Source organism: Mycobacterium sp. NGS58 (assembly GCF_059812385.1).
Genome location: NZ_JCALCO010000010.1, coordinates 56,043 through 112,504, shown reverse-complemented (window position 1 = coordinate 112,504; position 56,462 = coordinate 56,043). Strand labels below are relative to the sequence as shown.

Sequence of the window (56,462 nt, the reverse complement as noted above, 5' to 3'; positions counted from 1 at the left end):
ACGACAGCGCCCGCGCGGCGCTGGCATCGCTGATCCCGGCCGAGCGGGCGAATCCCGTTGGCGCCGGCAATGTTTTATCGACATTGGTGCGCCACCCCGACCTGACCGCGGCCTACCTGCCGTTCAACGCCTACTTGCTCACCCGGTCGACGCTGTCGCCCCGGGCGCGCGAAGTCGCGCTGCTGCGCGCGGTGCACCGCAGCGATTGCGGCTATCTGTGGTCGCACCACATCCCGATCGCTTTGCGCGCCGGCCTGACCGAGGCCGAGATCGAGGACATCCGGTCCGGGCGCTGCGCCGACCCGACCGACCAGGCGGTGATCCGGGCCGTCGACGATCTCACCGGTGACAGCACGATCAGCCAGGCGACCTGGGATCAACTGGGTGAACTGTTCACGCACCAGCAATGCATGGATCTGACGTTCACGATCGGCGGATACCTGTTGCTGGCTCTCGCCGTCAACACGTTCGGCGTCCAGGAAGAGCACGGGTAGACGCGCGGTACCGGGGCGTCGGACCCTAGTCTTCGCGGGACAGGGCGGCGCGCGGGCACTCGGCGATGGCCCGCTCGACCAGGGCCTCCTGGTCGGCGGGGACCAGATCGGCGGTGACCACCGCATAGTCGTCATCGTCAAGCCGGAAAACATTCGGCGCGATGTTCACGCAGTAGGCATTGCCTTCACAGCGATCAAGGTTCACTACCGGCCGCATGACGATCCTCCTTTGATCCCGCACAAAGTTTTCACAATCCGGACTTGTGTAAATCCTAGTATGCCGCCTCTCAGTGATCTTTCAGTGGCGCGGTCTTAGGCTGGGCTCCTGGGTCCGGGAGGTCGATGATGAAGATCGCATCCGTCATCGCCCGCCAACTGCTGGATTGCAAAGCCCGGCCCCTGCTCGAGGTCGAGATCACCACGGATACCGGCGTTGTCGCCCGCGGCGCGTCGCCGACGGGCAGTTCGGTCGGTTCACATGAGGCGTTCGTGCTACGGGATGCCGATCCAACCCACTACAACGGGCTGAGCGTGCACCGCGCCATCGCCGCCGTGACCGACGAAATCGCCCCCGCCCTGATCGGCGCTGAACTCGACGATCCCCGGTCCCTGGACCGGATGATGATCGAGCTCGACGGGACGCCGGACAAGCACCGGCTCGGCGGCAACGCGATCTACTCCACGTCGATCGCGCTGCTGCGGGCCGCCGCCGCCGCGGCCGGTACACCCACCTACAGCTACATCGGTGCACTGCTCGGGCTCGAACCGCCGGCCACCGTCCCGGTGCCCAGCTTCAACATGATCAACGGCGGGCACTACGGCGATGTCTGCCAGACCTTCAGTGAGTTCCTCGTCGTGCCCTATCGCGCGGACTCGATCGAATCCGCGGTCGAGAAAGGCGTGAGCTTGTTCGAGACGCTCGGCGAGGTGCTCACTGAGCGCCTCGGCCGCACGCCGATGCTGGCGTCGTCGTACGGATACATCGCGCCGTCCAGCGATCCGCAGGTGGTGCTGGCGCTGCTGGGCGAGGCCGTCGAGCGCGCCGGCTGCGCCGACATCATGGCGTTCGCCCTGGACTGCGCGTCCAGTGGGGTATACGACAGCGACTCGGCGACATACGCATTCAATGGCGAGCGGGTGACCGCGGAGGCGTTGATCGACTATGCCCGGGCACTATCGCACGAGTTCCCGATGCTGTTCATCGAAGACTTGCTCGACGGAGATGACTGGGCCGGGTTCGCCAAAGCGGTGCAGACGGTGCGCCGCTCGATCATCCTCGGCGACGACCTGATCGTCACCAACCGGGCCCGGTTGCAGCGCGCCGTCGAGACGTCCGCCGTGGACGGGTTCATTCTGAAGCCCAACCAGGTCGGAACGATCGCCGAAGCCCTGGACTGCTTCGAATATGCCAGGCGCAACGAGGTTTTGGCCATCCCGTCGGGCCGCTCGGGCGGCGTCATCGACGATGTGGTGATGGACCTGGCGGTGGGCCTGGGGGCGCCGTTTCAGAAGAACGGCGCACCGCGGTCGGGGGAGCGCATCGAGAAACTGAACTTCCTGCTGCGGGCGGCCGAAGGCATCCCGGATTGTGCGTTGGCGGACGTGCCCGCATTGGCACAGTTCTGAGTTTGTCACGGGTCAGCGGCCGGCGACCAACGAGAGCTCGGCCGCCAGCGCGATTCCACATACCGTCAAGACGATCGAAAGTGCCACCCAGTCAGCCGGTTTCGGCCGCGACGGGAGCGCCGAGATCTGGCCGGTGCCGCCGCGCGCGGTGATCGCATCGCCCATCTCGTCGGCGCGCCGCAGCGTCACCGTGATGACCGCGACAACCACGTCGACGACGTCTGCCGCTGGACGTCGCAACCGGGCCCAGCGGGTTTGCGGCGGCCGTTTGGGGCGCAACCGGCGAGCGGCGAAGAGCACCCGGAACTCGTCGATGAGCATCGGGAAGGTGCGCAGCGCGAGTGCCAGTGCGACCGACCAGTCATCGATGGGGATCCGCAACGGTCGCAGGAAGCGACCCAAAGTGGCCACCGCCGGGGCGACCTGGGCGACATTGGTCGTCCACGACACCAGCGCGCCCAAGGCGAGCAACACCACCGACAGCGCCGTGATGCGCAGAAAGTCCAGCAGGCCACCGAAGCCGAGGGACACCGCTCCCAGCTGGATCCTCGGATTTCCGCCGGCGAATGCCGCGTTGGCACCGACGATGATCAGCACGATCCACAGCCAGCGCGGCACCGACGGCAGCACACCGCGAGGGATACGCGCGAGCCAGATTCCCGCCGCCGCCACTCCGGCACTGAGGCCGATCGCCACCCACCCCGGAAAAAATGTCAGTAGCAGCGAAATGCCAAACACGACAAGCAATTTGGTTCCGGCCCACAGCTCGTGAATGGGTGAGCTGCCCGGCACCGGCCGTAGCAACACGACGGGACGCCGCGGACGGGCCGGGCGCTTCGCCGGAGTGGCGCTAACCACCGTATCGCCCTGGGTCGCAGCCGGTAGCGCTTGCAGCGAACCGTCCCGCAAGTGCAGGGTGCGCGGACACAGCTCCTGAAGCCCCGCGAAGTCGTGCGAGATGACCACCACCGTCAGGCCGGTATCCCGGCGCCGCTCGGCGAGCAACTGGACGAGACCGCGTTGGCTGGCGGCGTCGAGCCCGGCCAGCGGCTCGTCGAGGATCAACACTCGTGGCGATCGGGCCAGCAGACCGGCCAGGACGACGCGACGCATCTGGCCACCGCTGAGCTGGTCGATGCGCCGCCTCGCCAGCCCGGGCTCCAGGCCCACCGCGCGCAGCGCCGCGGTCACCCGCGCGTGATCGGTGGGCGAAAAGCCTGCCGCCGAAGCAACTTCCAGGTCGACCCGGCTGCGCATCAGCTGCAGCCGGGCCGCCTGGAATTGCAGCGCGACCGCGCCGACCTGATCAGCGGTCGGGCGCCCGTCGAGCAGACAGGAGCCGGTGGACGGCTCGGTCAACCCGGCCATGATCCACGCCAGCGTCGACTTGCCGGAACCGTTTCCGCCGTGGATCAACAGCCCGTCACCCTGGTGCACCGCGAAGCTGACATCGCGCAGCGCGGTCTGAGCCCACGGCGTGCCGCCGGCGTATTCGTGTCCAACGCCGACGAGTTCGAGCACCGGCGCACCGGACTTGACGCCGGCCGCCACCGTCGGCGCCGGGGCCGTCGCGCTCTGCACCAGATCGGTTTGCGCCGACGAATCGTCGAGATTGATTGCGCGTTCCGCGTATTCGGCCTCGTCGTTGTAATGAGTGATGTGCACCAGCGCCGTTTGGTGGCGCTCGGTAAGGCCGGACAGCACGGCGAGCAGTTTCTCACGGCCCTGCCGGTCGACCATGCTGGTGACCTCGTCGGCAATCAGCAATGCCGGCTCGCGTGCCAACGCCGCCGCCACCGCGAGGCGTTGCAGTTCTCCGCCGGACAGGCTGCCGGTGTCCCGCTCGGCCAGTGCGGCCAGGCCGACCTCGTCGAGTAGCCGGGCGACGTCGGTGGTCTTGCCGGGTGGCAATCCCCAGACCACGTCGTCGGCGACTCGCGTGCCCAGAATCTGGCTTTCCGGGTGTTGCATGATGACGGCGGTCCCGCCGAGTTCGCCGAGCCCCACCGCCCCGGGACGGTCGACGGTGCCCGATGTCGGTTCGCGGCCCGCCAGGATAAGCATCAGCGTGGTCTTTCCCGAGCCGTTGGCGCCGGTGACCGCGATGTGTTCGCCCGTACGCACGTCCAGGCTGACCGCACGCAGCGCGTCGTGATCCGCCTGCGGATAGCGCAGGCGCACCTGTTCCAGTCGTACCGGCACGGGCCGGATCGGCCCGCTGCCGGCGTGCGCGTCCAGCTTGTGCACATCGGGAATCCCGCGTAGCCGGTCCAGCACCCGCGACAACGCCCACCAACCGACCAGGGAGGCACCCACGATGACGAACACGGCGTAACCGAGGGCGACCCACTGCCAGTAGTGCAACGCCCCGGCGAAGAACGCCTTGAACTGTTGCGCACCTGTGCGCAGCTGCGGCACGCGCGAGACGACCGAGCAGGCACCGTCGACCGTGGCGCTGGCGGTGTGGAAGGCGAGCTGCCGGAAGCGGGTCAGGACGGTCAGCGCTACGACCATCGCGGCGCCGACGACGACGGCCGCGCCGAGGGACACCGCGATGACGGTGGGGGTGCCGCGGCGGTGCCGCTTGACGGTTCCGGCGAGACCCCCGACATAGGCGCACAGCCCGATCCCCCCCAAACCGCTCAGGCCGACGACCAGGAAGCCGATCACACCGGCGGCGACCGTCGCCGTGATCAAGACGCGGATCCGGTACCGGTAGGCCAACAGCCCGGTCGGCACGCTGCCCAGCAGGCCAAGGCCCCCACCGTGGGGAAGGATGACCGCGATGATGGCGATCGCCGCGCACAGGGCGCCCATCACCGATGCCTGCGCGAGTTCGCCGGGCCGAAGCGATCCGGCACGCATTTTCGGCATCGCAGCGCCCGACGCTCTCACGACACGATTATGCCCGCCGCCGCCGGCGCGCCTTGAGCTCTCTTATCAGATCTTCAGGTAGTCCTCGTCGGCCACGGGTTTTTCTTTGTCGCTCATGCGATCTGGGCCTTCCGCGTCGGGGGTAGCGGGCGGGCGCGCACCAGCGTCGGCCACCAGAACCACGGACCGAGGATCCGCAGGATCGAGGGCACGACGAACGAGCGCACGATGAGCGTGTCGAGCAACAGGCCGATGCACACTGTCGAACCCACCTGGCCGATCGTTCTCAGATCGCTGGTGAGCATGGCCAGCATGGTGAAGGCGAACACCAACCCGGCCGACGTCACCACACCACCGGTGCTGCCGAGCGCCCGGATGAGCCCGGTGTGGATCCCACCGTGCAGCTCCTCTTTGACCCGGTTGATCAGCAGCAGGTTGTAGTCCGACCCGACGGCCACCAGGATGATGAACGTCAGCGGCAGCACGAGCCAGTGCAGGTGCAGCCCGATGAGGTGCTGCCAGACAAGGATGGACAGGCCGAACGCCCCGGCGTAGGAGAAGGCCACCGTACCGGGAATCACCAGGGCCGCCACCAGACTTCGCGTGATGAACAGCATGATCAAGAAGATGAGCACAAACGCCGCGATCGCCGCGATCAGCAGATCCGACATCGCGTATTGCTTGATGTCCTTATCGTTAGACCCCGAACCGCCGATATAGACCCGCGCGCCCGCCAGCGACGTCTCCTTCAGGATCGTCTTGATCGCGTCGGGGAACTGTTGGACATGCTCCACGCCTTCGGGGCCCATCGCGTCGCCCTCATGGGTGACGATGAAGCGGGCCGCCTTGCCGTCCGGCGACATCATCAGCTTCATGCCCGCTTTGAGGTCATCGTTGTCGAAGGCCTCGTGTGGGATGTAGAAGTAGTCGTCGCTGCGGGACTTGTCGAAGTCGTTGCCCACGTTGATGGAATCGTCGTAGGTCTGCTCGGTTTGGATGGACTGCAGATCTGCCGACCCGTAACTGTTGACCAACTTCGACTGAAGGGCTTCCGTGTCGTCGGCGGTGGCTTTCAGTTGGGCGATGATCTGCGGAAAGGCCTTATCCACCTCCACGAGGGAGACCCTGGCGTACTTGATGTCCTCCGCCAGGTGGTCGATCTGGTCGAGCCCGTCGAACAGCGATCTGAACGACCAGCAGATCGGAATGTCGAAACAGTGTTTCTCCCAATAGAAATAGCTCTTGATCGGGCGGAAGAAATCGTCGACGTTCGCGATCTCCTCGTTGATTTCGTTGCTGACCCTCTCCAGGTCCTCAACGGTGAGCACCGTCTGATGCAGTTCGTCGGACACCTTTTGGAAGAAGCCGATCTCTTTGCGCAACACTGCGACGGAGTGCGCCTGGATCTCGGCCTGCGCATCGGTGTTGGCGTTCTGCTCCCTGTTGAAGGGCAGTTGCTGCCCGTTGCCGCTGCCCTGCGTGGTGAAGAGGTAGGGGATGCTGGCGTGCTCGAGCGCCCGGCCCAACGGCCGCGTCATGCCCTGCACCATCGCCACGCCGTGCAGGCGGATCAAAGCCCGGGCGACCCGATCCAGCGAAATGAAGTCGGCCGAGTTGCGCATGTCGTGGTCGGTCTCGATCATCAGCATCTCGGAGAACAGCTTGCTCTTGGGGAAGTGCCGATCGGCCGCCTGGAAGCCCAGATTCGCGGGCGCATGGGCCGGCTGATACTGCCGGTCGTCGTAGTTCTGCCGGTAGCTCGGCACGAAGATCGCCCCGAGCATGACGACGGCGGAACTGGCCACCAGGATCGGCACCGGCCAGCGCACGACGCTCGCCCCGATGCGCCGATAGAGATATCCCTTGGCGCTGGTTCTCGGGTCGAACATCCCGAAAAGGCTGCCGACGGTCAAGACTGCCGGTCCCAGCGTCATCGCCGCCGCAATGGTGAACAGCATGGTGATGGCGACGGCCGGCCCCATGGTGTGGAAATAGTTGAGCCGCGCAAAGGTCAAGCAGTAACACGCGCCGGCGATGGTGAGCCCGGACCCGATGATGATGGGCGCGACACCCCGGTACGCGATGTAGAAGCTGTCCTCCCGGCTTTCGCCGGCCTGTCGCGCCTCGTGATATCGGCCCATCAGGAATATGCCGTAGTCCGTTCCGGCCCCCAGCGTCAGCGCGATGACGATGTTCACCGCGAACGATGAGAGTTCGATGTACCCGTAATGCCCGAGGGTCGAGACAATGCCCTTCGCGACGAGCATCTCGATGAGGACTCCGAGCAGGGGCACCAACAGGATGGCGGGGCTGCGGTACACCAGTAACAGCATCACGAGGATGAGGACGATCGTGACGATCGTGACGTTGTTCAGGCTCGCATTGGCGATGGCGAGTGTGTCGGAGGCCAGCGGAGCCGCGCCGCTGACGTAGACCTTGAGCCCGGGCGGCGGCGTGTCCTTCTTGATGATGTCGCGGACGGCGTCCACGGACTCGTTGGCTTGAATCTGGCCGATATCGCCGGCCAGACGCAACAGCACGTAGGTGCACTTGCCGTCGACGCTTTGCGCCCCCGCGGCGGTAAATGGCTTGCCCCACAAATCCATCACGTACTGCACGTGCTTGGTGTCGTGCTCGAGGCGGCGCATCAGATCGTCGTAATAGCGGTGGTCCTGGTCGCCCAATGGCCGGTTCGCCTCGAACACCACCATGGTCAAGTTGGTCGAGTTGGATTCGTGGAACTTTTCGCCGATGTGCAGCAGCGCGCGCTGCGAGGGCGCGTAATGCGGGACCATCGGCCCGGCGAGCTCCTCTGCGACCCGTTCCACTTGGGGCATAAAGGTATTCGTGGTGACCGCGAGAAGGCCCCAAAAGAAGATGATCGGTATGGCCAGAGCGCGGACCATCCTGGGGATGAAGGGACGTTTGACCCGGGGCTCGTCGAGGCGATGCTCGGTCATGCCGACTTCACCCTGCACTGGACGTCGGCGTCCTGATGGTCGCCCGACTGCTCGTCGCGGATAACACCGTCGACCAGCATCCGGCAACCCACCTGACCGCCATGGACGTGCACCGAGATGCTGCCGGAAGCCACCGTGAGCGTAGTGGTCTCCGTGTGCGACCAGGGCAACGACGTGATATCGACCTCGTGCGGATGGCCATCGATGTCGACGTAGACGAGCTTTCCGCCTTGACCGGCGGAACCGAACACCTCATAGGTGATCCGTTTGAGGTTGAACTCCTCGGGTGCCTGCGGACCGTTGACGGTGATGACCGGCTCCGGCTCGGAGAATTGATGCACCTTGTACATGCACAGCAGGCCCACACCGACCGCAACGACGGCGACCAACGGCATCCAGATTCGCGAAAGGAACCTCCGCCCGACTGAAGGGGGGCTCATTCGATCATCTCTCGCGACCCGGTTCGGACATCGTGTTCGTGCCCCCCGTTCTCGCCCTCGCGCCCGCCAAATAGTAGACGGTCATGTGCCCAATTGACACATCATTGTGCAAAGACCAGGAACACCGCAACCCGGACGCAGCCGCGAAGGCCCGCCGGCCCGTCCGGCCGCCCGTGACCGCACAGGATGCCCGGTCTTGCCTGCCGTCAGGCGACTTTCTTCAGCCGCCGCTTCAACCGTGCGTGGCGGCGGATCTGAATGGCCAGGTTCGTGGAGGTCAACATGGGAATCACCCCGAGGAAGGTCCGCTCGGAGGGAGTTGCTCCGTGCAAGTGGTAGAGGCTCCCGAAGACATAGAAACAGCCCAACATGAACAACGCGCCGGGAATGCAAAGGGTCATCCACGAACCACGATCGGCAACGAGTTGCCTGGCGTAGTTCAACTCCTCATGGGCCATCGGTTCGCCTTTGCGCACCTTGTGCAGAACCGCTTTGGCGCTCCCGATGTCTTCGCTGACCGCAGGTGTCGTCCGGCGCTCCAAGCGATTCACGTACACGGCGGCGACCGCCGCCAAGGTCAAGGCCAGCACAAGGGCCAGGACGGTCAGCAGACCATATAAAGACGAACTCATATCTGTCCTTGCATCGCCGTGGGATTACCGGTGGCTCGCGGAGAACGCTACCCCAACGATTGGGACCGGGCGTCAGCGAATTCGGGACGCCTGGCCCTTGACCACATCCCGGCGATCAAAACCCGAAGTCGCCGCCACCGCCCGAATCGGACCCGCCGCCGAAGTCCGATCCGCCGCCGAAATCGGAGCCGCCGGAGTCCCAACCGCCACCCGAATCCCACCCACCGCCGAAGCCCACGTCGCCGCCGCCGGAGTAAGCGGCGTCGCCGCCCGCGAATCCGGAGTCGGCGCTGCCCGAGTCCCCTCCGGTGAAACCGACGTCTGCCGGTGGGCTGTCGTACTGGGCTCCCTGTCCGCCGTCATAGCTGTAGCTGTTGGCATCGGCGAAGGCGGAATCGCGGCCGGCCTCGAAGCCGCGCTCGTAGCTGCCGCCCCAATGGTCGTCCAGCAGCGCGTCCATCAGCAGCACGTCGGCCAGCGCCCACGTCCAGCCTGGGCCCCAGAACGCGTACGGGTAATAGCCGGGGTAGAAGAACATTCCGTTGTGGTAGCCACCGCCGTAGTAATACGGATAACCCGGCTGCGCGGTGGTGCTGTAGTTGTTGTTGTTGATCGTCACCGACTCACCGGTGCCGGGGTTCGTGGTGTGCACCGTGGCCTGCTTGCGATCATCGGCCGGCACCGCCTTCACGGCCGCGACGTCGGGCGTGGGCCGCTGAGGGTCCAGCTTCCGGTTGGCCTTCGCGACGGTGGACTCCACCACCCGCAGATGCGCCCGCGCGGCGCCGTAATCGCCCTTCTCGTAGGCGTTTCGGGCGTCGTACAGGCTGGAGTTGGCCTTCAACGACTCGGCGCTGATATCTGCGCTGCTATCGGTCAGCATTGCGTTGTCGAGGTCACTGACATTTGACGTGGCCGCGATCAGCTCCTGCTTGATCTCCTCGCGCGCCTCGGTGTCTTTGCGATGCTTACGATTTCGGCGCACGGCGAACCAGAGCAAGCCGGCCATGGCCAGTGCGATGCCGGAAATGACCAGCGTCACCTTCAGCCATGCCCACTCGTCGCGGTTTTCGTGCGCGACGGGAGAGGTGGTCACCGGCCCACGCGAGACGGCGCCGGCGCTCGCCAGCTTGCCGACGAAGGCGCTCGTGGCGCCGTACGGGTCGTTGCGGTGATCTCTCGCAGACTGATTCATGAATTGATCGACATTGTCCGCGATGGGCTTGGGCACGTTGTAGGCGCGCACGTGGTAGCCGCGGGAGTCGATGACCAAGATGACGCCGCTGAACTCGGCGTTGCGGCTCAGCATGGCGACATGAATGGCGTCGGCCGTAGTTACACCGCTCTGGGCGGGCGACACCGCCGCGACCCAGACCGGAGGGCCCGAACTCCACGTCCACGAGCTGGTGAGAATCTGCTGGTTCAGTTTGTCGGGATTCTGCAGCGGCGGCCTGGCCCCAGGGTCGACCACCACGTGCGTCTCGTTGTCGAACCTGCTCACCAGCTGGTCGGTGTAGGTGTCGGCGGACGCGGACGGGGCGAGCAGCAGCGCCAGCACCATGATCACCGGAGCCAGGGCAAGCCCGCGGAAGCGTTCGGTCACGTCTCTCCTGCCGTTATTGCGTGAGCGCCCACCCTAGTCCGTCTCGGACGGCTCTGCCGCATAGGCGACTGGCGTTGTTGCCGGGACGGCTAACTACCGGCGCGCTGCCGGATCCGCCCGGCCACCACTAGATCTTGACGGTTGCGGCCAGACGCTCCAGAGCTCGTCGCAGTACTCGGTGATGGCGCGATCGGACGAGAACTTGCCACTGCGTGCGGTATTGAGGATCGACATCTTCGTCCACGATTCGCGGTCCTCCCACGTGGCGCTCACCCGCCCCTGGCAGTCGACCTAGGACGCGTAGTCGGCACAGACCAGGAAGGGGTCGTCGTAGCGCAGGTTTGTGTCCTACTCGCTGGTGGGTTGCGGTCAGTGCGCACCCGCGAAGTTCAACGTGACCACGCCGGCAATGATCAGGCCGATCCCGACAACCTTGGACAGCGATATCGAAGAGCCGAGGAACAGCACGGCGATGAGCACGATGAGAGCGGTACCGATGGCCGACCACAGCGCGTAGGCGACGTCGGTCTGCATACCGCGCGAGATCGACACCGCCAGCAGCGCGAAGGAGACGGCATAACCGATCATGCACACCACGGTCGGCCACAGGCGGGTGAAGCCTTCGGTGCTCTTGAGCAGGCTGGTCGCGATCACCTCTGCGAATATGGCGCCGAGGAGATAGAGATAAATCAAAACGCCTCCTTGCGTACCCGGTACACGTACGTATTTACCTGACGGCGCGTCGAATGGCGTCGTCTCCGCTGACGAAGATTTGCGCTGTATGGCGTTTGCCGCGGATCCGGTGTCGTTCGACGTCGGCGACGTAATCGGCGAGCAAGCGTCACTGGCAGCGACGTAGTATCCCGCCCGTGGCGGCGAACAGGCGCCCCTGGTGGCTGGGTCGCGACCGTAACCTAGCCAGCGTGACGACGAATCTGGACCAAAGGCTGGCCCGCTACGCCCCAGTTGTGCTCAGCGTGTTTCGGTGCGTCTACGGTTTGCTCTTCGCCGCATACGGGGCGAGGAGCCTTTTTGACTGGCCCGTCCGCTCGCCCGTCCATATCGGTTTCGGCGCCTGGCCGGAGTGGTACGCCGGGGCGATCGAGATCGTCGCCGGTCTGCTCATCGCCGGCGGGTTGTTCACCCGCGCTGTCGCGTTCGTCGCCTCGGGGGAGATGGCGATTGCTTACTTCTCGATTCATCAACCCAAGGCGCTGTGGCCCGTCGGCGACCCGCCCGCAGGCAATGGCGGAGCCTTGGCCATCCTGTTCTGCTTCGCCTTTTTCCTGCTGATCTTCTCCGGCGGCGGCTACTACTCGGTCGACGCACTACGCCGGACGGCAGGCCCGTCGCGACGTCGGCTCTGACGACCGACTCCAACGCGTCGAGCCCAAGCTTCCCCACAACCGGTGATAATGGCACTCTCTGACACGGAGAAGCCGTTTCCAGCGACGGACGGTTCGGAGAGGTTGACGATGAGCGAACGACGCTGCGACGGGATGGTGGCTCTCGTCACCGGAAGCAGCCGGGGTCTGGGCAAGGCGATCGCCGTGCGGCTGGCTTCGGAAGGCGCGACGGTGGCGTTGACCGCCCGCACGATGGACCCCGATCCGAAGTACCAGGGGTCGCTGAGCCAGACCCGCGACGAGATTGTCGCCGCGGGTGGGAAAGCCATTGCGGTCCAAGCGGATCTCTCCCAATCCGAAGACCGGGAACGGCTTTTCGCCGAAGTGGTCGACGCCGTGGGCGCCCCCGATATCCTGGTCAACAACGCCGCGGTGACGTTCCTGCGGCCACTCGGCGGATTTCCCGAACGGCGCGCCCGGCTGATGATGGAGATGCACGTACTCGGTCCGCTGCACCTGTGCCAGCTGGCGATACCCGCGATGCGCGAGCGCGGACGCGGCTGGATCTTGAACCTGACCTCGGTGGGCGGCGACCTGCCGCCCGGGCCGCCCTTTTCGGAGTTCGACCGGACCGCCGGCTTCGGCATCTACGGTACGGCCAAGGCGGCACTCAATCGGTTGACGAAAAGCCTTGCGGCCGAACTGTATGACGACGGGATTGCGGTCAACGCCGCCGCCCCGTCCAACCCCGTGGCCACGCCGGGCGCCGGTACCCTCGATCTGGCCAAGACCGACACCGAGGACATCACGCTGATCACCGAAACGGCGTTCCGGTTGTGCACGGGTGATCCGAAGACCCTGACCGGCCGCGTCGCACACACCCAGCCCTTCCTCGCCGAGCTCGGCTGGACCGCGCCGGCGGGCTGAATGGGCGAACTCGATCCCGCAGGGCTGCGCCGGCGACTCGACGGTGCCGGCGTCGTCGACGTCACTCCGCTGGCCGGGGGAGCCTCAAGCCTGACCTTCGCGGGCACCAGGGCCGGCCAACGTGTGGTGAAAGTCGCTCCGCCAGGCGTCGAACCGGTTGCGCATCGCGACGTGTTGCGCCAGGCTCGCATCATCAAAGCGCTTGGGGCGAGCGATGTTCCGGTGCCGACGGTGCTGTGGGAGGATGCGGGGGAACCGCCCGACACGCCACCGCTCTACGTGATGACGCACGTCGAAGGCGAGTGTGTGGAACCGCTGTTCGACGATTGCGCGCCTGTGCCCGGTCTCGGCGAGCGGTATCGGAACGCGTGCCGCGCCATGGCCGCGCTGCACAGACTCGAGCCGACGGAGCTCGGGCTAAGCGATGAACCGGTGGTCGATCCGGTCGCCGAAGTCCATCGGTGGTCCGACACGCTGCGGACCGTCGACCCGGCGCTGGCGCCCGATTGGCCGGAAGTGCGGGACGCGCTGTTGGATTGCGCACCGAGCGCGATGACCCCCCGCGTGGTGCACGGCGACTTCCGGCTGGGCAACCTGCTCGCGGCCGGATCGCACATCAACGCGGTCATCGACTGGGAGATCTGGTCGATGGGCGATCCCCGCATCGACGCGGGCTGGTTCCTGATCAACTGCGACCCGGACACTTACCGGCGGGTCAGCCCCGCCGAGGGTATGGTGCCGTCGACCGCTGAGCTCACCGACCTATACCGGGCTGAGATAGCTTGCGAGGTACGCGATTTGGAGTGGTTCACGGCGCTGGCGTGCTTCAAATCGGCGGCGACATGGTCGCTGATCGTCAAACACAACCGCCGACGATCTGCTCCACGAGCCGAATTGGAAGCCATGGCGACGGTCTTGCCGAGACTGCTGGACCGTTCCAGGTCGACGCTGGCTTAGCCTCGGCCGTCCTACTGGCAACGGACCAAGAGATTTTCGCAGATCATTCCGACGTCACCCGTATCGTTCACGGGTTGACCTTCGTTGGACGGGTTAGTCCAGGTAGTCGGGAACGGGCTCCACACGTCGTCGACCCCAGGCGGCTGGGGGCGCGGATCAACGTTCGGGTCCGCCTGGGCGATACCGGCGCCGCCCGCCAGACTGATGGCCACCGAGGCGCAGACGAGCAGTCCGCGAGCGCAGGCGCGAAGCGTCATCGCCGCCTCCTCGGTTTCCGCCGGGGGTTGTTGGCTTTTCAAGAGTAGATACTACCTTCGCCTTCACATCGCATAACAGTCACAAACACACAACGACTTCGATATGCCTGCCAGCAAATTGCGTGACTCGAAATGGCGGGTGTTTACGGTGTCGACCGTGAGGCCCGTAGCCGTGGTCATTCGTCGCGCCCTGGCGGTAGCCATGTGCCTGGCTATTTCTTTGCCCACGGCGCCCGCGACCGGTGCGGATCCCGATGCCGAAGCGGCACCTCCCGAAGCGGCGCCGGTGGCCGAGGGATCCTTGCCCTCGAACCCTCCGGCAATCCTCACGACTCCCGACGGCTGGACCCTGGGCCTGGGCGCCCGGGACGAGCAGCAGGTTCCGGTGGCGCCGTTGACCACCGCGGTGTCGTCCCGCGAATACCTTGCCAGCGGGATATTCGTGGGATCCCTGGTCGGACCGGGACAGCCCCAGGGCGTCCTCGAGGTGGGTTACGAGATCGGCTGTGGAATCGACATGAGCACATCCGATGGCGTCACGATCGGGGGTACCACCGGTATCACCCCGGGCGTGACGGGCCCGGTGACCGGTGTGCCGTTCGACCTGCTGCCGTTGGTTCTTTTTCCCACCGCGGGTGTGCTCAATGTAGGCCTCAAGCCCGGCCTCGTGGTTGTGGTGCCCGTGGTCAAGAAACAGTTCCGGGGTCCGAACCCCTGGGTCATGGTCAGCAACTTTCACGTCAAGATCGACGGGTGTGTGGGCCAGTCGTTCATCCGCTCCTACGCGGTACTCAACCGAGTGACCGACGAATCCGACGTGGTGCTGTCCTACGCCGGTGTCACCAAAGCCGTCTAGCCGCGGGGGATGCCCGCCAGCTTGTCGGCGAACTTCGCCTCCGCGGCCGCGCGCAGCCGCAGCAGATGTTCGGACGGAAACAGATCGGGCGCGGGCGCACGGTCTTTCAGCAATAGCCGGGCCAACGTCACCTTGTGCACTTCGGTCGGCCCATCGGCCAGCCCGAGCACGAACGACTCCACCAGGTACTGCACGAACGGCATCTCGTGGGTGGTGCCCAGCGATCCGTGCAGCTGAAGCGCCCGCGAGGACACGTCGTGCAGGACCTTCTGCATCATCGCCTTCACCGCCGAGATGTCGGCCCGCACGGCCTTGTAGTCGTTGAACTGGTCGATCTTCCAAGCTGTTTGCAGGGTCAGCAGGCGGAACGCCTCGATCTCCATCCACGAGTCGGCGACCATCTCCTGCACGAGTTGTTTGTTGGCCAGCACCTCGCCCTGGGTATAACGCGACACCGCCCGCTCGCAGATCATGTCGTATATCCGGCGGACCAGGCCCACGGTGCGCATCGCGTGGTGAATCCGGCCACCGCCCAGGCGAGTCTGCGCCACAATGAACGCTCCGCCCCGCGGTCCCAGCATGTGATCGGCAGGCACGCGCACGTTTTCGTAGCGGACATAACCCTCACGCCCACCGCCGGTGGGCTGGTAACCCAGTCCCACGTCGCGCAGCACGTTGATGCCAGGTGTGTCGCCGGGGACGACGAACATGGAGTAGCGCTCATAGGGCGGCGCCTCGGGATCGGTCATCGCCATCACGATGATGAACGAAGCCATCGAGGCGAACGAGGAAAACCATTTCTCCCCGTTGATGACCCAGTGATCACCATCCTGCACCGCGTTGGTACGAAACACCTTCGGGTCGGCGCCGCCCTGCGGCTCGGTCATCGAGAAACACGAGATGATGCGGTTGTCCAGCAACGGCTCAAGGTAACGGGCCTTGAGCTCGGGAGTGCCGTAATGCGCCAGGATTTCGCTGTTGCCGGAGTCGGGAGCTTGTGAACCGAAGACGATCGGCGCGCATTCCGAACGGCCCAGGATCTCGTTGAGCAGCGCCAGCTTCACCTGCCCGTAGCCCGGGCCGCCCAGGTGCGGGCCGAGGTGGGTGGCCCACAGACCGCGCTTTTTCACGATCTCCTGCAGCGGCGGAATCAGCGCCTGTCGCACCGGGTCATTGAGGTCGTGCGACTCCTTGACAATCAGGTCGATCGGCTCGCACTCTTCGCGCACAAAGCCTTCGACCCACTGCAGTTGTTCTGCCCACTCCGGGTCGGTGGAGAAGTCCCACGGCATGCGTCGTCCTCTCTGGGTTGGTCACTCTGAGTTGCTGTGGGCCGTCCGCGCCCGCCAACGCATCGATGCGGAGCCGTCGGCGCCCAAGTCTCCCAACAGCATTGCGCAACACGGTACGGGCCCCAATCCGCCCATCATGATGATGCGGACGCCCCGCAGGGGATCGGTCATGACGACCACTTCGTGCGGCGCTCGGCCGCCTCGTCGGTCGCGTGGGAAATCACCTGGTTGCGGTTTTCCAGTTCCATGGCGGACGCCAGGCTGGGGGCGTCGGTGTTGACCTGAAGGGCGCGCTTGGTCAACTGGGCGCCGAGCGGGGCATGGCCGGCGATCAGCGACGCCAATTCCACCGCGCGATCGGACAGTCCACCGGGCTCGACCATCTCGCTGACCAGACCGCGCCGGTCCGCCTCAACGGCCGACACGGTGCGGCCGGTGAGCATCCAATCGGCGGCGACGCTGGTGCCGACGATGCGTGGCAGGTGATAACTCATGCCCATCTCGGCGCCCGAAAGCCCGAGCAGGACGGCGGCATTGCCGAAAGAGGCTGCCGTCGAGCAGATTCGGATGTCAGCGGCCAGGCACAGCGCAAGCCCGGCCCCAACGCAGGGGCCGTTGACCGCCGCGACGACGGGTTGCGGCAGCTCCCGCACCGCTTCGGTCAGGGCGGCCATCCTTTCCTGAAAGCGCATCCGGTCCAGTGCGGGCGCGCTCGCGTCCAGCATCGAGGGCCCGAAGTCACGCATGTCGATGCCCGCGCAGAACCCGCGTCCGGCACCGGTCAGCACGACGGCGTGCACTCCGGGGTCGGCCGCCAAATCGTTGAGGGCGCCGCGTAATTCGGTCTGCATCGCCTCATTGATGGCGTTGAGCCGCTGCGGTCGATTGAGCCGCAGAATGACGACCCCGCCGCAGGGCCGCGCGAGTTCCACCGTCTCGGCCATGGTCACACCCGCTCGAGGATCGTCGCGGTGCCCATCCCGCCGCCGCCGTGGTCTCCGGACAGAATGCCGTTGCCGGCGATCACGTCGTCGACGTCGGCCGGGTCGAAGCCGACCCGCTCGGCGAGCCCGGTGAGGCACCGCGCGAGCAGGGCCTGCGGATGCACGCCGTGCAGTCCGCCGTCGGGCCGCCCGCGCCCGCGGGGCGTGCGGACCGCGTCGAGAATCCAGGCGTCGATGGCGGACTCCGATCGTTGTGGTTCGGGCGGGACGTGGTCCGGGTGGCACCCGGTGCAGTCACCAGCGATCGTAATCTGTCTCTCGACTGCGGAGAACTACCTTCTCCGAATTAGCGAAGCTGTTCTCGCGTGCGCTGGGCGCGTTTCTCTGATCACCCGCACCCGCCGGCCCTGGGATCGGATGGGGCACTCGACACGGCCCTTCCGTGGCGCGACCCGGACATCGTGTTCACCCGCCGGAATCGCGCAGAAGTGGAAAGCCTTGGCTCGCTGCATGACTCGCGCCGCCGCGCGTCGGGGGCGGTGAACGTGCGCCGGCCTCGGTCGGACCCGCTTACCGCGCGCAGCGGGATCGGCGCGGTCAACACGCGCATAACCGGGGCAGCAGCGGGTAGCCCGGCGCCATGACCAAGATCGGATACTTTCTCACCTGCGAGCAATTCGGCCCGAAGGAACTCGTCGACCAGGCCAAGCGTGCCGAGGACGCCGGATTCGAGGCGTTGTGGATCTCAGATCACTATCACCCCTGGAACGACGAGCAGGGCCAGAGCCCGTTCGTGTGGGGAGTGATCGGTGCGCTGTCGGAGGCGACGTCGCTGCCGGTCAGCACCGCCGTCACGTGTCCGACCATCCGCATCCACCCGGCGATCATCGCGCAGGCGTCGGCCACCGCGGCCGTGCAACTCGACGGACGCTTCGTGCTCGGGGTGGGCAGTGGCGAGGCCCTCAACGAACACATCCTGGGCGATCCCTGGCCGTCCGCCGGTGTCCGCCTCGAGATGCTGGAGGAGTCGATCGAGGTGATTCGCAAGCTGCACAAGGGTGGTGAGGTAAGCCACCACGGCAAGCACTACGAGGTGCAGGAAGCGCAGGTCTACACCCGGCCGGAACAGCCGGTGCCGATCTACGTCTCCGCGTTCGGCCCACAGGCGGTGGAACTGGCCGCCCGCATCGGCGACGGATATAGCATCGCCATGCCCGACGGCGACCTGGTCAGGCAATTTCGGGAGTCCGGCGGCGGCGACAAGCCGGTGCAGGGTGGTACCAAGGTCTGCTGGGACGCCGACGCCGACGCCGCGCTGAAGACCGCACACCGGTTGTGGGCCAACGAGGGACTGCCCGGTCAGACTTCTCAAATCCTGCCTCGGCCCAAGGATTTCGCCGCCCTGCAGTCGCTGGTGCCCCCCGAGACCGTTGCCGAGAGCGTGGCCTGCGGCCCCGACCCCGACAAGCACGTCGCCCAGGTCCGCGAGTACATCGACGCCGACGTCGACGAGATCTACGTGCAGCAGATCGGCCCCGACATGGACGGGTTCTTCGCGGCGTGGCAGCGCGACGTTTTGTCCCAGGTGCGCGGCTAGGCCTCAGGTGAAGTCGGTGCCGCTGGCGAGCTCTTCCCACTGTGAGATCTCGGCTGCCCGCGCGTCCGCTTTGTAGCGATAGGCGGCCAACGCGTCGGGCCCGAGCAACAAGAATGCCGGTGGCTCAGGCGATTCGACGGCCGCGATGATGGCGTTGCCCGCCTTGGCGGGGTCGCCGGGCTGATTGCCATGCATGGTGTCGTTCTCCTTGCGACGCTGCCCAGCGGTCGCGGCGTAGTCATCGATGACGGTGGCCGACTGGACCAGGGAACGTCCGGCGAAGTCGGTGCGGAACGCGCCGGGCTCGACGATGGTCACCGAAATGCCCAGCGGCGCAAGCTCGCCGCGAAGGGCCCCACTGATGCCTTCGATCGCGGCCTTGGCCGCCGAGTAGTAGCCGGAACCCACCGGCGTCAACTGCGCCCCGATCGACGAAACGTTCACGATGGCGCCGCTGCGGCGTGCACGCATGTCGGGGAGTACGGCCTTGATCATGGCGACTGTGCCGAAGAAGTGTGTCTCGAACAACGTGCGGACCTCGTCGTCGTCGCCTTCCTCGACCGCGGCGCGATACCCGTAGCCCGCATTGTTGACCAACACGTCGACGTGATCGAACCGCTGTTGCGCCTGCTGCACCGCGGAAGTGACCTGCGCTGGTTTGGTGACGTCGAGGGCGACGGCGAGTACCCGCTCGGGTGCCGACTCGGCAAGGTCAGCGACAGCGGCGTCGTCGCGCGCGGTGACGACAGCGTTGTGTCCGGCGCCGATGACGGCCTGGGCGAGCGCTCGACCGAGCCCGGTCGAGCATCCGGTGATGAGCCAGGTGGACATTAGACGTCTCCTTTCCCGTCGCCGCGAAACCGCCGTTTGCCAGGTCGTTGTGCCGACAACACATCCGGATTAGATTCTGCCGATATGGAGCCCGTCTGGCGACCATTACAGGAGGCGCGTGCCCGTACAGCGTGGCAAAAGGTGATCATCCCAGTTGCTGCCGAGATGCAGAAGTGCGCACCGCAGTTAGCTAGATGCATCGTCGAACGTTACAAAGCCGAAGTGCCGAAGGTCGTGCCCGACGAGTCTGCCGTGGACGAGGAGCTCGCCAGCGTGGAAGCCAGTCTCCGACTCATAGCACAGTGCTTGGCGACAGGAGACGACCCGCGGCGATTCGACCTCGCCCCGGCGACGGCGGCGATCGCCCGCTCTGGCGTGCAGAGGGGCATCCCGCTGCTTGATCTCATGCGTTCCGTGCGCCTCGCGCAGGAACTCACGTGGCAGTGGCTGTTCGAGCAAATCATTGCGACCGCGACGACCGCCGACCTTGCGCGGGCGCTCGCTTTGGCCACCAACTGGCTCTTCGCTTTCTGCGATGACGTGCTGACCAAGGCCGAGCACAGTTACGAGATTGAGCGAGAGGCGTGGATGGGTGGCGCGGCCGCCGCGCGCGTGGCGGCGATCGGAGACATCCTCAACGAACGCGAAGACGATCCGCAGCGTGCATCCAAACGGCTGCGCTACGACATCAATCGCCACCATGTTGGCGTCAGAGCATGGCTGGTTTCGAAGCTTGATGACACCAATGCACAGACGACTTTGACCGACGCTATGGCGCAGCTCGCTCGCGCTGCTTCGGCGGAAAGCAACATGTTCCATCCCGTCGGCGCGAAGGACGTCGCCGGCTGGATCAGCCGGTCGCAGTCATTCACCACCGCCGAGCTGGATATGGTGCTTGGCCGCGGCAAGTCAGCCTTGCCAGACGGCGTTTGGGTTGCTGTCGGCGAACCGGGTTGGGGGATCAGCGGCTTTCGCCACACCTATACCGAGGCCTCGCACGCTCATCGAGTTGCCTTGCTGCTGGGCGATCGTGCCTTGGTCGTGACGTGCTATCGCCACGTTGCGGTCGCGGCGCTGGCCAGCGCGGACGGCGCGCAAGCCGTCGCATTCGTCAAAAGAATCCTGGGGCCCCTGGCGGCCAACGATGAAACGACGCATCGGATAGCCAACACGCTCGCGGTGTATCTCGAAGAGAATCGGAGCCCCGCCAGGGCCGCGCAACGCCTTAGCGTACATCCCAACACGGTCGGTTATCGGGTCAACCAAGCCGAGGAATTGCTCGGCCGGCCAATCGACTTCAACGTCCTTGACCTGTCGGTCGCCCTCGAGTTGCTGCCCGCGCTGCGCGGGTTGACCCACCCGGCGGATGCTGGACTGTGATGACGACACAAACGCGTCGTTGAACTCTGTTGCCATAGCCCGAGCGGATCTGCAGCCGGACTCCTAGCGTCTGCACCTAGCCGCCCCCAGCGGTTCCGATCGAAAAACTAGGAGGAGTCGTGAAAACTCTGCAGGAACTCGACGTCAATTACATGAGCGGCGCAGCTAACCCGTGGATACCGTTCACACCGCTGAGCGACCAAGTCTTCCTGAAGTACTGGAAGGTCGACCCGGTCCGAGCGGAGATTATCGTCTCCATGAAAGTGCCCGCCAACGTGGAGCTTGGGACGCATTACCACACCGGAATCGTTGTCGCGCACACCGTTAGCGGAGCCTGGCGTTATAAGGAGAGCGAGTGGGTCGCCCGCGGGGGCGACACTCTCTACGAAGTTGCCGGCTCCTCACATACTCCTGAAGCTTTCGAGGACTCGGAGATCTTCTTTTACATGGTGGGTGAGTTGCTGTTCCTCGATCAGGACAACAAGCTCCTCTGGCAAGAAAACCATAAGACATCCATCGACCGCTATGCGCGCTACTGCGACGACAACGGCATCCTGACCCGCGACCTGACGACGTGGAACACCTGAGTCAGAGCGGGCTCGGGGGCGCCGACCTCAGTCAGTCAACGCCCGGCCCACGATCTGCGGATCCGGCTCGCCCACCACCTCATCGTCCTTGTCCTCGTAGTAGGTGTTGGCGAGCAGGTACCGCATGGCGTTGATCCGGGCGCGCTTCTTGTCGTTGCTTCGCACCACGATCCATGGAGCGACGTCGGTGTCGGTCGCATCGAACATCGCCTCCTTCGCGGCGGTGTAGTCATCCCACCTGTTCACCGATTCGATGTCCATGGGGGGAGAACTTCCACTGTCGCACCGGATCCACCAACCGGACGGCGAACCGGGTGCGCTGTTCGGCCGGCGATACGGAGAACCAGAACTTGGTCAGGATGATCCCGTTGTCGACCAGCATCTGTTCGAACGGCGGAGCCTGCTGGATGAATTCGGCGTACTGCTCCGGGGTGCAGAATCCCATCACCTTCTCGACGCCGGCCCGGTTGTACCAAGAACGGTCGAACAGCACCATCTCGCCGCCGGACGGCAGATGGTTGATATAGCGCTGGAAATATTACTGCGTCCTCTCCTGCTCGGTCGGCTTCTCCAGCGCCACCACCCGCGCGTTGCGCAGATTCAGGTGCTCCATGAATCGCTGGATGGTTCCGCCTTTTCCGGCCGCGTCGCGCCTCTCGAACACGATCACATGCCTACCGCCGGTGCGCTTGTTGTGCTTCTGCAATTTCAGCAGCTCGATTTGCAGCCGTCGCTTCAGCCGCTCGTACTCGTCGCGCGGCATCCGATGGTCGTAGGGGTAACGCTCGCGCAACGTTTCAACGTGGTTGCCCTCCCCGTCGAGCAGGACCGGGTCGTCGTCGTCCCGGTCGTCGACGGTGTAGCCGTGTTCCGGAGTCGACAGGGTGTCCAGATCTATCTCGGTCATGAGTTTCACGCTATCGCTGCGAACCCACGTCAACCGTCAAAAGGCGGACCGTCGAACCGATCGCGAGTGATGAACTCCGTGACCGGCCGGCGGCGCAGTTTGTTCAGCTGGCGCACCGGTTTTCCGAGGGGCACGACCGCGGCAACCGCGTGCATGTCGGGAATACCCAGTAGTTGGCGGACGTGTTCTTCGGCTGCGATGGCCATCGTCGTGATGGTGCCGCCGTAGCCCTCGCTGCGTGCGGCGAGCAAGATGTTCCAGATCAACGGGTAGACCGATGCCCCACCCGCGATGCCGACGCGGTCGAGACCCTGATCGATGGCGGCGACAACGGTCAGGTCCACCGAAACGACAAGAACCACAGGCGCTTTGGCGATCGGTGCAACGAAGGTGTCGGGGATCTCGGTCGCGTCGATGTCCTCTTGCGGCACGCCACTGGGATGGACCGAATTCCACGGGTTTTCGCCCGCCTGCAGCTGGGCGAAGTAGCGGCGAGCGGCTGGCTTGCCGAGTTCGGCCAGCCGGCGCCGGACGGTTTCGTCGCGCACCACGGTGACATGCGCGCCCTGCCTGTTGCCGCCGCTGGGAGCGAACCGAGCGTTGTCGAAGATGCGCCCCAGCACCTCGTCGGGCAGCGGATCGGCGGTGAATTCCCGTGCCGCGAAGGTTGTTCGCATCACGTCGTATAGCTGCATGGCGGAATGGCTCGTCAACTCGCGGACGCGCGCCGCTCCAAGCGGAAGGTGCGTTCGAACCCGGCCGGCCGCGTCGTCAAGGTCACTTCCACGGCGCCGCTAGGGGTGATGACGTAGCGCTCCTCGACATCGGGCCCGTCCTTCCAGCGACCGACCGGCTGACGCCTGAGGTCGGCCCGGTCGCGCAGGGCCGGGTCGAACGGGAACAGCACCGGGTCATACGGCGTGACGTCGCCGTCAGGCCGCCCGTTGACCAGGCGGCTGCATTCCACGAACCGGAAGTGTCCGATGTTGTGTGCCGCCCGATACGTTCGTTTCACCACCAGCGGGGATTTCCCGTCGGCGGGAAGTGAAACGTCCTTGCACACGATCGGGTCGAAGACGACCCCGGCGCCGGCCTCGGCCTCCCGGAAAACCCCGAAATTCCTCGAGAAGCGTTCGGACAGCGCGAAACCGGACTCCTTGTCCAGAAAGACGGCGAGTCCGATCGCCGTGGCGGCGAAGGGGTGCGGCGAGCGTTTGACCCGCTTCTCGCCGAAGGTGCTGCGCAACATCCGAGATACCAGCGGAAAGCCCCCGGCCCCGCCGACGACGTAGATGCCGGCCACCTCCGAGAGGTCCACGTCCTTGTGGCCCCGCGCCGGATCGTGCAGGACCCGCTCGAGCAACCCCGTCGTCTGGTCGACCAGCGGCGCACACACCGAGTAGACGTCGTCGATGGGGCAGGAAAACGGGGGCCGATCGACGGTGGAGAGGTCCACCAGGAAGCGGCGCGTCTGCGGCCCGACCGCCTCCTTGCGGGCGGCGCACTCCTCGGCGAGCAGGCCGCGCTGGGCGGCGTCGAGGCCGGGCAGGCTCGCGCCGGCCAGCACCAGCTCGACGATCGCGTCATCGAAGTCGTCACCGCCGAGGCGCTGGATGCCCTCGCTGATGACGACCTCGTTCGCGTGCCCGGTCATTTTCAGCAGCGACGCGTCGAAGGTGCCGCCGCCCAAGTCGTAGATGAGGACGTATTCGCGTCTGGCGGTGATGGTGGACCGGTACCGGTGGGCGTATTCGAGGCTGGCGGCGGACGGCTCGTTCAGCAGCGCGACGACGTGAAAACCGGCCGCCACGTAGGCATCGAGGGTCAGTAGGCGCTGGGCGCTCGAGGCGTTGGCCGGCACGCTGATCGCGGCTTCGATGGGTTCGCCCGGGGCCAGGGCGACGTTCGAGTGTCGCCGCAGATCGGCTTTCAGCTGGGCCAGGAAGCCGGTGAGGAGGTCGGCCAGCCGATAGTCGCGCCCGGCCAGGGTGACCCCGGTTTGGGGTCCGGCGTCGTTGAGTAAACGCTTGAACGAGCGCAGCACCGACCAACCCGGTTCGTGGCGGACGGCCGCGGCCGCTGCGCCGAAGCGCAACTGCCCGGCGGCATTGGCGGCGACGAGCGACGGCCACGCATCCACGCCCTCGAAGGAGACGACGGGATAGTTGCCTCGGTCGACGGCCGCGACGACGGTGTGGGTGGTGCCAAAGTCGATACCGACTCTCATCGCGCAAGTTTAGGACCGCGCCGCTGACTTCGGCACGACCTTTCGCGCGGCGTGCCCGCCGAATTCGGTCAGTCCTCGAAATGGCGCTCGTAGTCGTAGCGTTCGAGCCACCACTGCAGGTTGTAGGTCCCCACTGCGAGCAGCATCATCAGGCCGACGCAGGCGACGCTGACGATGGCGTTCACAGCCTGTCCATTTCGCGTGCCATGCGGGCGGTCTCGAGGTAGGCGTAATGCCTCAGGTAGGGGTGCCGCGGCTGATTCGCATCCGCCGCCATCCGCCGCAGCGCGGCGGCGATCCGGCCGCCGAGCGGGGCGCGGCGCGTCCGCGCGGCGACGGCGGAGTCGAAGAGCACCTGCTGGGTACTGATCAGTACCTCTGCGGGTGCCGCCTCGACGGCGGGCGCCGCCGCGGACGGCTGCGGAATCGGCTGGGTAAGGGGTGCGGTCCGGAGTCCCGTTGGCGTGACCAGCATTTCGTCCACCTTCTTTGTGTTGCGATCCCGCGGACCAGAGAGGTCGGCCGGTGATGGACTCAACGTACGGTCGGCGATCACGGGTACGCACGCGTAGTTGACTACCTATTTGTGCGCGGCCGACTACCGCATGTCGGCAGGTACCGTCAACGCTCCTGAGCGCCGACGACCCCAGGGGTCGACGCCGGCGGCCGGTTCCATTGCCGCTGCACCCCTCGCTCCGCGGCCGTGGGAATCATGCCAGCGGGCGCGAACCGCCTCGACGGCACCGGGTCGTCCTCGGTCAAGGGCCGGCTCAACTTACTGGCCGGTCCGCGAATTGCCCCGAGCGCGACCACGACTCCGGCGAGCACCACGATCACGACGGTGAGCGCGAACAGGATCGACAGCGTGCCCTGGATGAAGGTGTTCCGGATGACCTCGTCGAGCTGATGCGCGTTCTTCGCCGAACCGAACGCCGCCTTGCCCGCTTGCTTGGCCGCCAAATACTTCGAGTGTTGCGTCCAGTAGCCGACGGCGGGATCTTCGGAGAAGATCTTCTGCCACGACGCGGTCAGCGTGACCGCAAGATCCCATAGCAGGGGAGCCCCCGGAATCCACGCCCACTTCAGCTGGCCCTTCTTGATGACCACCACGGTGATGACGGTCAATGAGATCCCGGCGAGCAGCTGGTTGGCGATACCGAACAGCGGAAACAGCGTGTTGATGCCGCCGAGCGGGTCGCTCACGCCCATCAGCAGGATGCCGCCCCACGCGGCGACGACGGCCAGGCTGCAACCCCAGACGCCGGGGCGCCAACTCGGGTTTTGCAGCTTGGCCAGCGGGCCGCCGAGGTTGCCCAGCGCGCCGGAGAGCATGAAGCTGTTGACGCGGGTGCCCGCGTCGAGGGTAGTCAGGATGAACAGCGCCTCGAACATGATCGCGAAGTGGTACCAGAAGGACTTGAGTCCCGTGCCGCCGAACACACGCTGCAGCACGTCGGCCATTCCCCAGGCCAGCGTCGGTGCTCCACCGGTGCGCGACACGATCGACTTCTCGCCGACGCTGCCGGCGGCCTGGCTGATCTGGTCCGCGGTCGTCGGGGCGCCCGGCAACCCGAGCCCGTTGACGTACTGGGCGGCGGTGGCCGCGGTGCCACCGGTCCGCGCCGCCGGCGCGTTGATGGTGAAGTACAGATGCTGGTTGATGATCGACGCCGTAATGAGTGCCATGACGGCAACGAACGACTCGGTGATCATGCCGCCGTAGCCGATCAGCCGCATCTGGCTTTCCTTCTCCAGCAGCTTGGGCGTCGTCCCGGACGAGATCAGCGCGTGAAATCCGGACAGCGCGCCGCACGCGATGGTGATGAACAAGAACGGGAATAGCGAGCCCGCGAACACCGGGCCGTTGCCCCTGGTGGCGAACTGCGAGATCGCGGGCGCGTGCATGTCCGGCCGTGCGATGCAGACGCCGACGGCGAGCAGCCCGATGGCGCCGACCTTCATAAACGTCGACAGGTAGTCGCGCGGCGCCAGGAGCAGCCAGACGGGCAGCACGGACGCGGCGAAACCGTAGCCGATCAGACACCAGCACAGGGTGACCGGCGACAGCGTGAACCAGGATGCGCCCCAAGGCGTTTCGGCGACCCAAGTGCCGGACACCACCGCGAGCAGCAGCAGCGCGAAGCCGATCAGTGATACCTCCGATACGCGCCCGGGACGCAAAAATCGCAGGTAACAACCCATGAACACGGCGATGGGGATGGTCATGGCTATGGAGAACACGCCCCATGGGCTCTGGGCCAGGGCCCTCACCACGATCAGCGCCAGCACCCCGATCAGGATCACCATGATGACGAGGACCCCGACCAGGGCGGCGGCCCCGCCCGCGGCGCCCAGTTCGTCGCGGACCATCTCTCCGAGGGAACGGCCACGCCGGCGGGTGGAGATCCACAACACCAGGTAGTCCTGCACGCAGCCGCCGAATACCGCGCCGATGACGATCCAGATGCTGCCCGGCAGGTAGCCCATCTGCATGGCCAGCACCGGGCCGACGAGCGGACCGGCCCCGGCAATGGCGGCGAAATGATGGCCGAACAGCACCCGGCGGTCGGTCGGGACGAAGTCGGTGCCGTCCTCGAGGAACTCGGCCGGCGTGGCGTAGTCGTCGCGCGGGCGGACGATCTTCATCTCGATCAACCGCGCATAGAACCGGTATCCGATGATGTACGTACAGATCGCCGCGACGACAATCCATACCGCGTTGACCGTCTCGCCCCGGGCGAACGCGATGATCGCCCAAGCGACGGCGCCGAGCACCGCGATGACGGCGAACACGATCTTGTGCCGCGCGGTGACGGGGGAGCGGTCGATGATGGCGACCGGTGGCAGGTCTTCGTCGGTATGGATGTAGCTGACGCCGTCGCCGTGCCCCTTGACCGCCACGGCGGAAACCCTACGCGCGCGGAACCAACTGCGCCTGTCCAGAAAGCCCGGTTCAGTACAGCGCACGCACGGCGTCGATGGTGTCGGCTTCGGCCGGGCTCTTGTCGTCGCGATAGCGCACCACGCGGGCGAAGCGCAGCGCCAGCCCGCCGGGGTAGCGCGACGATTTCTGGACGCCATCGACAGCGATTTCGACCACCTGCTCGGGCCGCACGTGAACGACGTAACCGTCCGTTCCGGCGATCGCGAGTTCGCTGAACCGGGCGGTCTGCCATTCCAGCATGGCGTCGGTCATGCCCTTGAAAGTCTTTCCCACCATGATGAATTCGCCGTTGGCCGGATCGCGTGCGCCCAGGTGGATGTTGGAGAGCTTGCCGCGCCGGCGCCCCGACCCCCACTCCACCGCGAGCACCACCAGATCCAGTGTGTGCACCGGCTTGACCTTCAGCCAGCCCGCTCCGCGGCGGCCCGCCTGATACGGCGCGTCGGGGGCCTTGGCCATCACGCCCTCGTGGCCGGCGGCCAGCGTCGCGTCCAGGAAGGCGCCCGCCTCCGCGGGGTCGGCGGTGAGCAGCCGGTCGACCCGCTGCGCCGGCGGCACCAAAGCGTCGAGCGCGGTCAGCCGCTCGGCGGTCGGCGCGTCGAGCAGGTCGACGCCGTCCCGGTGCAGGATGTCGAAAAAGAACACCGAAAGACGTTGCGCGGCAACAGCTGCGGCGATGTCGACGGAGCGGCCGAATCGTGAGGCGGTCACCTGGAAACGGTGCGGCCGGTTATCGGGCCGCAGCGCGATGGCCTCGCCGTCGGCGATGAGGTTGTCCACCGGCAGTGCCAGCGTCGCCTCCACCACTTCGGGCAGCCGGGCGGTGACATCGTCCAGGCTCCTGGTGTAGACGGTGACCTCGTCACCGGCGCGGTGGATCTGTACCCGCGCGCCGTCCAGCTTGGCTTCGAAGATCGCCTGCCCGCCGTGGCGTTCAATCGCATCGGCCACGCTCGCCGCGGTCTGCGCCAGCATCGGACCGACCGGCCGGCCCACCCGCATGGTGAACGCGTCCAGCGCCGAGGCCGAGCCGGACAAGGGACCGGAGAGGGTCGCCGCCGCCACCGCAGGCAGGTCCCCGCCCAGCATCGCGGCGCGCTGCACCGCGGCGGCCGGGATGCCCGCCGCCTTCGCCACCGCGTCGGCCATGATGCCGGCCAGGGCGCCCTGGCGTAGTTCGCCGCCGAGGAGCCGCAACAGAAACGTCTGCTCGGTCTCGGTGGCGGCGGCGAACAGGGTGCTCAGGAGCGCGGCGCGGCGCGCTTGCGCGCCAGTGCCCGACACGGCGCCGATGTCCGAGAAGGTCGCATCGACGCCGGCGACGGTCAGCGACGGGTGGGTTGCCGCCGGCGGGCGCGAGCGCAGCGCCGCCCACCCCACACCAATCTGGCGCTGCCGCAAATCACCGGAAAGCCACGACACCACTATCGCGACCACCGCGGCATCGGGTGCGGCACGGGATAGCAGGTCGGCGATCCGGGCGACTTTGGTCAGCCGCGACGATGTGCTGCCGACGTCGTCAGACGTCGTTGCGACGTCGAGGAGAAGCACGGTTGCCAGCTTGGCATGGCTCGGTGACAGGCCTGAAGAACGGACACGCTAGCGTGCCTACGTAACGTTACAGATCGCAGGGATTCTGACAACCACAAAGGAGACGCGCGGATGGAGATCAGCGGGAAGAAGGTCGTCGTCATCGGCGGTGCATCGGGAATGGGCCGTGCCAGCGCCGAGCTGCTGCACGAACGCGGTGCGGATGTCGCCATCCTCGACCGCGAGGGCTCCGACGGTAAGACCGTTGCCGAGGGTGTCGGCGGAACTTTCTACCCGGTCGACGTCACCGACTTCACCGGCACCGAGGAGACGCTGCAGGCCGCGGTCGACAAGCTCGGCGGTCTACACGTCATCATCACCACCGCGGGCGGTGGTATCGCCAAGCGCACGATGACCAAGAGCGGTCCGCACGACCTAGAGTCCTTTCAGTCCGTGATCGACCTCAACCTGATCGCCAGTTTCAACATCAGCCGGCTGGCCGCCGCGCACATGGCCAAGAACGAGCCCGAGGACGAGGAGCGCGGCGTCATCATCAACACCGCGTCGATCGCGGCGTTCGAGGGCCAGATCGGGCAGGTCGCCTACACCGCCGCCAAGGCCGGTATCGCCGGCATGTGCCTGACCATGGCGCGTGATTTGGGCTCCCTGGGCATCCGGGTGCTTGCCATCGCTCCCAGCCTGTTCGCCACCGGACTGACCCAGGGCATCCCGGACGAATACGTGGCGGCCCTGACTAAGGACGCGGCGTTCCCGAAGCGCCTGGGCCGCCCCGAGGAGTACGCAAAGCTGGCCGCGGCCATCGTGGACAACCCGATGCTCAACGGCCAATGCCTGCGCCTGGACGCCGGGCAGCGGTTCGCGCCGAAGTAGACGCCCCCCATTGGAACCCTCCCCGCATTAAGTACACTCTTTAGGCAGCCGCCCCGCTTCCCCTCGAAGCGGGGCAGGCCACCCAGCTTCAGCTCCGACGATGCGGGCCGCGCGGCGGTCCGAGCGGAGCGGGACAATCAAAACCAGCTGGCATGCGCGCGAGGAGGGCCCTCATGGGTATCGCAATAACCGACGACCATCGTGAACTCGCCGACGTCGCCCGCGGGTTTTTGACCTCGCAGAAGGCACGCTGGGCGGCGCGATCGCTGCTCGACGCCTCCGACGAGCCACGCCCCGGGTTCTGGCAGAACCTGGTCGAGCTCGGATGGCTCGGTCTGCACATCGACGAGGAGTACGGCGGCTCGGGATTCGGGTTGCCCGAACTCGTCGTGGTGATCGAAGAACTCGGCCGCGCGGTCGCGCCCGGGCCCTTCGTACCCACCGTCATCGCGTCTGCGGTGATCGCCAAAGACGGTACCGCCGAACAGAAGTCGCGGCTGCTGCCCGGCCTGATCGACGGAACCGTCACCGCGGGCGTCGGGCTGGACGGCCAGGTCCACGTGGCCGACGGCGCGGCCGACGGCGAGGCCGGAATCGTCCTGGGCGCCGGGCTGGCCGAGCTGCTGCTGATCGCCGCGGGTGACGACGTGCTGGTGGTCGAACGTGGCCGCGAGGGTGTCTCGGTCGAGGTGCCGGAGAACTTCGATCCGACGCGCCGATCCGGACGCGTCCGCCTGCGCAACGTGCGGGTGTCCGACGACGACGTCCTGACCGGGGCACGCCAATCGGCGTTGGCCCGCGCCCGCACGTTGCTGGCCGCCGAGGCGGTGGGCGGGGCGTCGGACTGCGTCGACGCCGCCGTCGACTACGCAAAGGTGCGCCAGCAATTCGGGCGCACCATCGCCACTTTTCAGGCAATCAAGCATCACTGCGCCAACATGTTGGTGGGCGCGGAGTCCGGGATAGCGGCTGTGTGGGACGCCGCCCGCGCGGCCACCGAGGACGAGGAGCAATTCCGGCTGATCGCCGCCGTGGCCGCCGCGCTGGCCTTCCCGGCATACGTCCGCAATGCCGAACTCAACATCCAGGTGCACGGCGGCATCGGCTTCACCTGGGAGCACGACGCGCATCTGCACCTGCGCAGGGCGGTGGTGAGCGCGGCACTGTTCGGTGGCGACGCGCCGGCCGCTGACGTTTTCGAGCGCACCGCCGCAGGCGCCGCCCGCGAGAACAGCCTCGACCTGCCGCCGGAAGCCGAAGAACTGCGCACCGGCATCCGCGCCGACGCCACCGAGATCGCCGCCCTGGACAAAGAGGCGCAGCGCGACAAGCTGATCGAGACCGGCTACGTGATGCCGCACTGGCCCAAGCCGTGGGGGCGGGCGGCCGACGCGGTGGCGCAGCTGGTGATCGACGAGGAGTTCCGCGCGGCCGGCATCAAGCGGCCCGACTACGGGATCACCGGCTGGGTGATCCTGACCCTGATCCAGCACGGAACGCCTTGGCAGATCGAACGATTCGTGGAGAAGGCGCTGCGCAAGGACGAAATCTGGTGCCAGCTGTTCTCCGAGCCCGACGCGGGTTCGGACGCCGCGTCCATCAAGACGCGCGCCACCCGGGTGGACGGCGGCTGGAAGATCAACGGCCAGAAGGTGTGGACCAGCGGGGCGCACTACTGCGCGCGCGGCCTGGCCACGGTGCGTACGGACCCCGACGCCCCGAAGCATGCCGGCATCACGACGGTGATCGTCGACATGAAGGCCCCCGAGGTGGAGGTGCGGCCGCTGCGGCAGATGACCGGCGGCTCGGACTTCAACGAGGTCTTCTTCAATGACCTGTTCGTCCCCGACGAGGACGTCGTGGGGACACCCAACTCCGGCTGGACCGTCGCGCGGGCAACGCTGGGCAACGAGCGGGTCAGCATCGGCGGCAGCGGATCGTTCTACGAGGGGCTGGCCGACCAGCTGGTGCAGCTCACTGAGCAACGCCCGGAGCGGTTGGCGGGCGGGCGAATTCGAGTCGGCTCATATCTGGCCGAGGAGACCGCGCTGCGCCTGCTGAACCTGCGTCGGGCCGCGCGCAGCGTCGAAGGCGCGGGCCCGGGCCCGGAGGGCAACGTCACCAAGCTGAAGCTGGCCGAGCACATGGTCGAAGGCGCAGCGATCATGGCGGCGCTGCTGGGTCCCGACGTCGCGCTGACCGATGGTCCCGGGGCCCTGGCCGGGCGACTGATGATGGGCGCGCGCGGCATGGCGATCGCGGGTGGCACGTCGGAAGTGACGCGCAATCAGATCGCCGAGCGGATCCTCGGCATGCCGCGTGACCCGCTGATCAACTAGGCCGCGACGGTCAAGCCGGCGCGAACTGCGCCGCGCCGCCGCTGCCACGTTCCGGTCGCAGAGTGACGGACATGCCGCAGCTCACCGAATCCGGTTCGCAGTCAACGATATTGGCGGCGACCCGCAGCCCGCTCTGTTCGGCCAGCTCGACGATGGCGATGACGTACGGGGTTGGGATCTCCGGGTTGTAAGGGTGATGATTCACCGTATAGGTGAACACGGTGCCCCGACCCGACACTTCGCGCGCCTCCAGCGTGGCGCCGCACTCGCGACATTGGCCGCTGGCGGGATGCACCCAGCGCGCGCACTCGTCGCAGTACTCGATGAGCAGCGGCCCCTCTGACACGACGAATACAGTACACTCAATTGATTCAACGCGGCGGTGGGTGTGGTCTGACGGGCGGTGTGCATGACGCATTTCGACAAAGACGCGATCCTGTCCGGCATCGGGATCTCACGAATCGGCCGCCGCACCGGCATCCCGGGCCTGGAGTTGACCATGGAGGCGGTGCGCGCCGCCATCGAGGACGCCGGGCTGACCCCGACCGACATCGACGGCATCGCCACCCTGGGTGACACACCCGCGGCGGACGTCAACGCCCAGTTGCGCATCGATGCCGCGGACTGCGGGTCGGGCTTCGGCACCGGCGGCCTGCTTTCGCCGGTGATGTCGGCATGTCGCGCGGTCGCCGAACGCCGCGCCCGCCACGTCGTGGTGTACCGGACGATACAAATGCTCGGCGGAACGGTCCCGGTCAAGCAGGACGAGAACGCGCCCGCGCCCCCGTTGGCGCGGATGTTCGAGACACCCGAAGGTGAGCCCAAACCCGCCGTCGGTGCGATGGACGACGTCAACGATCTGGTTGCGGCGCATGCCTATTCGGCCGCCAATTGGCTGGCGCTCAACTGCCGGCGCCACATGGACCTGTACGGGACCACCAAAGAGCAGCTGGGCTGGATCGCGCTCAATGGCAGGCGCAACGCGGCATCGAATCCCCGTGCGGTGTATCGGGATCCGATGACGATGGCCGACTACCTGGGTGCGCGGCTGGTGTCCACCCCGCTCGGCCTGCTGGACTGCGACGTTCCGATCGACGGCTCGATCGCGGTGGTGGTGTCGCACGCGGAGTACGCAGCCGACTGTCCGCACCGAGCGGTGAAGGTGGAGGCGATCGGCGGGTCCGACGGTGCCGGCGGCTGGTTTCACCGTGCGGACTACCCGAAGATGGCGATGTCGGATGCCGCGGCGCAGATGTGGTCGCGGACCGAATTGAAGCCGGCCGACCTCCAGGTCGCCGAGTTGTACGACGGCTTCACCTATCTCACCTTGGCGTGGCTGGAAGCGCTCGGGGTCTGCGGCGACGGCGAGGGCGGCCCGTTCGTCGAGGGCGGGGAACGGATCGCCCGCGACGGGCACCTGCCGCTGAACACCTACGGCGGCCAGCTCTCGGCGGGGCGCATGCACGGCTACTGGGCGCTGCACGAAGGATGCCTGCAGTTGCGCGGCGACGCGGGGGAGCGGCAGGTGTCGCGTCGCCCCGAGGTGGGCGTCGTCTCCGTCGGCGGCGGGCCCGTCGCGGGGTGCATGCTGCTGACCTGTTGACGACGAGCGCGATCGAGCTCGGATGACTGAGGACCCACGGACCGGCCAGGCGAACAAGCTCGCCTCGGTCCTCGCCCGCGACATCGAAGCCGATATCGTCCGCCGCGGCTGGGCAGTGGGCGAATCGCTGGGCTCCGAACAGGCTTTGCAGCAGCGCTTCGGCGTCAGCCGATCGGTGCTGCGGGAGGCCGTTCGCCTGGTCGAACACCATCAGGTCGCGCGGATGCGTCGCGGCCCGCACGGCGGGTTGTACGTCTGCGAGCCGGATGCGGGGCCCGCCACCCGCGCCGTCGTCATCTATCTCGGATACCTGGGCACGACGCTGGGCGACTTACTCAACGCGCGCCTGGTACTCGAGCCGCTGGCGGCCTCCCTCGCCGCCGAGCGCATCGACGAGGCCGGCATCGCGCGGCTGCGGGGGGTGCTGCACGCCGAGGAGCGATGGAAGCCCGGCCTACCGGCGCCGCGCGACGAGTTTCACATCGCGCTGGCCGAGCAATCCAAAAACCCTGTGCTGCAACTGTTTATCAATGTCCTGATGCGGCTCACCACCCGCTACGCCTTGGCGTCGCGAACGGATTCGGCGACCGAGGCCATCGAGGCGGTCGACCATTTGCACGCGCATCACTCCGCGATCGTCGCCGCCGTCACGGCCGGCGATTCGGCGCGCGCCAAGACGCTGTCCGAGCGGCACGTCGAGGCCGTGACGGGCTGGCTGCAGCAGCATCACGCCGGCGACGGCAGCGGGGGGCGTAAAACGCGCCGGAGGCTCGATTCCGAAACGTCCCGGGGCAAACTGGCCGAGATGCTGGCCGCCACCATCGGCGACGACATCGCCGCCAGCGGCTGGCACGTCGGGTCGGTGTTCGGCACCGAGACGGCCCTGCTGGAGCGCTATCGGGTGAGCCGCGCGGTGCTGCGCGAAGCGGTGCGGCTGCTCGAATACCATTCGATAGCCCACATGCGCCGGGGGCCCGGCGGCGGACTCGTCATCGCCCGGCCCGCGGCACAGGCCAGCATCGACACGATCGCGCTGTATCTGCAATACCGCGGCCCGAGCCGCGAAGACCTGCGCTGCGTCCGCGACGCCATCGAGATCGACAACGTGGCCAAGGTCGTCAAGCGGTTGACCGAGTCGGAGGTGGCCGCGTTTCTGGCCAGCCATCGTTCCGGGCTGCCGGAAATCTCCCGGCCGACGGCCGAGACTGTGCGGCAGGCGATGGCGGAGGAGTTCAACTTCCACGTCGGCCTGGCGCAACTCGCCGGCAACGCGCTGCTGGATCTGTTCCTGCGGATCATCGTCGAGCTGTTCCGCCGGCACTGGTCCAGCACTGGGCAGGCACTGCCGACCTGGTCGGACGTACTGGCCGTGCACCACGCTCACCAGCGGATTGTCGAGGCGGTCGAGGCCGCCGACGAGAGCGTTGCCTGTTACCGCCTGCGCCGTCATCTCGACGCTGCCGCCTCGTGGTGGCTGTGACAGCGCGATCGCGAGCGGCGGCCATGGCCGCGCCAGTGAGGCAAAGCTAAATGTGACCCGTTGCGCGGCATAGCGAAGGCCCGTCGTGGGTACTGGAAAAGGGGGAGGCTTCAGCCTGCCAGCAGGGGGTTGGCGTAAGTGATCGAAAGCGAGAGCGCTGAAGTGAGGGCGGACAACGAAGCCAGGCAATACGGTTTCGTCCACTCCGCAGCCATCTATCACTCTCAGCAGGAGTTTCTGGATTTGGCCGGCCGCTTCGTGGGCGACGGTGTGGCGCTGGACGAGGCGGTGCTGCTTGCTCTGCCGCCCGAGACGCTGGCGCTGCTGCGCGACGGGTTGTACGCCGGCGACGATCCGCCGGCCGATGTGTGCATGGTTGATATCACCGAGTCGGCCCGCAACCCGAGCCGGTTCATGGCGATGCAGGGCGCGTTCATCGACGAGCACCCGGACCAGCGAGTCCGGATTGTCAGCCAGCTCGCGTGGCCCGGCCGCACCGACGAGGAGTTCGTCGCCTGCATGGAGCACGAAGCTCTCGTCAACGAGGCCATGGACGGCTACCCGGCGACCAGTCTGTGCCTCTACGATGCGGGCCGGCTCCGCGAAGGCGTGCTGTCGGATGCGCGCGCCACACATCCGCTGCTGTGGGAATGCGGTGTGCCGCAGCGCAGCTCGGACTACGCTCCCGGCGACGTCCTGGAACGCTGCAATCAGCCGCTGGCCGCCGGTCCCGGGGCCGTCACGTACATGGTCCGCAAGTCGGCCGACCTTCGGCCCGCGCGATCCTTTGCCGTCGACTACGCGGGGTGGATGGGGCTGTCCCAGGAGAGCATCGAGGATCTACAGCTGGTCGCCACGGAGCTGGCCACCAACAGCCTGATGTACACCGGGGGCGCCTGCCGGCTGGCCTTCTGGCAAGACGATGGGCATCTGGTCTGCGAGGCGCGCGACACCGGACGATTCGACGACCCAATGGTGGGGCGCCTGGACCCCGGACCGTGCGGCCCCGCGAGCCGCGGCCTGTATCTGGTCAACGCCATTTCGGACTTGGTCCGAACCCACACGACCAGAACCGGCACGACGATCCAGGCCTATCTTCGGTTCGAGTCCGCACCGGGGCCGGCCGGTTAACCGGGTCCACTAATCGACTCCGCCCCTGCCGCGATGGCGGCGGCTTGGTTGCGGTCGTTCTACAGCGGTCGCAACACAATCGGCATGCCGTCTTTCGGCACCGGCATGCCGCCGTAATCCCACTCGCACTTGTAGCCCGGGCGGGGCGGCTCCAGCCGATACTTGCGCAGCAGGCGGTGCAGGATCGTCTTGATCTCCAACTGCCCGAAGGTCATCCCGATGCACTTGTGCGCGCCGCCGCCGAACGGCGTGAACGCGTAGCGGTGGCGCTTGTGCTCGTTGCGCGGCTCGGTGAACCGCTCGGGATCGAATTTCAGTGGGTCGGTCCACAATTCGGGCAGCCGGTGGTTCATGCCGGGGTAGGCGATCACGTTGGTGCCCTTCGGGATGAAGTAGCCCAGCAACTCCGTGTCGCGCACCGTCTGGCGCATTGCCCACTGCACCGGCGTCACGATGCGGATCGACTCGTTCATCACCAGATCCAGCGTCTCCAGCTTTTCCAGCGAATCGATGTCGAGCGGCCCGTCGCCCAGCCGATCCGACTCCTCGCGGCAACGCTGCTGCCACTCCGGGTGGAGGGCCAGGTGGTAGGCCATCGTGGTCACCGTCGAGGTGGAGGTGTCGTGCGCGGCCATCATCAAAAAGATCATGTGGTTGACGATGTCGTCGTCGGAGAACTTGTTGCCGTCCTCGTCTTCCGTCTGGCACAACACCGACAGCAGGTCGGTACCGGGATTCGCCCGCTGCTCCTTGACCCGCTCCCGGAAGTAGTTCTCCAGCAGCTCACGCGCCTTGAGGCCGCGCCACCACGTGAACGGCGGCACGGAAGTGCGGATGATCGCGTTGCCCGCGCGGGTGGTGACCGCGAACGCCTTGTTGACCTTGGTCACGAGCTCGTGGTCGGTGCCGGGCTCGTGGCCCATGAACACCATCGACGCGATGTCGAGCGTCAGCTCCTTCATGGCGGGGTAGAGCAGGAACCGAGCGTCGTTGGTCACCCAGTCGTCCGCGACGGTCTGTGAGACCACCTGGTCCATCTGCTCGACGTAGCTGACCAGGCGGGACCGGATGAAGGCCTCCTGCATGATCCGCCGGTGGAACATGTGCTCTTCGAAGTCCAGCAGCATCAGGCCGCGGTTGAAGAACGGCCCGATCACCGGCACCCATCCCTGCTGGGAGAAGTCCTTGTTGCGATTGGAGTAGACGACCTGAGCGGCGTCCGGGCCCAAGGCGGCGACGCCCGGCAGGACGGGCGAGTCCCCGAAGACCACCGGACCCTTGGTCTTGTACATGTGCAGCAGGTAGTCCGGACCGCCGCGCAGCATCTCGATGATGTGCCCGATGACCGGCAGGCCCGCGTCGCCGATGACCGGTTTGAGCTCACTGCCCGGGGGTGGCTCGGCGAGCTTGCGCTCCGGGAAATCGGTGTTCAGCAGCCGGCGCTCGACGATCCCCATGCCGGGAAAGTTGTTGATGGACGGCGTGAACCGGCGCCGTGCCTGATCCAGCAGGTACTGCGGGGTGCTGATGGTGGCGGTCATTAAACGCTCCTTTGCGTGCCCTCCCGGTGACGGCCGTCACTAAACCCATACCTTCGCTGAAAAACTTGACGGCTGTCAAGTTTGCTTTTTGCGCGGCGTGGTGCAAGGTCAGGGAGTGACCAGCCACCCCGCCACTCCAGAGCCGGGCGCGCGACGGCGTGGCGACAAGCAACGCCAGGCGATCGTGCAGGCGGTGCGGGAACTGCTGCAGGAAAAGCCGTTCGCCGAGCTGTCCGTCAGCACCATCAGCTTGCGGGCCGGGGTGGCCCGATCCGGCTTCTACTTCTACTTCGACTCCAAGTACGCAGTGCTGGCACAGCTCATGGCCGAGGCTGCCGAAGAACTCGAGGAACTCACCGAATATTTCGCCCCCCGGCAGGCCGGCGAGTCACCCGAGCAGTTCGCCAAGCGGATGGTCGGCAGCGCCGCGGCCGTCTACGCGCACAACGACCCGGTGGTGACCGCGTGCAACGAGGCCCGCAACACCGACGTCGAGATTCGCGATCTGCTGGATCAGCAGTTCGAGGTGGTGCTGGGCCAGATCGTCGGGATAGTCGAGGCCGAGATGAAAGCCGGGACGGCCAGCCCGATCAGTGACGACCTGCCCACGCTGATCCGCACCCTGGCCGGCACCACCGCACTGATGCTGACCGGCGACCCGATCCTGACCGGGCGCGACAGCGACCGTGACCGGCGGGTGCGCCTCCTCGAGCAGCTGTGGCTGCACGCGCTGTGGGCGGGCCGTCCCTAGCGCGGTGTTACCGCCGGTATCGTCACGGCAATGGCGGGAATCGGGCGGTCTTTCGCGGGAAAGCGGTGCCTTGTCACCGGAGCGGCGAGCGGCATCGGCCGCGCCACGGCCCTGCGGCTGGCCGCGCAGGGCGCGGAGCTTTATCTGACTGACCGCGACAGCGAAGGCCTCGAACAAACCGTTGCCGACGCGCGGGCGCTCGGCGCCCAGGTTCCCGAGCATCGGGCGCTGGACATCGCGGATTACGACCAGGTGGCCGCGTTCGCCGCCGATGTCCACGCCGCGCATCCGAGCATGGACGTCGTCCTCAACATCGCGGGCGTATCCGCGTGGGGCACCGTCGACCGGCTGACCCATGAGCAGTGGCGCAAGATGATCGCCATCAACCTGATGGGTCCGATCCACGTCATCGAGACCTTCGTGCCGCCGATGGTGGCGGCCAAGCGCGGCGGGCATCTGGTCAACGTGTCCTCGGCGGCCGGGCTGGTGGCCCTGCCGTGGCACGCCGCCTACAGCGCCAGCAAGTACGGATTGCGTGGCCTGTCGGAGGTGCTGCGCTTCGACCTGGCGCGGCACCGCATCGGGGTCTCGGTCGTGGTGCCGGGCGCGGTGAACACCCCGCTGGTGGGCACCGTGGAGATCGCCGGCGTGGACCGCGAAGACCCCAACGTCGACCGGTGGGTGAAACGGTTCGCCGGCCATGCCGTGTCGCCGGAAAAGGCCGCCGACAAAATCCTGGCCGGGGTGGCCAAGAACCGGTACCTGATCTACACGTCAATCGACATCCGCGCGTTGTATGCGTTCAAGAGGCTTGCGTGGTGGCCCTATAGCGTGGCGATGCGCCAGGTGAACCTGATCTTCACCCGCGCGCTACGGCCCGCCCCGCCGGAGCTGGTCCGGCATGACCAGCTCGAGGCGCACCCCGAGCAGGCGGACCGGTCGGTCGAGTTCGAATAGGTCCAGAACGCGCAGGGCCGCGGCCACGATGATGTCGCGATCGGTGCTGGGCTCATCGAGCTTGCGAATCTTGGTGCGTGTGTAGAAGGTTGCTGTTCGCACGGTGACCGCCACCCGCGTCACGACCCGGCCCGCAGCCAGCACATCCGTCAGCGCGCGATTGGCCAAATCGGTTACGGCCGTGTCCATCTGGGACCGATCGGTGATATCGCGCGGAAAAGTGACGACGTGGCTGCGTGAGCGCGGCACCCAGGGCTCGGCGCTGACCCGGCCGTCGCCGCCGCCCTTGGCCAACAGCAGCAGCCACAGCCCGGTGCGCGGACCGAACGTGGCCGTCAGCAACTCCGCATCGCAGTGGGCCAGCTGCGATACCGTCGTAATATCCAGGTCGGCAAGCTTTTTCGCCGTCTTGGGCCCCACGCCCCACAGCGCGTCGACCGGACGATCGGCCATCAGTGGCATCCAGTTCGCGTCGGTGAGCACGAAAACGCCAGCCGGTTTCGCGAAGCCCGTGGCGACCTTCGCGCGCTGCTTGTTGTCGCTGATGCCGACCGAGCAGGACAGCCCGGTTTCGCTGGAGATGGCGCTGCGGATCTGCTCTGCGACCTCGCTCGGGTCCTGCGCGGTCACCGCCACATAGGCCTCGTCCCAGCCCCAGACTTCGACCGGATGCCCAAGGTCGCGCAGCACGCCCATCACCTGATCGGACGCCGCGTCGTAGGCGGCCGGGTCGGAGGGCAGGAAGGTCGCCTCGGGGCAGCGACGGGCGGCGGCACGCAGCGGCATGCCTGCGCGCACGCCGAACTCGCGGGCCTCATAGGAGGCGCAGGTGACGACCTTGCGCGGTTCGTTCGGATCGCCGCTGCCGCCGACGATGACCGGTAGCCCGGCCAATTCGGGGTGCCGGCGCAACTCGACCGAGGCCAGGAACTGGTCGAGGTCCACATGCAAAACCCAAGCCGGTGCCGCGGCGGGCACGGCGTTCACCGCCCGCAGAGCTTTCGCGCCAGGCTTTCCCACGCGTCACCCAGTGTCGCCAGGGTGTGGCCGCCCTCGGCCAGTTGATGCTCGACGTAGTCCACATCCAGCAGCGCAAGCAGTGCGTCGGTCTGGGCGTCGAGGTCGCCGGTCGAGTCGGCCGCCTTGAGCAGCACCCGCACGTGCGTGCGCAGCACCGTGGCCGGAGCGTTGTGCCGGTTCTGCGGGTCGCGGTTGGCCGCGGACAGCAGTTCGCAGTGGTCGTGAGCGAACCGGATCCGCTCCCGGCCGAAAGCGACCAGTCGATCGGCAGGCGGGGCGCCGGGGCCCAGCGGTGGCGGGCCGAACAGGAACGCCTGCTGAACGGCTTGTTCGTCCTCGTCCAGCAGCACCATCATCAGGCCGGCCCGGCTGCCGAAGCGGCGGAACAGCGTGCCTTTCCCGACTCCGGCGGCCGCGGCGATGTCGTCGGTGGTGACGGCGTCGGCGCCGTGCTCGGCGACCAGGTCTCGGGCGGCCTGGAGGAGCAGGGCCCGATTGCGTGCCGCGTCGCCCCTTTCCTGGTGCGCCACTTGGGGGGCGAACACCTGTAACTCGCCCGGACGTTCGCTCACCCCTGCACTTTAACGCTGCCGGAATAAAACGGACTATAGTCCGGTTAGCTCGTGCGAGGATGTAGCAACGACCGAAGGGATCTTCAGCAGTGGCAATCAAAATCTTGGCGTTAGTGGGAAGCCTGCGGACCGCGTCGATCAACCGCCAGATCGCCGAGTTGGCGGGGGCGGTCGCCGCCGACGACGTGACGGTGACGATCTTCGAAGGGCTTGGTGACCTGCCGTTCTACAACGAGGAGATCGACGAGGCGATGAACACCGGCGCGCCGCGGCTGGGCCCGGTGGCCGCGCTGCGCGCCGCGGCGGCCGACGCCGATGCCGCCCTGGTGGTGACGCCCGAGTACAACGGCAGCTACCCGGCGGTCATCAAGAATGCGATCGACTGGCTGTCCCGGCCGTTCGGCGACGGCGCGCTGAAGGGCAAGCCGCTGGCGGTCATCGGCGGATCCTTCGGCCAGTACGGCGGGGTGTGGGCACACGACGACACGCGCAAGTCCTTCGGCATCGCCGGCGCGCGGGTCGTGGATGCGATCAAACTGTCGGTGCCGTTCAAGACCCTGGAGGGCACGGCACCCGCCGACCACCCCGAACTGTCCGCCAACGTGCGCGACGTGGTGGGCAAGCTGGCCGCCGAGGTCGGCTGATTGGCAGAAGTCGACAAGCCGCTCGGCGGGCGACCAGCGCGGTTGGCACAACCGAATAGCAGAAGCCGCCAGCTCCGCCTGGCGGCTTTGCTAGCTGCGGGCGGGGCCGCCGTCGTCCGGGGCGATGTCGGTGGCGGCTGATATACCGGAGCGCATGACTCACTCCGGCGCGATCTGTGATCTGCGACACGCCGAGCGGGTGTCCGGATTTGTTCACGCCCGGGCTCACGACCAGGGAATTTCAAAATTGTTATTCAGAACATCTTGTATCCGGACATCTTGTCACCCACTAGGTGTAGTGTTTCGAGCACCGGCAGATCCCAGGACCACCAAGCAAGCCAGACTCGGTGAACCCCCCGAAATCGGCGCCCACAGGTCATTCGACCTCGACCGCCGCACGACGGGAATCAGGGGGCCTGACGGATCGCTGAACGTAGCAAGGACGCAGTCCAAAAGTAGTTGCCAGTCCGTTGGGTCCCCTCTTCCGCAAAGGAGCGGCATTCTATGAACATCACCGTGTACACCAAGCCGGCATGCGTGCAGTGCACCGCCACCTACAAGGCGCTGGACAAGCAGGGCATCGCCTACGAGAAGGTCGACATCTCGCTGGACGCCGAGGCGCGTGACTACGTGATGGCCCTGGGATACCTGCAGGCCCCTGTGGTGGTGGCAGGAAACGACCACTGGTCGGGTTTTCGCCCCGACCGCATCAAGGCGCTGTCCGAGGCTGCGCTGAGCGCTTAAGGCAAGACGTCAGGTAAGGAGGTTGCGGTGCAATGGATAGCACGCAGCGCAACCTGGATTGGATGAGTGGCGACCCCCTTCGCCCGGCTGCGCCGCGCTCGGGATCACCACTGGTCTATTTCTCCTCGGTGTCGGAGAACACCCATCGCTTCGTGGAGAAGCTGGGGATCCCCGCCACGCGGATACCACTGCATGGCCGCATCGAGGTAGACCAGCCCTACGTCCTGGTCCTGCCCACCTACGGCGGCGGACACGCGACTCCCGACCTCAACGCCGGCGGTTACGTCCCCAAGCAGGTCATCGCTTTTTTGAACAACGAGCACAACCGGTCGTTGATCCGCGGCGTCATCGCCGCGGGCAACAACAACTTCGGCGCCGAATTCGCCTATGCGGGCAACGTGATCTCGCGCAAGTGCGGCGTTCCGTACCTCTACCGCTTCGAACTAATGGGAACCCAGGACGACGTGGAAGCCGTCCGCGCGGGCTTAGCCAATTTCTGGAAGGAACAGACGTGCCACCAACCGTCGCTGCAGAGCCTGTAACCACCGGAGCCCACGCCTTGCCGGGGGAGACGGATTATCACGCGCTCAACGCGATGCTGAATCTCTACGACGCGGACGGCAAGATTCAGTTCGACAAGGACCGCGAGGCCGCGCACCAGTACTTCCTGCAGCACGTCAACCAGAACACGGTGTTCTTCCACAATCAGGACGAGAAGCTCGACTACCTGATCAAGGAGAACTATTACGAACGCGAGGTTCTCGACCAGTACAGCCGCAACTTCGTCAAGACGCTGCTGGACCGCGCGTATGCCAAGAAGTTCCGGTTCCCGACGTTCCTGGGCGCGTTCAAGTACTACACCTCCTACACGCTGAAGACGTTCGACGGGAAGCGTTATTTGGAGCGCTTCGAGGACCGCGTGGTCATGGTCGCGCTGACGCTGGCCGCCGGTGACACCGCCCTGGCCGAGAAGCTCGTCGACGAGATCATCGACGGGCGATTCCAGCCGGCCACCCCGACGTTCCTGAACTCGGGCAAGAAGCAGCGCGGCGAACCGGTGAGCTGCTTCTTGCTGCGCATCGAGGACAACATGGAGTCGATCGGGCGATCCATCAACTCCGCGCTGCAGCTGTCCAAGCGCGGTGGGGGAGTTGCGTTGCTGCTCAGCAACATTCGCGAGCACGGCGCCCCGATCAAGAACATCGAGAACCAGTCCTCGGGCGTCATCCCGATCATGAAGCTGCTGGAGGACTCGTTCTCCTACGCCAACCAGCTCGGGGCCCGGCAGGGTGCTGGCGCGGTGTACCTGCACGCGCATCACCCCGACATCTACCGGTTCCTGGACACCAAGCGCGAAAACGCCGACGAGAAGATCCGCATCAAGACGCTGAGCCTGGGCGTGGTGATACCCGACATCACCTTCGAGCTGGCCAAGAAAAACGAGGACATGTACCTGTTCTCGCCGTATGACGTCGAGCGCGTCTACGGCCTGCCGTTCGCCGACATCTCGGTCACCGAGAAGTACTACGAAATGGTCGACGACGCCCGCATTCGCAAGACGAAGATCAAGGCGCGCGAGTTTTTCCAGACGCTGGCCGAGCTGCAGTTCGAGTCCGGTTACCCCTACATCATGTTCGAGGACACGGTGAACCGGGCCAACCCGATCGACGGCAAGATCACCCACTCCAACCTGTGCTCGGAGATCCTGCAGGTCTCCACGCCGTCGCTGTTCAACGACGACTTGTCGTACGCCAAAGTGGGCAAGGACATTTCGTGCAACCTGGGGTCGCTGAACATCGCCAAGACGATGGACTCGCCCGACTTCGCGCAGACCATCGAGGTGGCGATTCGCGCGCTGACGGCGGTGAGCGATCAGACGCACATCTGGTCGGTGCCCTCAATCGAGCAGGGCAACAACGAGTCTCACGCGATCGGGCTCGGCCAGATGAACCTGCACGGCTACCTGGCCCGCGAACGCATCCTCTACGGGTCCGATGAAGGCATCGACTTCACCAACATCTACTTCTACACCGTGCTCTACCACGCGTTGCGCGCGTCGAATCGCATCGCGATCGAGCGGGGAAGCAAGTTCGGCGGCTTCGAGAAGTCGAAGTACGCCTCCGGCGAATTCTTCGACAAGTACACCGAGCGGGTGTGGGAGCCGGCAACGCCCCGGGTGCGGGAGATCTTCGCCGAGGCGGGCATTCGCATTCCGACACAAGAGGACTGGCAGCGGCTGAAGGAGTCGGTGCAGCAGCACGGCATCTACAACCAGAACCTGCAGGCCGTGCCGCCGACCGGCTCGATCAGCTACATCAACAACTCGACCAGTTCGATCCACCCGGTGGCGAGCAAGATCGAGATCCGCAAGGAAGGCAAGATCGGCCGCGTCTACTACCCGGCGCCGTATCTGACCAACGACAACCTGGAGTACTACCAGGACGCCTACGAGATCGGCTACGAGAAGATCATCGACACCTACGCTGCGGCCACCCAGCACGTGGACCAGGGGCTGTCGCTGACGCTGTTCTTCAAGGACACCGCCACCACCCGCGATGTGAACAAGGCGCAGATCTACGCCTGGCGCAAGGGGATCAAGACGCTGTACTACATCCGGTTGCGTCAGATGGCTTTGGAGGGAACAGAGGTCGAGGGCTGCGTGTCCTGCATGCTCTAAACCTCGGGTCGATCGGACAGTCTGCCCAGGTCAGAAGCCGCGACCAGGTAAAGTGCTTGACGTGGTGAGAATGCCTCGACCTTCCAGACCCCACCCGGCTGTCAAGCCCGGGGCCAAGGTCGACGCGCGCAGCGAACGCTGGCGCGAGCACCGCAAGAAGGTGCGCAACGAAATCGTCGACGCGGCCTTTCGCGCGATCGACCGCCTCGGGCCCGAGCTGTCCGTGCGAGAAATCGCCGAGGAGGCCGGCACCGCCAAACCGAAGATCTACCGCCATTTCCACGACAAATCCGACTTGTTCGAGGCGATCGGGGAGCGGCTGCGCGACATGCTGTGGGCGGCGATCTTCCCGTCCATCGACCTGAAGACCGACTCGGCCCGCGAGGTGATCCGGCGCAGTGTCGAGGAGTACGTGATCCTGGTCGACAAGCACCCCAACGTGCTGCGCGTGTTCATCCAGGGCCGGTCGGCGGCCACCCCCCAGGTCCTCAACGAGGGACGCGGAATCACCCTGGCCGTGGCCGACATGTTCGACAACGAGCTTCGCGAGATGGAGCTCGACCACGCGGCGGTCGAACTGGCCGGGCACGCGGCCTTCGGCTGCGCCGCGTCGGCCACCGAGTGGTGGCTGGGCCCCGAGCCGGAAAGCCCGCGCCTGATGTCGCGTGAGCAGTTCGTCGCGCATCTGACGACCATCATGATGGGGGTGATCGTCGGCACCGCCGAGGCGCTAGGCATCAGGATGAATCCTGACCTGCCCATTCACGACATGGTGGCCGGCAACCCGGCCGCGAGCTGAGCGAGCTGCGGCGTTGACAAGCGCCGCGGCCGTCGATAACACTCGTCCAAACCGATACCCTGGGTACTGGGTATCTGCGTCAGCAGGGGCCGCCGCCGAACACGCCGGCCAAGGCCGACCCGACAGGCCTGGATAGAAGGACCGATCGACCGTGACCGACGTCGTAACGCAAACCGAGGCAATCCCGGCGACCGCCGCCCACAAGCCGGTGCACACCCGCGCCGTCATCATCGGGACCGGATTCTCCGGCCTCGGGATGGCGATCGCGCTGCAGAAGCAGGGCGTCGGCTTCGTCATCCTGGAGAAGGCCGACGACATCGGCGGCACCTGGCGAGACAACAGCTACCCCGGGTGCGCCTGCGACATCCCGTCGCACCTGTACTCGTTCTCGTTCGAGCCCAAGCCCGACTGGAAGAACCCGTTCTCCTATCAGCCCGAGATCTGGGACTACCTCAAAGGGGTGACCGAGAAATACGGGTTGCGCCGCTACGTCGAGTTCAACTCGCTCGTCGACCGCGCCCATTGGGACGATGACGAGAACCGCTGGCACGTGTTCACCGCCGAGGGGCGTGAGTACGTGGCGCAGTTCCTCATCTCGGGTGCCGGCGCGCTGCACATCCCGTCCATGCCCGACATCGAGGGACGCGACGAATTCCGCGGCGCTGCTTTCCATTCCGCGGAGTGGGACCACAGCGTCGACCTGACCGGCAAGCGGGTGGCGGTGATCGGGACCGGCGCCAGCGCGATCCAGATCGTGCCGGAGATCGTCGGACAGGTCGCCGAACTTCAGCTCTACCAACGCACTCCGCCGTGGGTGGTGCCGCGCTCCAACCCCGAGATCCCGCCGGCGGTGCGCCGGGCCATGGAGAACGTGCCCGGCTTGCGGGCGCTGGTGCGCCTGGTCATCTACTGGGGGCAGGAGGCGCTGGCCATCGGCATGACCAAGCGGCCGAACCTGCTCAAGTTCATCGAGGCCTACAGCAAGTACAACATTCGCCGATCGGTCAAGGACAAGGAACTGCGGCGCAAGCTGACCCCGAACTATCGCATCGGCTGCAAGCGAATCCTGAACTCCACCACCTATTATCCCGCGGTCGCCGACCCGAAGACCGAACTCGTCACCGACCACATCTCGCGGATCACCTCCGACGGCATCGTCACCGCCGATGGCACCCATCGGCAGGCCGACGTGATCGTCTACGCCACCGGCTTTCACGTCACCGATTCCTACACCTACGTCCAGATCAAGGGGCTGCACGGCGAGGACCTGGTGGACCGGTGGAACCGCGAGGGCATCGGCGCACACCGCGGCATCACCATCGCCGACGTGCCCAACCTGTTCTTCCTGCTGGGCCCCAACACCGGGTTGGGCCACAACTCCGTGGTGTTCATGATCGAATCCCAAATCCGTTATGTCGCAGACGCGATCGCGACCTGCGACAAGCTGGGTGCACAAGCGCTGGCTCCGACGCGCGCCGCCCAGGACAAATTCAATGACGAGCTGCAACGCAGGCTCGGCCCGTCGGTATGGAACAGTGGCGGCTGCAGCAGCTGGTATCTGGACGAGCATGGCAAGAACACCGTGCTCTGGGGCGGCTACACCTGGGAGTACTGGCGGGCGACCCGTTCGGTCAAGCCGGAGGAATATCAGTTCTACGGCGTGAACATGGGCAGGCCCGCGGCCGCGTCCTGACAGCGACCAACCGAATTACGTTCGGTACCTGAGTAATTCGGTGAATGCCCGCGCGGCCGCCTCGACGCCGGGGTCGTCGTCGGTGGCCACCAGATCCAGCAGCAGTCCGCGCGTGGCGGCCAGCGCGAGCCGCGCCAGCGCGGGGTCGACCGGCCGCCCGGCGACCGCTTCGACTTCGGCCAGCCAGCCGTCCACCGCACCGGGAACCATTCGGGCAAAAGGCTTTTCGCCCTGAGCGGCACGGGCATAGCACTCGAAGAACAGGCGCTCGGATTCGCGCAGCTCGGGCCGGCGGACGTCGGCCCACATCGCGGCAAAGCTTTCGGCCGGATCGGCCGGTAATTCGGGCAGCAGCCGCATCTGGCGGCGTTCGACCTCCTCGACGATCGCCAGGAGCAGGTCTTCTCGAGAGCCGAAGTGGTGCAACAGCATCCGGTGGCTGGTGCCGACCGCGGCGGCCACTTCGCGCAGCGATCGGTCGCCGATGCCGCCGGTGGCGAACTCGGCGACCAGCGAATCGAGGAGTTGCCGACGCCGCTCGGTGTCAGGAGTGCGCGCCATCGGCGCGGCTGAGCTGCTCGGAGCGGGCCTTGAGGCCCTGGGCTTCCAGGTCGAGGAAGCGCTTCGTCTTCTTGAACATCAGCCGCCCGACCAGCGCGCCGAGCACGCCGCGCTGGTCGAGTCGCTGGCGCACCAGCGTGCGGCCGCCGGGCCGCGCGATGACGTCGTGCCGTGCCGTCACCCGCACTCCGGGAGAGCGCTGCACCCAGGTCCAGGACGTGCCGGGTTCGATCTCGGTGACCGTCCAGATCAGCTTCGACATGCCGGGCTGTTTGATCGCGAACCGTCTGCCGACGGCGAGGGTTGCGGCATCCAGCCCGACCAGCGATGTCACCGAGGCGGTCCAGTCCGGCCAGCGCTCGACGTCGGTGAAGACATCCCAGACAAGGGGAGGCGATGCGTCGATCTCGACGCTGTCTTCGGTAATCATGTACCAGATGGTACATGATTGAGAGGATTGTGAACAGTTGCTCAGCTGATACTGGAGGTGGCCTGACGCGGTGCACGACACGTAAACACAAGTTCTTGTGTTCCGCTGCGTTGTCACACCCCAGGGGTAGTGTCGGGAGCCTGAGATCCATCCGGTGAAACAGTGTGTGAAGTGGGGTTCTGGTGACCGAAAACATGAAGCTGATCGACCGCGTTTCGGCGATCAACTGGAACCGGCTGCAAGACGAAAAAGACGCCGAGGTGTGGGACCGGCTGACCGGCAACTTCTGGTTGCCCGAGAAGGTGCCCGTGTCCAACGACCTGCCGTCGTGGGGCACCCTGACCGCCCACGAGAAGCAGATGACCATGCGGGTCTTCACCGGTCTGACGCTGCTGGACACCATCCAGGGCACCGTCGGGGCCGTCAGTCTGATTCCGGACGCGCTGACCCCGCACGAAGAAGCGGTCTACACCAACATCGCCTTCATGGAGTCTGTGCACGCGCGCAGCTATAGCAACATCTTCTCCACGCTCTGCTCGACCGCCGAGATCGATGACGCGTTCCGGTGGTCGGAGGAGAACCCCAACCTGCAGCGCAAGGCCGAGATCGTCATGCAGTACTACAAGGGCGACGAACCGCTCAAGCGCAAGGTCGCCTCGACCCTGCTGGAGAGCTTCTTGTTCTACTCCGGCTTCTACCTGCCGATGTACTGGTCGAGCCGGGCCAAGCTGACCAACACCGCCGACATGATCCGGCTGATCATCCGCGACGAGGCCGTGCACGGCTACTACATCGGCTACAAGTATCAGCGCGGCCTGGCGCTGGTCGACGACGTGCGTAAGCAGGAGCTCAAGGACTACACCTACGAGCTGCTTTTCGAGCTCTACGACAACGAGGTGGAGTACACCCAGGACCTCTACGACGAGGTCGGGCTGACCGAGGACGTCAAGAAGTTCCTGCGCTACAACGCCAACAAGGCGCTGATGAACCTCGGTTACGAGGCGCTGTTCCCGCGCGACGAGACGGACGTCAACCCGGCGATTCTGTCGGCGCTCTCGCCCAACGCCGACGAGAACCACGACTTCTTCTCCGGCTCGGGCTCGTCCTACGTGATCGGCAAGGCCGTCGTCACCGAGGACGAGGACTGGGACTTCTGACTCTGCTGGTCAGAGCGCAGAATCAGTGAATGTGATCGCGCGCCCGCGCTCTCAGCACTGCGTTGCTCGAATGCTGGTGTGTGCGAGGACTTGAGTGGCGTTGGTGTACGTCCCGGAAGGGATGGAACGCAGGGAGGCAAGGGTTTCCTGGTCGCACCGGTCGCTGAGCGCGGCAGCCAGCAGATCGTCCCTGCTGGCTGGAAACCGGATTCCTTCGAGGCACCTGCGAAGGCGGCGCTCTGTAGTGGAGGCGGTCAGACCATTGGGTGTTTGTTCTGTTGGCAAAACCATCGCTGTAGATGTTTCCTTCCTAAGTCCGGGGTCGGATGCCCGGTGCAGTACCGGCTAAACAGCCAGGTCTGTGTTGATCACGTCACGAAATGCGCGAGACAATGGATAGTCAGGTCTAGGAGAAGGTCCAGCGCACCCACGCTCCGGGGCAGCGGCGCAAGTGACGGCCGGATCCCAGTTCAGGCCACACACCTGGTCGGCCGCACTATCGTGCTGGGTATGACACGGCGGGACGACGACCGTGTGACAGACGCCAGTGATTTGCAAGACGAGCTGGCCCAGTTGCACGAGGTGTTCGCTGAGGAACACGAGTCGGCCGCGGAATCGTTGTCCGGCGATCTCGCCGAGGCGCACCGTGGCGCGGCTGAGAAGCACGAGCAGGCCGCCCGCGAGGTTCGTTCCCAGGTTTCCGACGATGCAAGCGCGGGTAGCTGCCACTTCGTGACGACTGCCGAACAGCCGCCGCCAGAAGGCGACGAACAACCCCCGCAAGCCTCGGAGAGCGAAGATGATCCTGACGCGCAGCCCTCTGAAGACGACCTGAAGTGAGAATCGGCGTCAGGTGCGCGATGCCGCCGGGGCAGGTCAATGTGACCGCCGGGCAGGCGAACGTCCCGCCGGGGCAGGCGAGCGTGCCGCCGGGGACGTAGCGCCGGCGTCGGAATTGGCCCCCAACCTGGGACCTGAACCCGGTAGCTGAAGTTCGAATGAGCAGCCGTCCTCACAAAGGGCGGCTGCTCATCGTTGCTACCGCATTTATTCACGCGGGAACTGTGAATTTGCCTGCGCGGTCGGCAGCAGCCAAAAAATCTGTTAGCTCGCGGCTTTCACAGTGCGGGATCGCCGCGTCCGGCAAGCGCTGCTGTCGTGAAAGGTCGGGCGAAACTCGCGATCGAGCGGCTCCACTACGGGGCAACGGCAGAAATAGCAGAGATCGAGGCCAAACGTTAGATAGCCGCACATAAGGCAGACATCGGGGCGAACATCGGTGGTCACCATCCGCACCTCCTAGTGGCGCGCATCTAATGCTCCACCCGGTCGCCGATCCCCGCTTATCGACACGCGGTACCGATCTCAAATTCACGACTGTTTTATGTATGCCACCGACGGCAACCTGATGATGATGAGCGTATTGACATACATTGCCGTTGTGCTTGTGGGTCAAGCCGTCTTTGCTGCTCTTTGTGGTGCGGCTTGGTTGGTAGTTGCGGTGGCGGTGAAGATGTGGCCGTCGAAGTTGTTGGCTACGAAAACTTCGGAGATTGACGACCTGGACGATCTGGAGGAATTCCTGAACGCGGAATACGCGAACCTCAGCAGGTGACCGGAGCCGCCCGGCGGAGCATGCACGTAGTTGTTGGCGCCCCGCGAGCTTTGAGTAAATCCCCGAATCGAGCTCGGCAAACACATAACGCCTGAGAAGATGCTCAAGCGGTGCTGTAGCGGACGGAAGATTGAGGCCACATGCTCGAAATCATCGGCAAAGGGTCTGTCACCGAATCACATCCCGTTCCGCTGCTTTTCGTTCACGGCGCCTGCGGCACAGCAGGGATGTGGGACGACCATTTTCTGGGCTTCTTTGCCGACAAGGGTTACCGAGCCGTCGCCTTGAGCTTTCGCGGGCACGGTGCCAGTAGCTGCTCCAAGCCGCTCCAGTCATGTTCTATCGCCGATTATGTAGAAGACGTACACGCTGTTGTCGCCGAGCTTGAAAGCGCACCGGTGCTCATCGGTCATTCGATGGGTTGTTGGGTGGTACTGAATTATTGTCAGGCGCACGGTGCCCCAGCGGCGGTTCTCATGGCACCCGGGACACCGCGGGGATTACGACGATGGGCATTTCGCGCTGCCCTCCGCCATCCATGGCTTGTGCTGCGCAGCAGCACTTTTGGCAATCCGGCCGATCTGCTGAGCACCGCGGGTTCGGTCCGGGAGTTTATATTCTCTGCGCATACCCCCGAATCGGTCGTCAGGTCGTGTGCGGCCCAGTTGCAGGCCGAGAGCAGGCGCGCCGCCCGAGACACGGTAGGTCGACTTCCCGACGCTGGCCACGTGAAAGCCCCGATGCTTGTACTCGGAGCAGAAGAAGACGGTATGCGAATCGACGGGGACGCGTCTGCCGTCGCGCGGTATTACCAGGCTGCCCTCGAGGTATTTCCCGACATGGGGCACGTCATGATGCTCGAGCCGGGATGGCCGGCGGTGGCCCAAAAAATCGACGGATGGTTGACGAAACGCGGACTATGACGGCGCACCGGGAGGTCGGCTTCGGCCGGCCCTCGGGCTCGATCAGCCTTCGGCGGCGCCCGGTGGAGTCCCGTCCGCTGGCCGCGCGTCACCGGCGTCGTTGCCGAAGATGCTGGCGACGGCCTGGCTGAACGAGGTACGGCCGACGTTCTCGCCGCCCGGTAGCTCACTGTGTATCTGGATTGCGCCGCGGCTGATGAACGACATGACCACGCTGAACATCTCGATACCCACGTTCAGGACCTGGGTGAGCAGGTTTTCGCCGCTCGATTCGGTGGGGTTACTCACAGTGCGTCCGCGCTCATGATCGAGTCGGCTGTCATGCCGGTTCCCTCTGTTGGTTTGTCTTCACATGCGGCATCAGGTAGTCGAGCGTCGGCGCTACGGGGAGAGGTGTTGCGCCTGTGTCGGCGAGTAGATCCTGGGCTTGAACGTCGCCATCACCGGTAAGCGCAACGTCACGCCACCGGCCACCGGGACACGGACCGTGAAGTAGACGACCTGCATGTCCAGGCCCATTTGGAGGCGTACCTCCCGGAGAGGCTGGGTCTGCACCCCGAGGCCCATGTCCCGCAAGCGCGCGCCGATGCCGCGTTGAAACGCATCAGCCGGATCGGACGGCTTCGGAACGCTGGGGGCCGAATCGCTCTGGCTGCCAATCGTTACAGAAACGACGGGTTTCTGGTTCTTCGCGGTCGGGGTCGTCATGGCTCGACTGTACTCCGCGGAAACGTCGCCGAACGACGAAAATCACGTTGACCAGTACGAGCACGCCGACGGTGGCTCGGCCCACGGAGCGCACCGCACTCGTGTGGCCGAATCGCGCACTCGAGAACCAGGCCGTCAATCGTTGCGGGCTCATGCGCGACGAAACCGGGGTAAACGGCGTATGAAATGTCCGGACGGAGTGGCGCCGCGGTAGCGCGGGCTGTACGGCTGACTGACACTGTTGGGGTGACGAGTACCGCCGCCTCGCATACCAGCAATTTCTGCCGCTCAGTGCTGCGCTGGCTGCGCGCAGGCTACCCCGAGGGCGTACCCGGGCCCGACCGCGTTCCGCTGCTGGCGTTGTTGCGCAGCACCCCGCTGACCGAAGAGCAGATCGCCGAGGTGGTGCACAACATCACCGCGGACGGGTCCCCGGCGATCGCTGACGGTGTGATCGACCGTGATGAGATCGCCCACTTCATCTCCGACATGACGCACTATGACGCCGGGCCGGAGAACATCATTCGCGTCGCCGCCACGCTTGCCGCCGTCGGGTGGCCGCTGGCCGGCATCGACGTCAGCGAGGTCATCCCCGGTGACGAATGGGGCGAGGCCGCGGAGATCGCCGCACGTGGCGCGGCACCCAACAGCGCTCCGGGCGTCGCGTTGTAGGACGCGGCAGCGCCCTACAGCTTCGAGATATCGATGACGAAGCGGTAGCGCACGTCGCTGGCCAGGACGCGCTCGTAGGCTTCGTTGATGTAATCGGGCTCGATGAGTTCGATTTCCGGCGTCACGTTGTGCTCGGCGCAGAAGTCCAGCATCTCCTGGGTCTCGGCGATGCCGCCGATGTTCGACCCGGACAGACTGCGGCGCGCCAACGCCAGCGAGAACGCGCCCACCTCCATGGGGTGTTCGGGAATGCCCAGTTCGACGAGCGTGCCGTCGACGTCCAGCAGGCTCAGATAGTCGTTGAGGTCCAGATTCGCCGAGACTGTGTTCAGGATCAGGTCGAAGCTGTTGCGCAGTTTCTTGAAGGTCTCGCGCTCGGCGGTGGCGTAGTAGTGCTTGGCGCCCAGCCGCAGTCCGTCCTCCATCTTCTTCAGCGACTGCGAGAGCACAGTCACTTCCGCGCCCATCGCCGCGCCGAGCTTGACGCCCATGTGGCCGAGGCCGCCCATTCCGATGATCGCCAGGCGCGTGTCCCGGCCGGCCTTCCAGTGCCGTAGCGGCGAGAACAGCGTGATGCCCGCGCACAGCAGCGGCGCCGCCTTGTCCAGCGGCAGCGAGTCTGGGATGCGCAACACGAAGTTCTCGTCCACGACGATCGCCTGGCTGTATCCGCCCTGCGTGGTCGTGCCGTCCTTGTCAGTGGCGTTGTAGGTGAAGGTCGTGCCCCGGCTGCAGTACTGCTCGAGGCCGGCCTTGCAGTGGTCGCACTGGCCGCAGGAATTCACCATGCAGCCGACGCCGACGTGATCGCCGACCTTGTGCTTGGTGACCTCGGAGCCGACCGCCGTCACGACGCCGGCGATCTCGTGGCCCACGACCAGCGGGTACTGCGGAGTGCCCCATTCGCCCTTGGCCGTGTGGATGTCGGAGTGGCAGATTCCGGCGAATTTGATGTCGATGGCCACGTCGCGCGGACCCGGGTCGCGCCGCTCGATCGTGGTCTTGGTCAGCGGTGAAGTCGGCGAGGTGGCCGCATACGCCGAAACTGTGCTCATTAAATGTCCCTCTTCGATTCGATACGTCATGAAGGCGATACGTCTTGAAGAAGTTTAGCTAAGGTAAAAGTTATTCCGCCAATGGGCGGGCGAAGATCACGTTGTGACGATGTACGCGTTTCCGGCCGCCCGCCGTCAGTTGATCGGGGCGTTCACCAGGCGCAGGTCGTCGACGATGCCGCGGGCCGCGATCAGGCCCTCGCCGGCCTGCCAGATCTGGTTGTTGACGATGTAAACCCGGTTGTCGCGGTTGGCCGAGAGTTTGCGCCAGGGGTTGCTGTCCAGGATCGTCGCGGCCCGATCGGTGGCGGCCGGGGTGTCGCAGGACACGTAGACCACGTCGGCGTCGGCTATCGATAGATCGGGATTGCGCGCCAGGTCCGCGTCGCTGGCCCCGATCTCGACATAGGGCTTGTCGGTGAACCGCTGGGAGGCCGGCCGGTCCACGCCGACCGCGCCGAGCACGGTCGCCGGGAAGTTGTTGGCGCCGTACACCCTGATCGTCCCCGCGGTCAGCTGCACGATCGACACCTGGAAGTGGGAGGCGTCGTGCCGCGCGCCGATATCGGTGGCCCGCTGCAAAAACCCGCTGATCAACGAGTTCACCGCGGCGACGCGGCCGGTGGCGGCGCCGACGGCGCGCAGGTTCTCCTGCCACGCCGCGCCCGGTGCGGCCGTGAACACCGTCGGGGCGATCGTGGTCAGCTGCGGATACAGCGTGGGCGTCAGCCCCTGCGACCCGAGGATCAGGTCGGGGTGGGCGGCGGCGATCGCCTTCAGGTCCGGTCGGGAGCGGGTGCCGACCCCGGGCACCCCATGCACCGCGCCGCCCAGATAGGCGGGCTGACTCGAGGACCTGTCCGGCAACGCCGCGCCGACGACCCGCGACTGCAGGCCCAGCGCACACAACGTGTCGAGCTGGTCCCCGGAGAGCACCACGATGCGCTGCGGGTCGGCGGGCACCTGCACGACGTCCGGGTCGACGCCCGCCGCGTTGTGGACCGGCCGTTTCGAGGAGCCCGGGTCGGCCGCGGCGGCGTCTCGCGCGCACGAGTCGTCGGGGCGGCGGTCATTTCCGAGCACTCCGGCGCCCGCGATCTGGGTGGTGGGGGTGATCAGGGAACGGGCCGGCGTCTGGGCGGCGGGCTTGTCCGATCCGCACCCGCCGCACGCCAGGATGACGGCCGCCGTCACCGCTGTCGCCACGACCGGCCGGGCGGGTCTGATCACGCCGAACAACACGCGTCAGACGCTAACATTCGGCCAGCGTGGCGATCGTGAGCGCGGT

At 66.0% G+C, this 56,462-nt stretch carries 54 protein-coding genes and 4 pseudogenes (1 of these 58 only partly in view); 27 read left to right on the top strand and 31 right to left on the bottom strand.

What is annotated here, in order from left to right; all coding sequences use genetic code 11:
* A protein-coding gene (locus AC5Y4H_RS12190; RefSeq protein ID WP_499981890.1) for a carboxymuconolactone decarboxylase family protein crosses the window boundary here: on the top strand, window positions 1-494 show its 3' portion. It extends 58 nt beyond the left edge of the window; the window shows 494 of its 552 coding nt (coding positions 59-552); the start codon falls outside the window, past its left edge; its stop codon occupies window positions 492-494.
* A gap of 25 nt (window positions 495-519) precedes the next feature.
* On the opposite strand, the gene AC5Y4H_RS12185 is transcribed toward AC5Y4H_RS12190, so the two are convergent.
* Entirely contained in the window at window positions 520-711 is a 192-nt protein-coding gene (locus AC5Y4H_RS12185) for a ferredoxin (RefSeq protein WP_499981887.1), read from the bottom strand.
* A 125-nt stretch (window positions 712-836) separates the two neighbouring features.
* Here AC5Y4H_RS12185 and eno point away from each other — a divergent pair, with 125 nt between their 5' ends.
* Window positions 837-2,120 (top strand): phosphopyruvate hydratase, encoded by a 1,284-nt coding sequence (gene eno / locus AC5Y4H_RS12180; RefSeq protein WP_499981885.1) that lies wholly within the window; start codon window positions 837-839, stop codon window positions 2,118-2,120.
* A gap of 12 nt (window positions 2,121-2,132) precedes the next feature.
* On the opposite strand, the gene AC5Y4H_RS12175 is transcribed toward eno, so the two are convergent.
* From AC5Y4H_RS12175 to AC5Y4H_RS12145, 7 genes and pseudogenes are all read right to left on the bottom strand, one after another.
* Window positions 2,133-4,985, bottom strand: a complete 2,853-nt coding sequence (locus AC5Y4H_RS12175; protein ID WP_499981883.1) for an ATP-binding cassette domain-containing protein — start codon at window positions 4,983-4,985, stop codon at window positions 2,133-2,135.
* A 122-nt stretch (window positions 4,986-5,107) separates the two neighbouring features.
* Complete coding sequence (locus AC5Y4H_RS12170) at window positions 5,108-7,954, bottom strand: MMPL/RND family transporter (protein WP_499981877.1); 2,847 nt, start codon at window positions 7,952-7,954, stop codon at window positions 5,108-5,110.
* Window positions 7,951-8,349 (bottom strand): MmpS family transport accessory protein, encoded by a 399-nt coding sequence (locus AC5Y4H_RS12165; protein ID WP_067350974.1) that lies wholly within the window; start codon window positions 8,347-8,349, stop codon window positions 7,951-7,953. The genes AC5Y4H_RS12170 and AC5Y4H_RS12165 overlap by 4 nt, the downstream gene beginning before the upstream one ends.
* Window positions 8,350-8,600: 251 nt before the next feature.
* Window positions 8,601-9,026, bottom strand: a complete 426-nt coding sequence (locus AC5Y4H_RS12160; RefSeq protein WP_499981875.1) for a hypothetical protein — start codon at window positions 9,024-9,026, stop codon at window positions 8,601-8,603.
* A 115-nt stretch (window positions 9,027-9,141) separates the two neighbouring features.
* Window positions 9,142-10,629: a hypothetical protein gene (locus AC5Y4H_RS12155; protein ID WP_499981871.1), complete on the bottom strand. Its 1,488-nt coding sequence runs from the start codon at window positions 10,627-10,629 to the stop codon at window positions 9,142-9,144.
* 93 nt (window positions 10,630-10,722) lie between these two features.
* Window positions 10,723-10,968: pseudogene (locus AC5Y4H_RS12150) on the bottom strand (glycogen/starch/alpha-glucan phosphorylase); the annotation flags it as partial.
* Window positions 10,969-10,998: 30 nt separating this feature from the next.
* Entirely contained in the window at window positions 10,999-11,322 is a 324-nt protein-coding gene (locus AC5Y4H_RS12145) for a DMT family transporter (RefSeq protein WP_499981869.1), read from the bottom strand.
* A 230-nt stretch (window positions 11,323-11,552) separates the two neighbouring features.
* Between AC5Y4H_RS12145 and AC5Y4H_RS12140 the strand changes: the two genes are divergently transcribed.
* The 3 genes from AC5Y4H_RS12140 (at window position 11,553) to AC5Y4H_RS12130 (ending at window position 13,859) form a co-directional block, all read left to right on the top strand.
* Window positions 11,553-11,996, top strand: coding sequence for a DoxX family protein (locus AC5Y4H_RS12140; RefSeq protein ID WP_499981866.1), 444 nt, complete (start codon window positions 11,553-11,555; stop codon window positions 11,994-11,996).
* Window positions 11,997-12,104: 108 nt separating this feature from the next.
* Window positions 12,105-12,902, top strand: coding sequence for an SDR family NAD(P)-dependent oxidoreductase (locus AC5Y4H_RS12135; protein WP_499981864.1), 798 nt, complete (start codon window positions 12,105-12,107; stop codon window positions 12,900-12,902).
* Window positions 12,903-13,859 (top strand): phosphotransferase family protein, encoded by a 957-nt coding sequence (locus AC5Y4H_RS12130; RefSeq protein ID WP_499981860.1) that lies wholly within the window; start codon window positions 12,903-12,905, stop codon window positions 13,857-13,859. It begins immediately after the preceding gene.
* 11 nt (window positions 13,860-13,870) lie between these two features.
* Here the strand turns inward: AC5Y4H_RS12130 and AC5Y4H_RS12125 are convergent, their stop codons facing one another.
* On the bottom strand, window positions 13,871-14,116 hold the full coding sequence (locus AC5Y4H_RS12125) for a hypothetical protein (RefSeq protein WP_499982035.1): 246 nt from the start codon (window positions 14,114-14,116) through the stop codon (window positions 13,871-13,873).
* Window positions 14,117-14,288: 172 nt separating this feature from the next.
* Here AC5Y4H_RS12125 and AC5Y4H_RS12120 point away from each other — a divergent pair, with 172 nt between their 5' ends.
* Window positions 14,289-14,972 (top strand): MspA family porin, encoded by a 684-nt coding sequence (locus tag AC5Y4H_RS12120; RefSeq protein WP_499982032.1) that lies wholly within the window; start codon window positions 14,289-14,291, stop codon window positions 14,970-14,972.
* On the opposite strand, the gene AC5Y4H_RS12115 is transcribed toward AC5Y4H_RS12120, so the two are convergent.
* From AC5Y4H_RS12115 to AC5Y4H_RS12100, 4 genes and pseudogenes are all read right to left on the bottom strand, one after another.
* Window positions 14,969-16,264 carry an acyl-CoA dehydrogenase family protein gene (locus tag AC5Y4H_RS12115; protein WP_499981859.1) on the bottom strand — a complete coding sequence of 432 codons (1,296 nt, stop codon included), beginning with the start codon at window positions 16,262-16,264 and terminating at the stop codon, window positions 14,969-14,971. The two genes, AC5Y4H_RS12120 and AC5Y4H_RS12115, sit on opposite strands and share 4 nt — an antisense overlap.
* 19 nt (window positions 16,265-16,283) lie before the next feature.
* Window positions 16,284-16,435, bottom strand: a pseudogene (locus AC5Y4H_RS12110) (CoA transferase); the annotation flags it as partial.
* Window positions 16,432-17,208: an enoyl-CoA hydratase/isomerase family protein gene (locus tag AC5Y4H_RS12105; RefSeq protein ID WP_499981857.1), complete on the bottom strand. Its 777-nt coding sequence runs from the start codon at window positions 17,206-17,208 to the stop codon at window positions 16,432-16,434. The pseudogene AC5Y4H_RS12110 and the gene AC5Y4H_RS12105, both read right to left, overlap by 4 nt.
* 44 nt (window positions 17,209-17,252) lie before the next feature.
* Window positions 17,253-17,432: pseudogene (locus AC5Y4H_RS12100) on the bottom strand (acetyl-CoA C-acyltransferase); the annotation flags it as partial.
* 416 nt (window positions 17,433-17,848) lie between these two features.
* Here AC5Y4H_RS12100 and AC5Y4H_RS12095 point away from each other — a divergent pair.
* Window positions 17,849-18,805: an LLM class F420-dependent oxidoreductase gene (locus AC5Y4H_RS12095; RefSeq protein ID WP_499981854.1), complete on the top strand. Its 957-nt coding sequence runs from the start codon at window positions 17,849-17,851 to the stop codon at window positions 18,803-18,805.
* A gap of 3 nt (window positions 18,806-18,808) precedes the next feature.
* On the opposite strand, the gene AC5Y4H_RS12090 is transcribed toward AC5Y4H_RS12095, so the two are convergent.
* A complete protein-coding gene (locus AC5Y4H_RS12090; RefSeq protein ID WP_499981851.1) occupies window positions 18,809-19,636 on the bottom strand; it encodes an oxidoreductase in 828 nt (275 codons plus the stop codon).
* 84 nt (window positions 19,637-19,720) lie between these two features.
* Between AC5Y4H_RS12090 and AC5Y4H_RS12085 the strand changes: the two genes are divergently transcribed.
* Window positions 19,721-21,016 carry a PucR family transcriptional regulator gene (locus AC5Y4H_RS12085; RefSeq protein ID WP_499981847.1) on the top strand — a complete coding sequence of 432 codons (1,296 nt, stop codon included), beginning with the start codon at window positions 19,721-19,723 and terminating at the stop codon, window positions 21,014-21,016.
* A gap of 119 nt (window positions 21,017-21,135) precedes the next feature.
* The gene (locus tag AC5Y4H_RS12080; RefSeq protein ID WP_499981845.1) at window positions 21,136-21,603 is read left to right on the top strand and encodes a 2,4'-dihydroxyacetophenone dioxygenase family protein; all 468 of its coding nucleotides are present in this window, start codon (window positions 21,136-21,138) and stop codon (window positions 21,601-21,603) included.
* A 27-nt stretch (window positions 21,604-21,630) separates the two neighbouring features.
* Here AC5Y4H_RS12080 and ppk2 read toward each other — a convergent pair.
* The 6 genes and pseudogenes from ppk2 to AC5Y4H_RS12050 all read right to left on the bottom strand — a co-directional run bounded on the left by ppk2 (window position 21,631) and on the right by AC5Y4H_RS12050 (window position 29,232).
* Window positions 21,631-22,510 (bottom strand): annotated as a pseudogene (gene ppk2, locus AC5Y4H_RS12075) (polyphosphate kinase 2).
* Between the two features lie 29 nt (window positions 22,511-22,539).
* The gene (locus AC5Y4H_RS12070; RefSeq protein WP_499981843.1) at window positions 22,540-23,205 is read right to left on the bottom strand and encodes a nitroreductase family protein; all 666 of its coding nucleotides are present in this window, start codon (window positions 23,203-23,205) and stop codon (window positions 22,540-22,542) included.
* A gap of 14 nt (window positions 23,206-23,219) precedes the next feature.
* The gene (locus AC5Y4H_RS12065; protein WP_499981842.1) at window positions 23,220-24,737 is read right to left on the bottom strand and encodes an Hsp70 family protein; all 1,518 of its coding nucleotides are present in this window, start codon (window positions 24,735-24,737) and stop codon (window positions 23,220-23,222) included.
* Window positions 24,738-24,918: 181 nt separating this feature from the next.
* Window positions 24,919-25,212 (bottom strand): hypothetical protein, encoded by a 294-nt coding sequence (locus AC5Y4H_RS12060; protein WP_499981839.1) that lies wholly within the window; start codon window positions 25,210-25,212, stop codon window positions 24,919-24,921.
* Between the two features lie 146 nt (window positions 25,213-25,358).
* Window positions 25,359-27,638 (bottom strand): carbon starvation CstA family protein, encoded by a 2,280-nt coding sequence (locus AC5Y4H_RS12055; protein WP_499981837.1) that lies wholly within the window; start codon window positions 27,636-27,638, stop codon window positions 25,359-25,361.
* Between the two features lie 52 nt (window positions 27,639-27,690).
* Window positions 27,691-29,232: an ATP-dependent DNA ligase gene (locus AC5Y4H_RS12050; RefSeq protein WP_499981833.1), complete on the bottom strand. Its 1,542-nt coding sequence runs from the start codon at window positions 29,230-29,232 to the stop codon at window positions 27,691-27,693.
* A gap of 111 nt (window positions 29,233-29,343) precedes the next feature.
* Between AC5Y4H_RS12050 and AC5Y4H_RS12045 the strand changes: the two genes are divergently transcribed.
* Together AC5Y4H_RS12045 and AC5Y4H_RS12040 are read left to right on the top strand one after the other, a co-directional pair.
* Entirely contained in the window at window positions 29,344-30,102 is a 759-nt protein-coding gene (locus tag AC5Y4H_RS12045; RefSeq protein WP_499981831.1) for an SDR family NAD(P)-dependent oxidoreductase, read from the top strand.
* 173 nt (window positions 30,103-30,275) lie between these two features.
* The gene (locus tag AC5Y4H_RS12040) at window positions 30,276-32,441 is read left to right on the top strand and encodes an acyl-CoA dehydrogenase family protein (RefSeq protein ID WP_499981830.1); all 2,166 of its coding nucleotides are present in this window, start codon (window positions 30,276-30,278) and stop codon (window positions 32,439-32,441) included.
* 10 nt (window positions 32,442-32,451) lie between these two features.
* On the opposite strand, the gene AC5Y4H_RS12035 is transcribed toward AC5Y4H_RS12040, so the two are convergent.
* Complete coding sequence (locus AC5Y4H_RS12035) at window positions 32,452-32,787, bottom strand: Zn-ribbon domain-containing OB-fold protein (RefSeq protein WP_499981828.1); 336 nt, start codon at window positions 32,785-32,787, stop codon at window positions 32,452-32,454.
* Between the two features lie 63 nt (window positions 32,788-32,850).
* Between AC5Y4H_RS12035 and AC5Y4H_RS12030 the strand changes: the two genes are divergently transcribed.
* The 3 genes from AC5Y4H_RS12030 (at window position 32,851) to AC5Y4H_RS12020 (ending at window position 36,655) form a co-directional block, all read left to right on the top strand.
* Window positions 32,851-34,044, top strand: coding sequence for a thiolase family protein (locus tag AC5Y4H_RS12030; protein WP_499981826.1), 1,194 nt, complete (start codon window positions 32,851-32,853; stop codon window positions 34,042-34,044).
* Between the two features lie 22 nt (window positions 34,045-34,066).
* On the top strand, window positions 34,067-35,524 hold the full coding sequence (locus AC5Y4H_RS12025; RefSeq protein WP_499981824.1) for a FadR/GntR family transcriptional regulator: 1,458 nt from the start codon (window positions 34,067-34,069) through the stop codon (window positions 35,522-35,524).
* A 138-nt stretch (window positions 35,525-35,662) separates the two neighbouring features.
* Entirely contained in the window at window positions 35,663-36,655 is a 993-nt protein-coding gene (locus AC5Y4H_RS12020; RefSeq protein WP_499981822.1) for an anti-sigma factor RsbA family regulatory protein, read from the top strand.
* 59 nt (window positions 36,656-36,714) lie between these two features.
* On the opposite strand, the gene AC5Y4H_RS12015 is transcribed toward AC5Y4H_RS12020, so the two are convergent.
* Entirely contained in the window at window positions 36,715-38,196 is a 1,482-nt protein-coding gene (locus AC5Y4H_RS12015; protein WP_499981820.1) for a cytochrome P450, read from the bottom strand.
* A 115-nt stretch (window positions 38,197-38,311) separates the two neighbouring features.
* Between AC5Y4H_RS12015 and AC5Y4H_RS12010 the strand changes: the two genes are divergently transcribed.
* Window positions 38,312-38,947 carry a TetR/AcrR family transcriptional regulator gene (locus AC5Y4H_RS12010; protein WP_499981816.1) on the top strand — a complete coding sequence of 212 codons (636 nt, stop codon included), beginning with the start codon at window positions 38,312-38,314 and terminating at the stop codon, window positions 38,945-38,947.
* Window positions 38,948-38,977: 30 nt separating this feature from the next.
* Complete coding sequence (locus tag AC5Y4H_RS12005; protein ID WP_499981813.1) at window positions 38,978-39,904, top strand: SDR family oxidoreductase; 927 nt, start codon at window positions 38,978-38,980, stop codon at window positions 39,902-39,904.
* On the opposite strand, the gene AC5Y4H_RS12000 is transcribed toward AC5Y4H_RS12005, so the two are convergent.
* Together AC5Y4H_RS12000 and AC5Y4H_RS11995 are read right to left on the bottom strand one after the other, a co-directional pair.
* The gene (locus AC5Y4H_RS12000; RefSeq protein WP_499982030.1) at window positions 39,818-40,882 is read right to left on the bottom strand and encodes a DNA polymerase IV; all 1,065 of its coding nucleotides are present in this window, start codon (window positions 40,880-40,882) and stop codon (window positions 39,818-39,820) included. The genes AC5Y4H_RS12005 and AC5Y4H_RS12000 overlap by 87 nt on opposite strands.
* A 5-nt stretch (window positions 40,883-40,887) precedes the next feature.
* Window positions 40,888-41,496, bottom strand: coding sequence for a TetR/AcrR family transcriptional regulator (locus AC5Y4H_RS11995; protein WP_499981809.1), 609 nt, complete (start codon window positions 41,494-41,496; stop codon window positions 40,888-40,890).
* Window positions 41,497-41,585: 89 nt separating this feature from the next.
* Between AC5Y4H_RS11995 and AC5Y4H_RS11990 the strand changes: the two genes are divergently transcribed.
* From AC5Y4H_RS11990 to AC5Y4H_RS11965, 6 genes are all read left to right on the top strand, one after another.
* Complete coding sequence (locus AC5Y4H_RS11990; protein WP_499981807.1) at window positions 41,586-42,140, top strand: NAD(P)H-dependent oxidoreductase; 555 nt, start codon at window positions 41,586-41,588, stop codon at window positions 42,138-42,140.
* Between the two features lie 504 nt (window positions 42,141-42,644).
* A complete protein-coding gene (locus AC5Y4H_RS11985) occupies window positions 42,645-42,884 on the top strand; it encodes a redoxin NrdH (RefSeq protein ID WP_499981805.1) in 240 nt (79 codons plus the stop codon).
* Between the two features lie 62 nt (window positions 42,885-42,946).
* A complete protein-coding gene (gene nrdI, locus AC5Y4H_RS11980) occupies window positions 42,947-43,426 on the top strand; it encodes a class Ib ribonucleoside-diphosphate reductase assembly flavoprotein NrdI (RefSeq protein ID WP_499982028.1) in 480 nt (159 codons plus the stop codon).
* On the top strand, window positions 43,396-45,561 hold the full coding sequence (nrdE, locus tag AC5Y4H_RS11975) for a class 1b ribonucleoside-diphosphate reductase subunit alpha (RefSeq protein ID WP_499981804.1): 2,166 nt from the start codon (window positions 43,396-43,398) through the stop codon (window positions 45,559-45,561). Before nrdI ends, nrdE begins: the two co-directional genes overlap by 31 nt.
* 70 nt (window positions 45,562-45,631) lie before the next feature.
* Entirely contained in the window at window positions 45,632-46,360 is a 729-nt protein-coding gene (locus tag AC5Y4H_RS11970; protein ID WP_499981802.1) for a TetR/AcrR family transcriptional regulator, read from the top strand.
* A gap of 151 nt (window positions 46,361-46,511) precedes the next feature.
* Entirely contained in the window at window positions 46,512-48,053 is a 1,542-nt protein-coding gene (locus AC5Y4H_RS11965) for a flavin-containing monooxygenase (protein WP_499981800.1), read from the top strand.
* A 15-nt stretch (window positions 48,054-48,068) separates the two neighbouring features.
* Here the strand turns inward: AC5Y4H_RS11965 and AC5Y4H_RS11960 are convergent, their stop codons facing one another.
* Entirely contained in the window at window positions 48,069-48,614 is a 546-nt protein-coding gene (locus AC5Y4H_RS11960) for a TetR/AcrR family transcriptional regulator (protein WP_499981798.1), read from the bottom strand.
* On the bottom strand, window positions 48,598-49,044 hold the full coding sequence (locus AC5Y4H_RS11955) for an SRPBCC family protein (RefSeq protein ID WP_499981797.1): 447 nt from the start codon (window positions 49,042-49,044) through the stop codon (window positions 48,598-48,600). The genes AC5Y4H_RS11960 and AC5Y4H_RS11955 overlap by 17 nt, the downstream gene beginning before the upstream one ends.
* 182 nt (window positions 49,045-49,226) lie before the next feature.
* Here AC5Y4H_RS11955 and nrdF point away from each other — a divergent pair, with 182 nt between their 5' ends.
* Window positions 49,227-50,201 (top strand): class 1b ribonucleoside-diphosphate reductase subunit beta, encoded by a 975-nt coding sequence (gene nrdF / locus AC5Y4H_RS11950; RefSeq protein WP_499981792.1) that lies wholly within the window; start codon window positions 49,227-49,229, stop codon window positions 50,199-50,201.
* 51 nt (window positions 50,202-50,252) lie between these two features.
* On the opposite strand, the gene AC5Y4H_RS11945 is transcribed toward nrdF, so the two are convergent.
* Window positions 50,253-50,492 (bottom strand): DUF2795 domain-containing protein, encoded by a 240-nt coding sequence (locus tag AC5Y4H_RS11945; RefSeq protein WP_499981787.1) that lies wholly within the window; start codon window positions 50,490-50,492, stop codon window positions 50,253-50,255.
* Window positions 50,493-50,711: 219 nt separating this feature from the next.
* Between AC5Y4H_RS11945 and AC5Y4H_RS11940 the strand changes: the two genes are divergently transcribed.
* The 3 genes from AC5Y4H_RS11940 to AC5Y4H_RS11930 all read left to right on the top strand — a co-directional run bounded on the left by AC5Y4H_RS11940 (window position 50,712) and on the right by AC5Y4H_RS11930 (window position 52,739).
* Window positions 50,712-51,041: a hypothetical protein gene (locus AC5Y4H_RS11940; protein WP_499981785.1), complete on the top strand. Its 330-nt coding sequence runs from the start codon at window positions 50,712-50,714 to the stop codon at window positions 51,039-51,041.
* A 544-nt stretch (window positions 51,042-51,585) separates the two neighbouring features.
* Window positions 51,586-51,816, top strand: a complete 231-nt coding sequence (locus AC5Y4H_RS11935) for a hypothetical protein (RefSeq protein WP_499981784.1) — start codon at window positions 51,586-51,588, stop codon at window positions 51,814-51,816.
* A 140-nt stretch (window positions 51,817-51,956) separates the two neighbouring features.
* Entirely contained in the window at window positions 51,957-52,739 is a 783-nt protein-coding gene (locus AC5Y4H_RS11930; protein ID WP_499981780.1) for an alpha/beta hydrolase, read from the top strand.
* Window positions 52,740-52,781: 42 nt separating this feature from the next.
* Here the strand turns inward: AC5Y4H_RS11930 and AC5Y4H_RS11925 are convergent, their stop codons facing one another.
* Both AC5Y4H_RS11925 and AC5Y4H_RS11920 read right to left on the bottom strand, forming a co-directional pair.
* Window positions 52,782-53,027 carry a hypothetical protein gene (locus AC5Y4H_RS11925; RefSeq protein ID WP_499981778.1) on the bottom strand — a complete coding sequence of 82 codons (246 nt, stop codon included), beginning with the start codon at window positions 53,025-53,027 and terminating at the stop codon, window positions 52,782-52,784.
* A gap of 93 nt (window positions 53,028-53,120) precedes the next feature.
* Window positions 53,121-53,447, bottom strand: coding sequence for a hypothetical protein (locus tag AC5Y4H_RS11920; protein WP_499981776.1), 327 nt, complete (start codon window positions 53,445-53,447; stop codon window positions 53,121-53,123).
* Between the two features lie 246 nt (window positions 53,448-53,693).
* On the opposite strand from AC5Y4H_RS11920, the gene AC5Y4H_RS11915 reads away from it, so the two are divergent.
* Window positions 53,694-54,119 carry a DUF3349 domain-containing protein gene (locus AC5Y4H_RS11915; RefSeq protein ID WP_499981774.1) on the top strand — a complete coding sequence of 142 codons (426 nt, stop codon included), beginning with the start codon at window positions 53,694-53,696 and terminating at the stop codon, window positions 54,117-54,119.
* A gap of 14 nt (window positions 54,120-54,133) precedes the next feature.
* Here the strand turns inward: AC5Y4H_RS11915 and AC5Y4H_RS11910 are convergent, their stop codons facing one another.
* Both AC5Y4H_RS11910 and AC5Y4H_RS11905 read right to left on the bottom strand, forming a co-directional pair.
* Complete coding sequence (locus tag AC5Y4H_RS11910) at window positions 54,134-55,174, bottom strand: NAD(P)-dependent alcohol dehydrogenase (protein WP_499981771.1); 1,041 nt, start codon at window positions 55,172-55,174, stop codon at window positions 54,134-54,136.
* Window positions 55,175-55,309: 135 nt separating this feature from the next.
* Window positions 55,310-56,416: an iron-siderophore ABC transporter substrate-binding protein gene (locus AC5Y4H_RS11905; RefSeq protein WP_499981766.1), complete on the bottom strand. Its 1,107-nt coding sequence runs from the start codon at window positions 56,414-56,416 to the stop codon at window positions 55,310-55,312.
* Window positions 56,417-56,462: the final 46 nt, after the last annotated feature.

Coding starts and splice junctions, on each gene's coding strand:
- AC5Y4H_RS12130 (WP_499981860.1), top strand. CDS start 12,903: ATGGGCGAACTCGATCCCGCAGGGCTGCGCCGGCGACTCGACGGTGCC.
- AC5Y4H_RS12090 (WP_499981851.1), bottom strand. CDS start 19,636: ATGTCCACCTGGCTCATCACCGGATGCTCGACCGGGCTCGGTCGAGCG.
- AC5Y4H_RS12085 (WP_499981847.1), top strand. CDS start 19,721: ATGGAGCCCGTCTGGCGACCATTACAGGAGGCGCGTGCCCGTACAGCG.
- AC5Y4H_RS11985 (WP_499981805.1), top strand. CDS start 42,645: ATGAACATCACCGTGTACACCAAGCCGGCATGCGTGCAGTGCACCGCC.
- AC5Y4H_RS11970 (WP_499981802.1), top strand. CDS start 45,632: ATGCCTCGACCTTCCAGACCCCACCCGGCTGTCAAGCCCGGGGCCAAG.
- AC5Y4H_RS11935 (WP_499981784.1), top strand. CDS start 51,586: ATGTATGCCACCGACGGCAACCTGATGATGATGAGCGTATTGACATAC.
- AC5Y4H_RS12070 (WP_499981843.1), bottom strand. CDS start 23,205: ATGCAGCTATACGACGTGATGCGAACAACCTTCGCGGCACGGGAATTC.
- AC5Y4H_RS12030 (WP_499981826.1), top strand. CDS start 32,851: ATGACGCATTTCGACAAAGACGCGATCCTGTCCGGCATCGGGATCTCA.
- AC5Y4H_RS12095 (WP_499981854.1), top strand. CDS start 17,849: ATGACCAAGATCGGATACTTTCTCACCTGCGAGCAATTCGGCCCGAAG.
- AC5Y4H_RS12065 (WP_499981842.1), bottom strand. CDS start 24,737: ATGAGAGTCGGTATCGACTTTGGCACCACCCACACCGTCGTCGCGGCC.
- eno (WP_499981885.1), top strand. CDS start 837: ATGATGAAGATCGCATCCGTCATCGCCCGCCAACTGCTGGATTGCAAA.
- AC5Y4H_RS11930 (WP_499981780.1), top strand. CDS start 51,957: ATGCTCGAAATCATCGGCAAAGGGTCTGTCACCGAATCACATCCCGTT.
- AC5Y4H_RS11910 (WP_499981771.1), bottom strand. CDS start 55,174: ATGAGCACAGTTTCGGCGTATGCGGCCACCTCGCCGACTTCACCGCTG.
- AC5Y4H_RS11945 (WP_499981787.1), bottom strand. CDS start 50,492: ATGGTTTTGCCAACAGAACAAACACCCAATGGTCTGACCGCCTCCACT.
- AC5Y4H_RS11920 (WP_499981776.1), bottom strand. CDS start 53,447: ATGACGACCCCGACCGCGAAGAACCAGAAACCCGTCGTTTCTGTAACG.
- nrdI (WP_499982028.1), top strand. CDS start 42,947: ATGAGTGGCGACCCCCTTCGCCCGGCTGCGCCGCGCTCGGGATCACCA.
- AC5Y4H_RS12170 (WP_499981877.1), bottom strand. CDS start 7,954: ATGACCGAGCATCGCCTCGACGAGCCCCGGGTCAAACGTCCCTTCATC.
- AC5Y4H_RS11960 (WP_499981798.1), bottom strand. CDS start 48,614: ATGGCGCGCACTCCTGACACCGAGCGGCGTCGGCAACTCCTCGATTCG.
- AC5Y4H_RS12005 (WP_499981813.1), top strand. CDS start 38,978: ATGGCGGGAATCGGGCGGTCTTTCGCGGGAAAGCGGTGCCTTGTCACC.
- AC5Y4H_RS12105 (WP_499981857.1), bottom strand. CDS start 17,208: ATGGCCGAGACGGTGGAACTCGCGCGGCCCTGCGGCGGGGTCGTCATT.
- AC5Y4H_RS12045 (WP_499981831.1), top strand. CDS start 29,344: ATGGAGATCAGCGGGAAGAAGGTCGTCGTCATCGGCGGTGCATCGGGA.
- AC5Y4H_RS12060 (WP_499981839.1), bottom strand. CDS start 25,212: ATGCTGGTCACGCCAACGGGACTCCGGACCGCACCCCTTACCCAGCCG.
- AC5Y4H_RS11940 (WP_499981785.1), top strand. CDS start 50,712: ATGACACGGCGGGACGACGACCGTGTGACAGACGCCAGTGATTTGCAA.
- AC5Y4H_RS12040 (WP_499981830.1), top strand. CDS start 30,276: ATGGGTATCGCAATAACCGACGACCATCGTGAACTCGCCGACGTCGCC.
- AC5Y4H_RS12175 (WP_499981883.1), bottom strand. CDS start 4,985: ATGCGTGCCGGATCGCTTCGGCCCGGCGAACTCGCGCAGGCATCGGTG.
- AC5Y4H_RS12115 (WP_499981859.1), bottom strand. CDS start 16,264: ATGCCGTGGGACTTCTCCACCGACCCGGAGTGGGCAGAACAACTGCAG.
- AC5Y4H_RS12125 (WP_499982035.1), bottom strand. CDS start 14,116: ATGACGCTTCGCGCCTGCGCTCGCGGACTGCTCGTCTGCGCCTCGGTG.
- AC5Y4H_RS12160 (WP_499981875.1), bottom strand. CDS start 9,026: ATGAGTTCGTCTTTATATGGTCTGCTGACCGTCCTGGCCCTTGTGCTG.
- AC5Y4H_RS12015 (WP_499981820.1), bottom strand. CDS start 38,196: ATGACCGCCACCATCAGCACCCCGCAGTACCTGCTGGATCAGGCACGG.
- AC5Y4H_RS12185 (WP_499981887.1), bottom strand. CDS start 711: ATGCGGCCGGTAGTGAACCTTGATCGCTGTGAAGGCAATGCCTACTGC.
- AC5Y4H_RS11955 (WP_499981797.1), bottom strand. CDS start 49,044: ATGATTACCGAAGACAGCGTCGAGATCGACGCATCGCCTCCCCTTGTC.
- AC5Y4H_RS12025 (WP_499981824.1), top strand. CDS start 34,067: ATGACTGAGGACCCACGGACCGGCCAGGCGAACAAGCTCGCCTCGGTC.
- AC5Y4H_RS12135 (WP_499981864.1), top strand. CDS start 12,105: ATGAGCGAACGACGCTGCGACGGGATGGTGGCTCTCGTCACCGGAAGC.
- AC5Y4H_RS12165 (WP_067350974.1), bottom strand. CDS start 8,349: ATGCCGTTGGTCGCCGTCGTTGCGGTCGGTGTGGGCCTGCTGTGCATG.